This is a genomic window from Rhodoferax sp., assembly GCF_025354435.1.
GTDB lineage: Bacteria > Pseudomonadota > Gammaproteobacteria > Burkholderiales > Burkholderiaceae_C > Rhodoferax_B.
On record NZ_JANXMU010000032.1, the window covers coordinates 113,380 to 169,832 of the forward strand.

Genomic DNA, 56,453 nt, shown 5'->3' on the forward strand with positions numbered 1-56,453 from the left:
ATCATCGAGCTGATTCAGAAGAACCGGCATATCAAGCTGGCGGGCAACGAGAAGCTGCGGATTGAGCGCGAACTGCCGGAGCCTAAAGACCGTGCGCAAATGGTGCGCGATGTGCTGCGCAGCCTAGGGCAGCCAATCGCCGAGGCCGTTGCCGCCTAGCCTGTAGTCCGGACCGGCGCACTGTCTTTGTCCACCAAAATGGCGCACGAAGACGGTGTACCGCACCAAAATCCAGCGCTTGCGCGGGGTGCGCGCCGCAAACGGGCGGATTTACGGCGATTTTTGGCTGGCACGGGTTTCGCTTTGGTGCATGTATCCACATAACATCAAGGACATGCACCATGGCGGGATTCCGCAGTTTCCTCAAGAGCGGGCACTCCCCCACGCTCTTCGCTTCGTTTTTGTATTTCGCGTTTTCCTGCTGCATCTGGGTGCTCAACGGGGCCATGGCGCCGTTCATCTCCGAGACCTTCAGCCTCAGCCCGGCGCAAAAGGGCCTGATGCTGTCCATCCCCATCATGGCCGGGGCGCTGATGCGCTTTCCGCTAGGCCTGCTGTCGCAATACATTGGCCGCAAGAAAGCCACGCTGGTCGAGATGGGCATGATCATGGTGGCCATGCTGTTTGGGTTTTTCTTTGTGAAAAGCTTCAACGACCTGCTGGCCATGGGCGTGCTGCTGGGCATTGCCGGGGCCAGCTTTGGTGTGGCCTTGTCGCTGGGCTCGGGCTCGTTCCCGCCCAAGCACAAGGGCCTGGCCATGGGCCTGGTGGGCGCGGGCAATGTCGGCACCGCGGTCTGCGTGCTGGTGGCACCGCCCCTGGCCCAGGCGTTTGGCTGGGTCACGGTATACGGCTTTGCGGCGGCGGCGATTGCCATCCCGATGGGGGTGATGGTGGTGTTTGCCCAGGAGCCGCCCGATTTGGACCCCCACGCCAGCTTCAAGGAACACATTGCCTGCTTGTTTGAAAAAGACGGCTGGGCCTTCAGCCTGATCTACGCCGTGACCTTTGGCGGCTTCATCGGCTTGATCACTTTCCTGCCCACCTATTACTACGACCAGTTTGGTGTGAGCAAGGTGCAGGCCGGGCAGCTGACCATGCTGGCGGCTTTCATGGGCGCGGCACTGCGGGTGTTTGGCGGTTGGATTTCCGACCGCTGGGGCGGTGTCAACACCCTGAACATCGTGCTGATGACCGTGGCCGTGACACTGGTGGCCTGCGGCCTGGCCAGCGGTTCGCTGGTGCTGACAACGCTACTGATGATTCTGTGCTTTGCCGCCCTGGGCGCAGGCAATGGCGCGTTGTTCCAGCTGGTTCCTTTGCGCTGGCCTTTAGCTACCGCCGTGGCCGGTTCGATGATTGGTGAAATCGGTGCCCTCGGCGGCGGCTTGGTGCCCAACGCCATGGGCCTGTCCAAGCAATACGCGGGCAGCTACATGTGGGGTTTCATTTTGTTCGCCGGTCTGGCGGTGGTGATGCTGTTCATGCTGCGCATCATGCAAGTGCGCTGGACAAGAACGTGGGCTGAGAAGGGTGGACGGGCGCGCAGCGCCTGAAAGCTACGCAGCACAGCACCGAACTTTTAGCGGCTATTACAGCCTGACACCAAGCGATGCGCTAGGTGTTTGATAATCCAAGAATGAATATGTCGTTCTTGTGCGCCTTGGCTCTACCTTCTCTGTGGGCCAGCGCAAACCTTTTGTCTTGTTTTTGACATGGTGAGAGCATCCACTACGTCCTTGCCAGACCACCAGAAGCCACCTGAAGCCGTGCCATCCCAACCCATCCGACGGCGCACCACGGTCTTGCGCATGCCACAAGACGCGGTGCCTGCGTACCTGAAGCCGTCAAGTCGCACCACGGTGGCCCCCCTTCCCAAAGCACCACCGCCTCCACCGGCAGAACCCCTGCCCCTGTTGTCAGTAGACGCTTTGCGCGCCCGCATGGGCCCTGGCGCGCGCGACGAAACCATGCCGCCGCACACCATGAGCTACACGCCGATGGGAGCGCGGGCCTTCGTCAGTGCAGGCACGGGCGGGCCGACCGTGTTGTTTGAAGCAGGTTTGGGCCATGGCAAAAATGCCTGGGGCCGCATCTTCAACGAAATCAGCGCCATCAGCCATACCGTCGCTTACGACCGGGCGGGCTATGGCCAGAGCGAGCTCTCCAAGCAGCCCCGCGACGGCTTGCAGATCCTGCGCGAACTGCGCGCCTTGCTGCAAACCGAAGAAATCAAACCACCCTACGTGCTGGTGGGCCATTCACTGGGCGGCACCATTGTCAAGCTGTTTGCCAAAACCTACCCCCTTGAGGTCGCCGGGGTGGTGCTGGTGGACGCGCGCCACGCAGAGTTTTCCAAGCGCTGCAAGCAACTCGGCGTACACCGCATGTGGTATGAGCCGCCCGCGTTGTTGTTTGCCATGGCCTCCAGTGCAACAAGGGCGGAGATGGCCTCTGCGGCACTCACCGCCCGCCAGGTCCGACGGGCCGGAGAATTCCCCCCTGTGCCGCTAATCGTGCTCAGCCAAGACCGCACCACCAGCCGCTGGCCCGAGCGCATTGGCAAAGTGTGGGATGCCAGCCAGCGCAACATGGCCAAAATGTCGCGCCTGGGCCGCATGAAGATAGTGGGCGACAGCGGCCACAACATCCACCACGACCAACCCGACATGGTCACCACCGCCATCCTCAGCGTGATTGCAGCAGCCCGCTACGCGCAAGCCAAAAACAAAAGCTGATTGCTACAAATTTAATAGCTACTAGTGCAGAAGGAATATACGCTAGAGGCCTATTTTCCTTAAAATTCAGGCTCCACGCCGATGCTGGGACAATAGCGGCGTGACCATTCCCCATACCTTCATCCAGGAACTCATCGCACGCGCCGACGTGGTCGAGATCGTGGGCCGCTATGTGCAGCTCAAAAAAGGCGGGGCCAATTTCATGGGCCTGTGCCCATTCCACTCGGAGAAGTCGCCCTCCTTCTCGGTCAGCCCGACCAAGCAGTTCTACCACTGCTTTGGCTGCGGCAAGAGCGGTGACGCGCTGCGCTTTTTGATGGACCACGCGGGCATGACCTTCATCGAGGCTGTGCAAGACCTGGCCCAACAGTTCGGCATGCAGGTGCCCGAAGACGATGCCTCGCCCCAGGACCGCGCCCGCGCCGCCGAGCAAAAGCAGAAGCAGGCCACGCTGACCGACGTGCTGGAGCAAGCCTGCACCGCCTACAAGAAACACCTGCGCGACTCGCCCCGCGCCATCGATTACTTCAAGGGCCGCGGCCTGTCGGGTGAGATCGCCAAGCAGTTCGACCTGGGTTATGCGCCCGAGGGCTGGCGCAGCTTGGCCGGGGTGTTTCCGCGCTACGACGATCCGCTGCTAGCCGAGAGCGGCCTGGTCATCACCAGCGAAGAAGACCCCGAAAAGCGCTACGACCGCTTCCGCGACCGGGTGATGTTCCCGATCCGCAACGTCAAGGGCGAATGCATTGGCTTTGGCGGCCGGGTGCTGGGCGACGACAAACCCAAATACCTCAACTCTCCCGAAACCCCGGTCTTCAGCAAGGGCCGCGAGCTCTACGGCCTGTTCGAGGCCCGCAATGCCCTGCGCGATGCCGGTTACGCCCTGGTCACCGAAGGCTACATGGACGTGGTCGCCCTGGCCCAACTGGGCTTTCCCAACGCCGTGGCCACCCTGGGCACCGCCTGCACGGCCGACCATCTGCACAAGCTGTTTCGCTTCACCGATGCGGTGGTGTTCAGCTTCGACGGCGATGCCGCGGGCCGCCGCGCTGCCCGCAAGGCGCTGGACGGCGCACTGCCGCTGGCCACCGACGTGCGCAGTTGCAAGTTTCTGTTTCTGCCCGCCGAGCACGACCCCGACAGCTTCATCCGCGCCTATGGCCGCGACGCGTTTGCGCGCTACATCTCCGAAGCCACGCCGCTGAGCCGCTTTTTGATCGAATCTATCCGCGAAGGCTGCGAACTGCACACTGCCGAAGGCCGCTCCCTGCTGGCCAGCAACGCCAAACCGCTGTGGAGCCAGTTGCCCGAAGGCGCGCTCAAACGCCAGTTGCTGGGCGAAATCGCCGATCTGGTGCAGCTCAGCAGCAGCGAACTCACCGACGTGTGGAGCGGCAAAGCCATCGGCAGCCGCCCAGAGGCCAAAGGCGGCAAAAAATATAGCACCCCGTATACACCCGGCAAGCGCTACGAGCCCAAACCGCCCCCTATCGGTTCCGACAGCGCAGGGCGCCGCAAACCCGCCAGCCGCGCCGACCACGCGGCCCGCCTGCTGCTGTCCAACGCCACCGGCTGGGACAGCCTGACCCACGAAGACCACGCCCTGTTGTGCGCCCTGCCCGAGCCGCACGCAGCGCTGTTTGTCTGGCTGGAAGCCCAGCAGCACGAGCACGGCCCGCAAACCTGGGAGCTGCTGCGCCCCGGCGTACGCGGCCAGCCATTTGAAGACCTAGCGCTGCGACTGATGTCGGGGCCAGTGCCCAGCAATGCCCCCGAGGCTGCCGAGGCCACCGAAACCGTGATTGACCGCGAAGCCCTGCAAGAGCTGCGCGGCCTGCTCAACCTGATGCTGATCGATCTGCTCAAGCAGCAGGAAACCGAGGCCTTGGAAGCCGCCAAATCGGACCCAACTGCCCTGGAACGCTACCGCGCCCTGAACCGCCGCCGCTTGGAACTTACCGCTATCAAAATCGGTTAAAAGGTTTGAGAAAAGACTTGAATTTCGGGCCGCAGGCTATAATCTAAGGCTAACTGCTCGGCAAGAGCGACAGCAACACCTCCGGATACGGCCAATAGCCGCCACAGCGCGCACCGGCCACCCCACCGCAAGGACTGCCTGCAGGGATTTCAAAAAAATCTCTGTAAATGATCGCCCTCCCATCTTGCCAACGAGAAATCTTTTCTATCCCTACGCGTCCGCGCCGGTGGCCTGTGGCTTCCGGGTTTATTTCGTTTTTTTGTTGTCCTGAGGTTCTTTGCCCATGCCTGCTCCAAAGTCCAATAAGCCCGCTACACCTGCAGTACCCGCCACAACGGCTGCCAAAACCAGCGCCAAAGTAGCTGCTCCAGCAGCGACCGAGGCCGTGGTCAAGCCCGCTTTGAAAGTCAAACCCGTGTCCGCATCGAAGTCCCCCGCCGCCCCCGAAGTTACCACCGCCGCCGATGATGCCGCGAAGAAAAAGCCCGGCCGTCCCTCCAAGGTCGTGACGCTGCCTGCTGCCAAGCCCGCCACCAAAGCCGCCGCGCCTGCTAAAGCGGCCGCTGCTGCCGCACCCGCCAAGGTCAAGCCCGCTGGTGCCAAACGCGGCCCCAAGCCCAAGGGTTCGATCTCCACCGAGATCAACCTCGATGACCTGATCGAGATCGAGGAAGATCCGGTCGAGGAAGTGCCGGTCCAGCTCAGCCCCACTGGCGAGAAGATCAAGCCGCTGCGCATGAAGATCAGCAAGGCCAAAGAGCGCGCGCTGATGAAGGAGTTCGGCCTGGACGAAACGGTGCTGTCCGAAGAAGACCTAGCCAAGCGCCGCCAGCGCCTGAAGGCCCTGATCAAGCTGGGCAAGACCCGCGGCTACCTGACGCACGGCGAAATCTCCGACCACCTGCCCGACAAGCTGGTCGATGCGGAAACGCTGGAAGTCGTGGTCAACATGCTCAACGACATGGGCGTGGCGGTGTACGAGCAAACGCCCGATGCCGAAACCCTGCTGCTGAACAACACCGCCCCCACGGCAGCGACCGAAGAAGAAGCCGAAGAAGAAGCCGAAGCTGCGCTCTCCACCGTGGACAGCGAGTTTGGCCGTACCACCGACCCGGTGCGCATGTACATGCGTGAAATGGGCACGGTCGAGCTGCTGACCCGAGAAGGCGAAATTGAAATCGCCAAGCGCATCGAAGGCGGCCTGATGCGCATGATGGAAGCCATCAGCGCCAGCCCTGCCACGCTGGCCGAAGTGTTCAACATGGGCGAGCTGATCCGTGACGGCAAGGTGGTGATCTCCACCATCGTCGACGGCTTCTCCAACCCCAACGAAGCCGACGACTACGTAGCCGAAGAAGATTTCGACGAGTTCGATGCCGCCGATGACGACGATGGCAAGGGCGGCTCCAAGGCCCTGACCAAGAAGCTTGAAGAGTTGAAAAAAGAAGCCCTGACCCGCTTCGACACCCTGCGCGACCTGTTCGAGAAGGTGCACAAGATCTACGACAAGGAAGGCTACGGCACGCCGCACTACGTCAAGGCCCAGGTAGCTTTGAGCGAAGAGCTGATGACCATCCGCTTTACCGCCAAGACCATTGAAAAGTTGTGCGATTTGCTGCGCAGCCAGGTGGACGACGTACGCAAAAAAGAGCGCGAACTGCGCCGCATCATTGTGGACAAATGCGGCTACCCACAAGAAAACTTCATTGCCGACTTTAGTGGCCGCGACAAGATGGGCAACAAAGTACCGTCGCACCTGCTAGACCTGAAATGGATTGAAAAGCAAACCGCTGCGGGCAAGCCCTGGAGCTCCATCATGGGTCGCAACATTCCGCCGGTGCAAGATCTGCAGCAAAAGCTGACCGATCTGCAGTCGCGGGTGGTGGTACCACTGGACGAGCTCAAAGGCATCAACAAGCGCATGAACGAAGGCGAAGCCTCGTCGCGCAATGCCAAGAAGGAAATGATCGAGGCCAATTTGCGCCTGGTGATCTCCATCGCCAAAAAGTACACCAACCGTGGCCTGCAGTTCCTGGATTTGATCCAGGAAGGCAACATCGGTCTGATGAAGGCGGTAGACAAGTTCGAATACCGCCGAGGCTATAAATTCTCGACCTATGCCACGTGGTGGATTCGCCAGGCGATCACCCGGTCGATTGCCGACCAGGCGCGCACCATCCGCATTCCGGTGCACATGATCGAAACCATCAACAAGATGAACCGCATCAGCCGCCAGCACTTGCAAGAGTTTGGTTTTGAGCCCGATGCGTCCATCCTGGCCGAAAAGATGGAGATCCCGGAAGACAAGATCCGCAAGATCATGAAGATCGCCAAGGAGCCCATTTCGATGGAAACCCCGATCGGCGACGACGACGACAGCCACCTGGGCGATTTCATCGAAGACGGTGCCAACACCGCACCTATCGAAGCCGCCATGCAGGCCGGCCTGCGCGATGTCGTCAAGGACATCCTGGACAGCCTGACCCCGCGCGAAGCTAAAGTGCTGCGCATGCGCTTCGGTATCGAAATGAGCACCGACCACACGCTGGAAGAAGTGGGCAAACAGTTCGACGTGACCCGCGAGCGCATCCGCCAAATAGAAGCCAAGGCGCTGCGCAAGCTCAAGCACCCCAGCCGCAGCGACAAATTGCGCAGCTTTATCGATACGCTGTAAGCAACCCCGCTCCAAGGCCCCCGCTTGCCAACGCAGACGGGGGCTTTTTTATGCATAAAATCGGCCTCTACCGCATATTCCAATTACGTAAGTAGCTATGAAAAAAGTAGCAAATCTATCGCCTCCTACCCCCGCACTCTGGGTGGCCTGCCTGTGCGCCGACTGGTGTGGGAGTTGCCGCGACTACCAGGAACGGTTTGAACAGGTGGCGCGCGCGTTTCCCGGGGCGGAGTTTGTCTGGGTGGATATTGAAGACCAGGCCGACGTGGTGGATCCCATCGAGGTGGACAACTTCCCGACGGTGCTGGTGGTGGTGGACGGCTCGGTGCGCTTCTTTGGCAGCATCACGCCGCAAATGGAGACCTTGCAGCGGCTGGTGCAGGCGCAACTGGAGGCACCGGGCGCTGTAGGCAACCCCGAGGTGACGGCCCTGGCCCAGCGCTTACGGCGCTAGCGGCGCTTTCGGCTTGTCGGGCACTGGAGGTGCCAGCGCTTCACCGTCCGGCTCTTCCATGTCTTGCGCCAGGTAGTGCTGGACCAGCGCAAAGAAGCGGTCGTAAAACCGCTCGCTGGAGACGGTTTCGCTGCCCACCTTGACCATCGCGTCGTTGCTAGAGCTAACCGGCACCGACACCGAACCCAGCACACCCACGCCCAGGCTGGCCGAGGTGTTGCTCTTCTTCAAGGCGTAGCGGTCTTGCAGCGCCGTCACAAAGCCCAGGCTGAGCTTGCCGTCCTTGCTCTCGGACGCGCAAACCACGCGGATGTCCATTTGCACATGGATTTCGTTTTCGGGCTGGAAGTTCTTTTGCCCCTGCACCAGCTCTTTGGCCGCGTTGGAAATCACGTAACCCTGGCTAAGCAGGGCCCGCCGAGCGGCTTCGCAGGTGTCGGCAGGCGTGGCATCGAACATGCGCGAATACTTGCCCGAAGAATCGAATTCTTCTTGCTGGGCAATCGGCTTCATGGGGCTGGCACAACCGGCCAAGCACATGGCCACCAGCAGACAACACAGGGGAATGCACATCGTCAATCTTCGGGAATGTCGTAGACCGTGTCCGATCCGGACAGCACCGACAAGTTCAGCGGCCGTACCGCCCCCATCCATATCGCAAAATCACTGTGGTCGATCAAATCGTTGCCGGTGATGGGGCGGATGAACACCACCAAACCGCGCCGGTGCATTGCCAGCCAGGGCACCAGCTCGGCAAATACCGAGGGCGCAAAGGCCAACTGGCAGCTGCCGTCCGGGTGCGGGCCGACCGGGCCCGGGTGGACCCGGCCCATGGCCAACTTGAAGCGGCTGGCGGCCTCCAGGCATAGCGTACGGCCCTGCTCCTGCGTGGCCGCATCAAAGTACACATGGGCGTGGAAGCCCTTGATGCGAGCGTCGCTCATGGTGCCCGGTGCAGGCGCGGGCTGGCCAGGGCCACCACCTGCTCGTTGATGGCGGTGTCCACATTGGGATGCCGCGCCGGGGCGCTGGGCAACTGCAGCAAGGCGCGCAGTTGGGCGACGTCCTTGGCGCTGGGGGCGGCCTTGATCTGGGCAATGGCGGCCTGGGCGTTGCCGGTGCGGATCACCGCCAGCATCTTGGTGACCCAATCACTGGGCCCGGATTTGTGTTTGGACATGGTGTTTTGTCTGCGTAAACAACAACGCCGCGTAGGCAGCCCGGTAGGGCCCGCCTACGCGGCGTTGTGGCGTGCAAAAACGGCTTAGCCTTGGCGCGCGCGCTTGCCAGGGTTCTTTTTGCTACGCGTAGCAACACCACGCTCCAAGCTACGCTTTTGGCCGCGGCTAACCGGGCTGGTGTAGCCAGGCAGTGGGGTGGGACGGGGGGTAGCCAGACGCTCGGCTTCGGTACGGGGTTCTCTTGCCATTATGTTTACTCCATAGAAAATGTGACAACCCACGATTAGGCCACAACCGCGCGGGCGATTTGCCCACACAGCCAGCTAAACGGGGTTTAAATTGAATTTAGCCTGCTGCGGCTTCGTCCATAGCCTGGCACGAAGGTGCGCACACGGCTTGCGACTTGCCCAGCACCTTGCGGGTGCCCATCAGCGAACGGGTGCGGTGCTTACCGCACAAAAAGCACGACATGGTGGCTCCGCCAAACGACGCCGCAGCGGCGAAGGGGGAACCGGAGGCTTTGGATTTGTAACGCAGGCCGTCGGCCAGCATGGCAGTTTTGGAATCAGCTTTCGCCATGGATAGAGCCTTAGTTGGGTGCCAATCGCAGGGATTTGGCAAGGAAATAATACGGCGTATCGCCGGATCGAAGGCTGCATTATCCTCTTGATTGGCAAGCTGCCTGAGCGCACAGGTGTATACCGTGCAATAGTCGGGGTTGATTTATCCTCAATTTGAAGGATGTTTTGCAACCGAAGCACTTGACAGTGGCATAGACGCATTTGCCAATTGCTACTATTTTGATAGCTACTAGCATAGACAAAATATACGCCAGAGCCCTATTTCATCCCAAATTCTTCCAAGACAGCACCCCGGCGCGGTTAGCGTAGCGCACGCGGGCATCCAGTGCCTCGACCTGCACCTTGGCGGCACGGCCGCGGTAGACCTCGGTGGCCAGCCAATCGCACTCTAGCTGCAGACTGGCCTCGTCGCTAAGCCAGGTGTGCCAGACCTTGTTGGCCGCATCCCAGCGGTAGCCGCGTTCCTTGAGTGCGTCTTTGGCATCGAAAGCTGCGCCGGTGGCCTGCAAACGGTAGCGGGTGCCCTCGGCGGCAGTCAGCAGGTGCGCCAGGCCGGTGTGGCCCGCTACGGGCAACGGGGCCTGCAGCACGGCCAGCAGAGCGTGGCAGTCCATTTCGGCCCGGTGCGCGTCATAAAACAGGCCCAGGTCCAGCGCCAAGGCGGTGAGCTTGGCCGAATCTCGGCCCTGTTTCTTCCAGTCGATATCGGCAAATGAGCAAGCCCAGGCCTTGGCGGCGAATGCGGGCAGGCGGGCTTCAACAAACGGGCGGTCAAACCCGGCGTTGTGCGCCACCACCAGATCCACGCCTTCCAGTAGTTCGGCAATGCGGGCTTCGTCCAGGGCCTGGCCCGCCACCATGCTGTCGTCGATACCGGTGATCTTGCGGGCGATGTCGGGGATGGGCTGGCCGGGGTCTTCCAGGCCGTCGTAGACCTGCACGCTGCCGCAGGCCAGGCCGGTGGCGGTGTCGATGTCGACGCGCAGCAGGGCCAGCTCGATGATCTTGTCGCGGCTGTGCTCCAGGCCGGTGGTTTCGGTGTCCAGCACCAGCAGGCGCTTCACGCCCTGGGCGGGTGCGGCGGCAAATTCCCGTTGCGGCACCAGGCGGCGCAGCACACGGTAGTCGGGGTGTTGTTCGAGTTGCAAAGCCAAGGCTTCGGCATTGTCGGCAGGCGGGGCAAGCACGACAGCCACAGCGGCAACGGCAGGGGCTGGAGCCGGTGCGGTCACCGTCTCAGGGGCCTCGTTGAACAGCAGGCTGAGTTGCTGCTGTGGGTCGGCCGCCGGGGACTTGCGGGTGCGGGGCTGCTTGGCCGGGGAAGAAGGCATCGGATGGCGCACAAGAGAGGAAGGGCCGCGAGTGTAGCCGCCCTGCCCTCTGTGTCTGGCCGTCAGCCCCTTAGCTGCGTCACGCCAGCACGATGGCTTCGCGCGACAGGCCGTCGATCTTGCCGGTAATGCCGGTCAGCACGTTGGCCACCACCGCAAACTCACGGCCAAAATTACCGGCGCGGGCAGCGATGACCAGGGCGTTGAAACTTACCACCTTGGCTTCGCGGGCGACGTTCTGGATGTCGTTGACGATGCCGCTGAGCTCGCGCTTCATGCTGTCGGATTGGGTTTTGCTGATGTCGTCGAACACGGTGGTGGCCTTGTTCAGGGCCTCCAGCACCGCGTCGGTGTGCTCCACCACCTGGGCCACCGAGGCGGCTTGGCGCGGGTCGCGCTGGGCGATGTGGTCCAGGGCTGTACGCACCAGTTTGGTGAACGTCTGGATGTTGCCACCCACGCCCTGTACGTCGTGGTACACGGCTTCGACCTTGCGGGCGCTGGCTTCGTCGAGCTTTTTGAGCATTTGCAGCAGCGTGGCCTGGCTGTCGGAAAACAGGCTCAGCGTGCGCTCGGCCGCCTGCAGCTGGGCCTTGTCGCCCTGCGCTGCCAGCACGGTTTGCAGCACCATGCGCTGCGACAACATGCGTTGGCGGGCCGCGAGGTTGACGGTGGACAGACCCGTGTTATCGGGCATGGTGGTGGCCAAGGACCGGGCACTGGAATACATAAAGACTTTCGCAAAGAGCGGCAGGAGGATTCCCGTCGCTCTTGTCACGCAAAGCCCATGCCACCGTTACATCAGCTTACGCAAACTCCTCGGTATCCACCTCGGACTGCGACTGCGCGTTGTAGCGGCCTGCGGTAATGGCGCGGGGGGCCATGAGCGCGTCCAGCCGGGCCAGCACCTGGGGCGAGAGCTGCACATCGGCGGCGGCTAGGTCTTCATCCAGGTGGTCGATACGGGTAGTGCCGGGGATGGGGATGATGTGCTCGCCCTGCTGCAGCAGCCAGGCAATCGCCAACTGGGCCAGGGTGCAACCGGCATCCTGGGCGATGGCCTTCAAACCACCCAGCAAACCCAAGTTGACGGCGTAGTTCTCAGGGGTAAAGCGGGGCATGGTGCGGCGGATGTCTTTGGCATTCAGCGTGGAAACGTCGGTCAGCGCGCCGGTCAAAAATCCGCGCGCCACCGGGCTAAAGGCCACAAAGGCGGTGCCCAGTTCCTTGCAGGCTTGCAGCACCGCGATTTCGGGGTTGCGCGTCCACAGCGAATACTCGGTTTGCAGCGCGATGATGGGGTGCACGGCATGCGCTTTGCGCAGGGTACTGGCCGACACCTCAGACAGACCGATAGTCTGGATCTTGCCCTGGCGGACCAGGTCCGACAGCGCACCCACACTGTCTTCGATGGGCACGGTTTTGTCCCAGCGGTGCAGGTAGTACAGGTCGATCACATCGGTACGCAGGCGACGCAGCGCGTCTTCGCAGGTGCGCTGGATGGTGGCCGGGCGGCCATCGATGACGCGCTTGCCGTCCACGCCGGTCATGCCACATTTGCTGGCCAGGGTGAAGCGGCGGCGGTGCTTGGACAGCACTTTGCCGACCAGGTCTTCGTTCGCGCCAAAGCCGTACAGGGCGGCGGTGTCGAACAAGGTCACGCCGCGGTCCAGGGCGTGCAGCAGCACGGCTTCGCCCTGCTCTGCCGAAACCGGCGCACCGTATGCGTGGCTGAGGTTCATGCAGCCCAGGCCGATGGCGGCGACGTTAAAGGGGCCGAGTTGTCTGTTTTTCATAGTAAAAAGTCCTTCTGGCGCTTGTATTACATGCACGAGTAGCTATAAATTAAGTAGCAAATCAGGCTTCCACCACTTCCGGTGTCGTGACCGGGCCGGTGCCGCTGAAGCGCTCCAGGGTCAAATAAATCACCGGGGTGATGAACAGCGTGATGGCCTGCGAAAACACCAGGCCGCCCACCACCGCCAAGCCCAGAGGCTGGCGCAGCTCGGCACCGGCACCCAGGCCCAGTGCGATAGGCAGTGCACCCATCAGCGCGGCCATGGTGGTCATCATGATGGGCCGGAACCGCAGGATGCACGCAGTGCGGATGGCTTCGGCCGGGGTCATGCCCTGGTGGCGCTGGGCCTCCAGCGCAAAGTCGATCATCATGATGGCGTTCTTTTTGACGATACCGATCAGCAGCACGATGCCGATGGTGGCGATCAGGGTCAGATCCTGGCCAAAAATCATCAGCGTAGCCAGCGCCCCCACCGCCGCCGACGGCAGGCCCGCCAGAATGGTCAGGGGGTGGATGTAGCTCTCGTACAGCACGCCCAGCAGCACGTAGATCACCAGCAAGGCGGCGATGACCAGGATGGTCTGGCTGCCCTGCGAGCTTTGGAACACTGCCGCGTCACCGCCGTAGCTGGTGATGATGCTGCTGGGCAGCGCAATCGCCAGCCGGGCCGCGTCGATCTTGGCCGTGGCATCGCCCAGGGCCGCGCCGGGTGCCAGATTGAACGACACCGTGACCGCCTGCAACTGGCCTACGTGGTTGATGGCGGTAGCGCCCACCGTGCGGGTGACGGTGGTGAAGCTGGTCATGGGCACCAAGGCACCGGTGTTGGAGCGCACATAAATGCCATTCAGGGCGCGCTCGTCCTCCTTGGCATCGGGGGCCACTTCCATGATGACTTGGTAGCTGTCGGTGGGCAGGTAGATGGTGGACACTTGGCGCTCGCCAAACGCACTGAACAGCGCGGTGCGGATGGTGTCGATGGACACGCCCAGGGTATTGGCGGCATCGCGGTCGATCTTCAGCTGGGCGATCAGGCCGCGCATCTGCGCATCGCTGGTGACATCGCGGAACAGCGGGTCGCCGCGCAACTGGTCTTGCAGCTTGGTGGCCCATACATTGAGCTCATCGGCCTTGATGCTCTGCATGATGTACTGGTACTGGGCCTTGCTCTGGCGCCCGCCCAGCTGCAGGTTTTGCACCGGCCGCATGAACACATTGATGCCCGCCACGGTGCGCAGCTTCTTGCGCAGACCTTCCACCACCACTTTCATCTTGGGCCGCTCATTCTGGGGCTTCAAGTTGATGAACATGCGCCCGGTGTTTTGCGAGCCGTTGCCGCCGTTGAACGAGCTGACGGTCAGCACATTCGGGTCGGCGCGGACGATGGCCGCTGCAGCCTCTTGCAGCTTAACCATGGCGGGGAAGGAGATGTCTTCGGCGGACTCGGTGGTCACCTGGATCTGGCCAATGTCTTCTTCGGGGAAAAAGCCCTTGGGGATGACCATCACCAGCCAGACGGTGGCCACCAGGGTCACTGCCGCCAAACCCAGCACGATGTTGCGGTGGCGCAGTGCTGCGTCCAGCCAGCGGGTGTAGCCGGCCAGAAACTTGTTGAAACCGACTTCGAACGCATGGACGATGCGGCCTGGTGGCTTTTTGTGGGTTTCGTCGCTCAGGAAACGGCTGGCCATCATGGGCACCAGGGTCAGCGACACAAAGGCCGACACCACGATGGACAAGCCCACCACCACCGCAAATTCGTGGAACAGCAGGCCAATCACGCCAGGCATGAAGAAGATCGGGATGAACACCGCAATCAGCGAGGTGGACATGGAAATAATCGTAAAACCCACCGCCCGCGAGCCGCGCAGGGCCGCCTGGAAGGGGGGCACGCCCTCCTCCACCAGCCGGATGATTTCCTCCAGCACCACGATGGCATCGTCCACCACCAGACCAACGGCCAGCGTCAGGCCCAGCAAAGAGATGTTGTCCAGGCTGTAGTTCATGCCCCACAGCAGCGCCACCGCACCGACCAGCGACACCGGCAGCGACAACGCAGGAATCACCGTGGCCACAAAGCGGCGCAGAAACAAGAAGATCACCAGCACCACCAGCACGATGGTGCCCACCAGGGTCAGCGATACGTCGTGCAAGGCCTCGCGCACCGACTTGGAACGGTCGTTCACCGGGGTCATCTTCACCGACTGGGGCATTTGCGCCTGCAAATTGGGCAAGGCGGCCAGCAGCGAATCCACCACCTTCACGGTGTTGGCTCCTGGCTGGCGTTGCACGGCCAGGGTGATGGAGGCTTCGCCATTCAGCGTGGCCCAGCTTTTCAGGGTTTCCAGGCTATCTTCAACGCTAGCCACATCTTTCAAGCGCACCGTGTTGCCGCCCTTGCTGCTGACGATCAGGTTGGAAAAGTCGGCGGCGTTGCGCAGTTGCCGGTTGGCTTGCAACACCAGGGTTTGCTGCGGGCCATCCAGCGTGCCCACGGGGGTGTTGACGTTGGCGGACTTGAGCACGCTGCTCAGGTCGTCCAGGCCCAGGTTGCGAACCGCCAGGGCCTGCGGATTCACCCGCACCCGCACGGCATAGCGCTTGGCACCAAAAATATTCACCTGCGCTACGCCGTCGATGGTGGAGAAGGTGGGCGAGATCAGGTGCTCGGCAAAGTCTTGCAGGTCCGACGGGGTGAGTGACGGCGAGGTCATGGCCACCAGCAGAATCGGCGCATCCGCCGGATTCACCTTGCGGTACGACGGCGGATTGGTCATGTCGGTGGGCAGCGAGCGCTGGGCCCGCAGCAAGGCGGCCTGCACATCCACCGCCGCCGCGTCGATATTGCGGCCTTCGTCAAATTCGAGGGTCAGCGAGGTGCTGCCCAGGGTGCTGGTGGAGCTGATGGTTTTCAGGCCCGGCACGGTCTGGAACTGCTTCTCCAAGATCAGCGCCACCGAGCTGGCCATGGTCTCGGGGCTGGCGCCGGGCAGACTGGCAGACACGTTGATCACCGGTGTGTCGTAGCTGGGCAAGGCCGCCACCGGAATGCTGCGGTAGCCAATCACCCCGGCCAACACGATGGCCAGGTTCAGCAGTACCGTCATCACCGGACGGCGGATAAAGAGTTCAGAGAAGTTCATGGTGCATTCACGGTGCGGTAGGCTTGGAAGCGTCCGTGGCAGGGGCGCTGGCGGCCGGTTTGGGGTCAGCTGCCCGTTCCACCAAGCGCGCGCCGGGGCGCACGTTTTGCTTGCCCTCTACCACCACTCTGTCGTTGGCCTGCAGGCCGGTCACCGCTGCGTCCAGGCCTTGGGCGTAAACCAGTTGCACGGGTTTGGACACTGCCTTGCCGTCTTCCAGGGTGTAGACGACGGTGCCGCGTGCGCCCTGGATCAAGGCCGCCTGGGGCACTACCACCGCGCCCTTGAGCACGTTGACGGTTTGCGATACCTCGACAAACGCGCCGGGCCAGAGCTTGCCTTCCTTGTTGTCAAACACCGCTTTGGCCTTGAGCGAGCCCGAGCTGGCATCCACCAGGTTGTCGACAAACTGCAACCGCCCTTTGAACACGCCGCCGTTGTCGGTCAGGGTGGCCGTCACCGGTGCGCCTTCGCCCTTCAAGGCGGCCAGGGCATCGCCCAGGTTGCGCTGGGGCAGGCTGAACGCCACGCCCATCGGGTCAAGCTGGGTAATCGTCACCAGGGTGGTCACGTTGGCCTGCACAGCGCTGCCTGCCGACACCGGCACCAGCCCCGCGCGCCCGGCGTGGGGGGCGGTAATGCGGTCAAACGACAGCGCCACCTTGGCCGCGTCGATGGCGGCCTGGTCGGCGGCCAGGGTGGCAGTAAGGCCATCAACCCCGGCTTGCGAGGTGTCCAGCGCACCTTGCGAAATAAAGTTTTGCGCCAGCAGATCCTTGCTGCGGGCCAATTGGCGCTTGGCATCGGCCAGCGCAGCCGTGTCCTTGGCCAACTGGGCGCGGGCCTTGGCCAGGTTGGCCTCATCGGCGCGCGCGTCCAGGGTGAACATCAACTGGTCGGCCTTGACGAACTGGCCCTCTTGGATATGCACCTTGGCCACCACGCTGGTCACCTGGGCCTTCACGTCCACGCTGGTCAGCGCCGTCACCGTGCCGGTGGCTTTGAGCACCACAGGCAGATCGCGCTGCTGGGCCAAGGCGGTGGTTACCGTGACGGGAGCACCCGCCGCGGAGGCCGCTCCCGCAGGCGCAGATGCCGTCGCGGCAGCCGAGGCACCGGCCGCGGGCGCAGCCACGTCGGACTTGCCGGAGCAACCCCACAAGCCCAGGGCCACCAGGCCGCAGACGGTATTCAAAACAAGAGGAGCAGTCTTCATGGTGCGTGAATGGGTTCGGTGGATTCGGATAGGGGTCGGAAAATACGCCAAAGTACGGCCAGCCCGGCTTGCAATGTCTGTTGCTCCTGCGGTGTACAGACTGCCAAAACCGCTTTAAGTTCACCCTGCGCCCGGTTCTGTATCGCCGCCAACTGCGCCACACCGGCCGTGGTGGTTTCCAGCCGGGAGCAGCGGCGGTCACCCGTAGCGGTTTGCGGCTGCACCAACCCGGCCTGCACCAGGCGGTCCGCCATGGCCGAGGCGGTAGGCATGGTCACCCCCAAAAACACCGCAATATCGCCCATGGCACAGCCGGGGCGGCGGGAGATGAAGTTGAGGCAGCGGAACTGCGGAACCGACAAACTACCTTCGACTCCATGGCGCATCGACGTACGGATCGCATCCATCACGGCAGGGACCACGTCCATCACCTTGGCGGCTGAATCTTGGGCAGTTAAACAGGTTTTCAAGGAAGTAACAGAAAGTAAATCAAATGGATGGGCACCGGTTTATAAACGCAAAAGAACAGAAATACTTAGCCCAACTAACTTAAATGCTAAAACCAGCCGTATCGGCCTGCTTGGCCGTGCATCTCTGGCTTACTTATTCCGCATAAGACCCAGCAGTTAACCCAGAGTTTTTAAGCTTTTTAGGCCTCTAGCCCATATTGCGCCTGCACAAGCCGCTCTATTATTGATAGTAAACCCAAGGAAGCCATGCTTACCGTCCACCATCTGAACAATTCCCGCTCGCAGCGCGTGCTGTGGCTGCTGGAAGAACTGGAACTGCCCTACCAGCTGGAGAAATACCAGCGCGATGCCACCACCATGCTCGCCCCGCCCAGCCTGCGCAAAGTGCACCCGCTGGGCAAATCGCCGGTGGTGACGGATGGCGATATGGTGCTGGCCGAATCCGGCGCCATCATCGAGACGCTGATCGAGCACTACGGCCAGGGTCGCCTCGCGCCCGCCCTGGGCACGCCCGAACGGCTGCGTTACCGCTACTGGCTGCACTACGCCGAAGGCTCGGCCATGCCGCCGCTGCTGCTCAAGCTGGTGTTCGACAAGATCGAATCCACGCCCATGCCTTTCTTCGTGAAACCCATCGCCAAAGCCATCAGCGGCAAGGTTAAAAGCAGCTTCATCCTGCCGCAAATCACCACCCACCTGGACTTCATGGAAGCCGAGCTGGGCAAAAGCCTGTGGTTTGCCGGCGAGGAATTCAGCGGGGCCGACATCCAGCTCAGCTTCCCCCTGGAAGCCGCCGCTGCCCGCGGAGGCCTGGATGCCAGCCGCCCCCGGTTGATAGCCTATCTGGCCCGCATCCACGCCCGGCCTGCGTACCAGCGGGCGCTGGCCAAGGGCGGGCCGTTTACCTTGGGTTGATTACCCCGCAGCGTTGAGCTGCTGCTCCAACTGGTGCAGCACGCGGTAGCACGGCAGCACCTTGGCGACGCTGCTGTTGGGTTCGCGGCCTTCGCGGATGGCGGCGAAGAATTCGCGGTCTTGCAGCTCGATGCCGTTCATCGACACCGCCACCTGGCTCACGTCGATTTTTTCGTCCTTGCCGGTAAACAGGTCGTCGTAGCGGGCCAGGTAGGTCGCCGTGTCGCCTATGTAGCGGAAGTAGGTGCCCAACGGGCCGTCGTTGTTGAAGCTCAGACTCAGCGTGCAGATCGCGCCGTTGGCGGCCTTGAGCTGGATGCTCATGTCCATCGCAATGCCCAGGGCCGGGTGGATCGGGCCTTGCACGGCGTGGGCCTGCACGATGGGGCTACCCGCCTGGTAGGCAAACAAATCGACCGTGTGGGCTGCGTGGTGCCACAGCAGATGGTCGGTCCAGCTACGGGCCTGGCCCAGCGCGTTGGTGTTGGTGCGGCGGAAGAAATAGGTTTGCACATCCATTTGCTGGATGTTGAAAGCACCCGCCTTGATTTGGTTGTGCACGTACTGGTGGCTGGGGTTGAAGCGGCGGGTGTGGCCCACCATGGCCACCAGGCCCGACGTAGCGGCAAAGGCGGCCACCTCCTCGGCACCGGCCAAGCTATCGGCCAGTGGAATCTCTACCTGCACATGTTTGCCTGCCTGCAGGCACTGCAGGGTTTGCTCAGCATGGATTTGCGTGGGCGTACACAAAATCACGGCATCCACCTCGGGCAGCGCCAAGCTTTCGGCCAGGTCGTTGGTGATGTGTTTAATGCCGTATTTATCGGCCACTTCGCGGGTTTTCTCCATGTCGCGGCCAATCACCGACACGGCTTCCACGCCGTCGATCAACGCAATTGCGTCCAGGTGTTTGGTGCCGAAAGCGCCTGCGCCCGCCAGGGCGACTTTGATCGTTTTAGCCATTTAGTTGTTCTCCAGAATCAGGTGGCCGACGGCCGTGTTGGATGCGGGTACATGGTAGAAGCGGTGTTTGAGCGTGGGTGCGGCACCACCGGCCACATCGGCCATCGCGCCGCGGGCGATCAGCCACATCACCAGCTCAATGCCCTCGGAACCGGCTTCGCGCACGTAGTCGATGTGCGGCTGGCTGGCCAGGCCATCGGGGTCGGCAATTAGCCGGTCCAGGAAGGCGTTGTCCCACTCCTTGTTGATCAAGCCTGCACGCGCGCCCTGGAGCTGGTGGCTCATGCCGCCGGTGCCCCAGATTTGCACGTTCAGCGGCTGGTCGAACGACTCGATGGCCTTGCGAATGGCCTTGCCCAGCTCGAAGCAGCGGCGGCCCGACGGCACGGGGTACTGCACCACGTTGACGGCGAACGGAATCACCGGGCAGGGCCAGGCGTCGGGTTGGCCGCACATCATGCTCAAGGGCACGGTCAGGCCATGGTCCACGTCCATCTTGTTGACGATGGTCAGGTCAAAGTCCTGCTGGATCACCGACTGCGCAATGTGCGCGGCCAGCTCGGGGTGGCCAAAGACCTTGGGCACGGGGCGCGGGCCCCAGCCTTCGTCGGCGGGCTGGTATTCGGCCGCGGTACCGATGGCGAAGGTCGGAATCATGTCTAGGCTAAACGCGGTCGCGTGGTCGTTAAAGACCAGGAAGATCACGTCGGGCTTGTTGTCCTTGAGCCACTGTTTGGAGTAGTCGTAGCCCGCAAACAGGGGCTGCCAATACGGCTCGGCGGTCTTGCCCAAGTCGATGGCTGCGCCGATGGCGGGGACGTGGGAGGTGTAAACGCTGGCGGTGATTTTGGCCATATTAAATTGTCGCTTTCTTGCCTGCAGAGCCTTGGGGTTGGCGATTGGGCTGGGCATCGCCGCCCTCGCCCAGCACCCGGTTGCCATTGGCCGAACGGCCACCGGACACCATCATGTTGCGGTATTCCTCTTCGGTCATGCCGGTCATGCTGCCCGCCATTTGCTGGAAGCTCATGCCGTGGGTGGCACCGATCTTGGCCAAAAAGTAGATGTTGCCGCCCTGGGCGATGCAGCGGTTCAGGTCCATGTCGAGCACGGCCTGTTTCTGGCCTTCGGTCATGGGCCAGGTGTCCAGGTAGGCGCGCTGGTCGGCCTTGAACTTTTCACGGTTCTCGGCCTTCATCAGCGACATGCAGAACTGGTTCAGGTGGTAGCCCATACGGCTTTGCTCGGCATCAAAGATGGTGGTGCCGGGCACGTCCAGGTACGGTTTCTCTAAGGACATTATTTCTCCTCCGGCCAGTAAAGGCGGTTGGGGTTGTCGACCAACAGCTTTTGCTGCAATTCGGCGGTGGGGGCAATGTGCGGGATGAAGTCCACCAGCAGGCCGTCGTCGGGCATGTGGTCCTTCAGGTTGGGGTGGGGCCAGTCGGTACCCCAGAGCACGCGGTCGGGAAACTGCTCGACGATGCGCTTGGCAAACGGGATCACGTCCAAGTAGGCATTTTGTTCGCCGTTCAAGGCCTTGGGGCCGGTCACGCTCAGGCGTTCGGGGCAGGTCACCTTGCTCCACACATTGCTATGCTCGCGCATGAACTTCTCGAACAGCGCGAACTGCGGGCCGTCTACCGGCAGCGCCACGTCGGGGCGGCCCATGTGGTCCACCACCACGGTAGTGGGCAGCGCAGTAAAGAAGTCCCACAGCTCGGGCAGGTCTACCGCCTCAAAGTAGATCACCACATGCCAGCCCCAGGCATGGATGCGGGTGACGATTTCCAGCAGCTCGTCCTTGGGGGTAAAGTCCACCAGCCGCTTGACGAAGTTAAAGCGCACGCCGCGCACACCGGCATCGTGCATAGCCTGAATTTCTGCATCGCTGATGCTGCGTTTGACGGTGGCCACGCCACGCGCCTTGCCATTCGCGGCCTTCAGCGCATCGACCATGGCGCTGTTGTCCGAGCCGTGGCAGGTGGCCTGCACCACCACGTTCTTGGCAAACCCCAGATGGTCGCGCAGGGCGAACAGCTGGGCTTTGGAGGCATCGCAGGGGGTGTACTTGCGCTCGGGGGCGAACGGGAACTCCGCGCCAGGGCCGAACACGTGGCAGTGCGCATCCACAGCGCCTGCGGGCAGCACAAAGCGGGGTTTGCTGGGGCCGGTGTACCAGTCCATCCAGCCGGGGGTCTTGGTAAATTCCATCAAAGTCACCTCCATCAATTGCTATTAACTTGATAGCTACTAGCGTAGGTACAACATACGCCAGAGGCCGATTTTCTTTAAATTTAGTCGATGTACTTCAAACCGGCTTTTTCCAGCGGCTCGCGCATCTTGTACATGTCCAGGCCCAGCACACCGGCCGCCAGCTTGGCGCGCTTTTCGCCTTCGAAGCTTTCGCGGTGCTCGGCCGTCTCGGCCACCTGCATGGCGATGGCTGCGGGCACCACCACGATGCCGTCCACGTCGGCAATCACCACGTCACCGGGGTTGACGATGGCACCAGCGCAGATGATCTGCACGTTGACCGAACCCAGCGTAGCCTTGATCGTGCCCTTGGCGTGGATGGCTTTGCTAAACACCGGGAAGCCCATTTTTTGCAGCTCGTCCACGTCACGCACACCACCGTCGATGATCAGGCCCTTGGCACCGCGGGCCTGGAAGCTGGTGGCCAGCAGGTCGCCGAAGAAGCCGTCTTCGTTCTCGGTGGTGCAGGCGGCCACGGCCACGTCACCGGGCTGCAACTGCTCTGCAGCCACGTGCATCATCCAGTTGTCGCCGGGCTGCAGCAGCACGGTGACTGCGGTGCCGCAGATGCGCGCGCCCTGGTAGACGGGGCGCATGTAAGGCTTCATCAGGCCGACGCGGCCCATGGCCTCGTGGATGGTGGCCACGCCGAGTTTGGACAGGCGCTCTACGGCGGCCGGGTCGGCGCGGACGATGTTGCGTTTGACGATGCCGAGGTTGTTCATGCTCATAGGGATCTCCTGAATGGTTTAACGGCCTTGGGCCTTCAATGCAGCGTCAAGACGCGGGAAGACACGGCGGGCGTTGCCCTCGTAGATCTGGGCGCGGTCGGCATCGCTCAAAATCTTGCTGGCTTCGATGTAGCGCTTGGTGTCGTCGTAGTAGTTGCCGGTTTCGGGGTCGATGCCGCGCACCGCGCCGATCATTTCGCTGGCAAACAGCACGTTTTTCACCGGGATCACGGTGTTCAGCAGGTCAATGCCGGGCTGGTGGTACACGCAGGTATCGAAGTAGATGTTGTTGAGCAGGTGCTCGCTCAGCAGTGGCTTCTTCAGCTCTTGCGCCAGGCCCCGGAAACGGCCCCAGTGGTAAGGCACCGCGCCGCCGCCGTGCGGAATCAAAAAGCGCAGCGTGGGGAATTCCTTGAACAGGTCGCTGGTCAGGCACTGCATGAAGGCGGTGGTGTCGGCGTTCAGGTAGTGCGCGCCGGTGGTGTGGAAGCAGGCGTTGCAGCTGGTGCTGACGTGGATCATGGCGGGGATGTCGTACTCCACCATCTTCTCGTAGATGGGGTACCAGGCCTTGTCGCTCAAGGGGGGCGAATTCCAGTGGCCGCCGCTCGGGTCAGGGTTCAGGTTGATACCGACGTTGCCGTATTCCTTGACGCATTTTTCCAGCTCGGGGATGCAGGTGGCCGGATCCACGCCGGGGCTTTGCGGCAGCATGGCCGCGCCGATGAAATGCTGGGGGAACAACTGGGCGACCCGGTAGCAAAGTTCGTTGCAAATGGCCGCCCAGGTGCTGGACACGTTGAAGTCGCCAATGTGGTGGGCCATGAAGCTGGCGCGCGGGCTGAAGATGGTGAGGTCGGAGCCGCGCTCTTTCATCAAGCGCAGCTGGTTGGATTCGATGGTTTCGATCAGCTCGTCGTCGCTGATCTTCAGGTCGGACACCTTGGGCATCATGGCCGGGTCTTTGATGCCGGCGATCTGCTGGTTGCGCCAGTTTTCCAGCGATTTGGGGGCCGTGGTGTAGTGGCCGTGGCAGTCGATGATCAGGGGTTTTGTCATGGTGTGCGTCTCCTTGGTTTGAATTTAGTCGGCAGGCAGGGTCTTAAACAGGGTCCATACCCTGAGCGCGTTTGGCTTCGGCCACTTCAGGGGAATTCATGTAGTCGAGCAGGGCGCGTACGGCATCGGGCTGTACGCTGTTGGTAGCCACCCCGGCTGAAAAAATGGTGGTGACCTGGATGGCCGGTGGCAGTGGCCCCAGGATGGTGATGCCGTCCAGCGGCAGCAGTTCGCTCAGTTGCTGGAAACCCAGCTCCACCTCACCGCGCGCCACCAGTGCCCCCACGGGCACGCCGGGCGGGGCCTGGACAATGCGGCTCTGGATGCTGGCGGCAATACCCCAGCGCTCAAACAGCTTGGCCAGTGCCACGCCGCTCGGGCCGGTGGAGTAGCTGATGCTGCGGGCGGCCAGCACCGCGGCGCGCACAGCATCTTCGCTGGAAATATCGGGCCGTGCCGCCCCAGCTTGCACCGCCACTGCCACGCCGGAGCGGACCAAGTCCACCCGGGAACCCGCCCGCAAATGGCCTGCAGCGGTCAGTTTGTCGATGGCATCCGATGCCAGCACCACCACGTCGAACGTTTCACCCGCCTGTACGCGCTTGGCCGCGTCGACACCACCCACGGATGCCATATCGACGCGCAATCCAGAACGTTGCTGGAACCCGGCCACCAATTCAGCCAGCAGCAGGCGCGTAGCCATCGAAGAAATACCCTTGATTACAGTCGTCATGGCAGGCCGTTTGCAGAGTGGGACATTGCCACCATTGTGGCTACGGTGCTGCGCAAAGCCAAGCCGGAAGACTCTCTATCAGATATTGCAATTCGGCATAATAGAGATAGAGGTATAGCCAAATATGGATCTTAAACAAATCGAATATTTCGTCAGGGTGGCCGAACTTGGCAGTTTCACCCGCGCCGCCGTGGCGCTGGACATGGCCCAGCCCGCCCTGAGCCGCCAAGTGCGCCTGCTGGAGGTGGAGCTGCGGCAAAACCTGCTGGTGCGCAATGGCCGGGGGGCCACACCCACCGAGGCGGGCAAGCTGCTGCTGGAACACGGCCGGGGCATCCTGCACCAGGTGGAACGCGCCCGCGAAGAGCTGGGCCGGGTGCGCGGTGGGCTGGCGGGCCGGGTGGCAATTGGCCTGCCCAGCAGCCTGGCGCGCGTACTCACCGTACCGCTGACGCGGGCCTTTCGCCAGCAAATGCCGGATGCATCCCTGTCGATCCGCGAAGGCCTGTCGGTGGATCTGCAGCAGTCGCTGGTCAGCGGGCGGCTCGACATTGCCGTGCTCTACAACGCCCAAAGCAGCTTAGAGACCGACATCAGCCCGCTGATGGAAGAAGAGCTACTGTTGGTGCAGGCCCGGCCGCCCGGCCTGCCCGAAGACCCACCGCCCGCGCCGATTGCGCTGAAAGCCGTGGCCCTGCTGCCGCTGGTCATCCCCAGCCGCCCCAACGCCATCCGCATGCATGTCGAAGCCGAGATGGCCAAGATCGGCTGCCGCCCGCTGGTGGCGCTGGAGATCGACGGCGTGGCCGCCATCCTGGACCTGGTGGCCGACGGTGCGGGCAGCGCCCTGCTGTCGCGCCACGCCGTGGCCAGCTCGATCCGCCCGTCAGCCTTCACCACCCGCGCCATCCAGCAACCGGCCCTGCGCACCAAGGTGGCCCTGGCCACCAGTTCGCTGCGCCCCAGCACCTTGACCCAGCAGGCCACGCTGGAGCTGATCCGCAGCACGGTGGCGCAGTGGGCGGGGTGATGCAGCCCCGCATAATCCAGCCTTGTCTAAAACTTACCCGCCGCATTACGCCGCACTTTCCATGACTTTCAAACGCCAATTCCTCCAGTCCGTAGCCGCCCTGTCCGTGGGCCTGTTCCTCAGCGCTTGCGGCAAAGCGCCACCGGCCTCCGTGGCAGCCGAGCCTGCTGCATCGGCCCCTGCGGCACCCGCCCCCACACCGGCAGCCAAAGTGATTACCGTGGGCACCGACCCGACCTACGCACCGTTTGAGTTCCAGAACGAAAAAGGTGAAATCGTCGGTTTCGACATTGACGTGCTGAGCGCCGCCGCCCACAAGGCCGGGCTGGAAGTGAAGTTTGTCAGCACCCCGTGGGAAGGCGCGTTCACCGCGCTGGCCCAGGGCGACCGCGATGTGCTGGTGTCGGCCGTCACCATCACCGACGAACGCAAGCAGACCATGGACTTCTCCGACCCCTACTTTGAGGCCAGCCAGCTGATCGCCGTGCCCGCCAAGTCCGCCGTCACCAAACTGGACGACCTGAAGAAGAAGAAAATCGGCGTGCAAACCGGCACCACCGGCGAAGAGGTGGTGGTCAAGTTGCAAGGCAAAACCAGCACCAACATCAAACGCTTTGAATCCACCCCATTGGCCCTGGCCGAGCTGGCTGCAGGCGGCGTGGATGCCGTGGTGGCCGACAACGGCGTGGTCATCCACTACCTGGCCAACAACCCCACGGCAGGCTTCAAATCCATCAGCGATGCGGGCTTTGCCCCCGAGTTCTACGGCGTGGCCGTGAAAAAGGGCAACGCCGAGCTGCTGGCCCAGATCAACAAGGGCCTGGCCGACATCAAGGCCGATGGCAGCTACCAGAAGATCCACGACAACTACTTCAAATCCACCAAATAGTGGCACACCCCCAGGCTGCAGTGCTTCGCAACTTTCGCCAACCCCCCTCGCATCTGTTTGCAAAAACAGATGCGACATGCAGGGGGCAACACCAGCAGCCTGGCAAAGCCAGTTCTGCGGTGTTCCTGGAAAACGCGGGTGCAGGCTGTCAAGGTTTGCCAGGTAGTCACTCGGCCTCATAAAAATCGGAGCACGCAATGGTCTGGCGTTGGGACATTCTGGCCGGGTACGGCCCCCTGTTTGCACAGGGTTTGTGGATGACGGTGCAGCTCACGGTGATCGCCACCGGGGCGGGCATGCTGCTGGGCGCGGCGGTGGGGCTGGTCAACACCAGCAGCCTGGCACCGCCCTCCCCGCCCTGGCCGGTAGCCTGGGGCCTGAAGCTGCTGCGCGCGCTGGCCACGGCCTACGTGACCTTTTTTCGCGGCACGCCGCTATTTGTGCAGATTTTGCTGGTCCACTTTGCGCTGATGCCGCTGCTGATCCACCCCGACGGCGGCTGGCTGCTGCAGGGTGACATGGCCCGCGAATTCCGCCAGGAGCATGGGGCCTTTTTCTCCGGCGCGGTGGCGCTGACGCTGAACGCCGGGGCTTACATCTCGGAAATCTTCCGCGCAGGCATCCAGAGCATCCACTCCGGCCAGAATGCCGCCGCCCAAAGCCTGGGGATGAGCCCCTGGCTGAGCATGCGCTACATCGTGCTACCGCAGGCCTTTCGGCGCATGGTGCCCGCGCTGGTGAACGAAATGGTGGCCCTGGTCAAAGATACCTCGCTGGTCTCGGCCATCGGCCTGCTGGAGCTGGCCATGGCCGCCCGCACCGTGGCCGGGGCCTACTCGCGCTACTGGGAACCCTACCTGGCCATCTCGGCCATGTACCTGGTGCTGACCTGGACCCTGTCGCAACTGGCCAAAAAGCTCGAAGTGCCGGAACACGCACGCGGGCGTTAATTTTTATCTCTCCAACATGCCACTTTCTTCACCTCTCTCCCCTTTAACCGCTTTCTTCGCCCAGCGGCCACTGGTGATTTTGGACGGAGCACTGGCCACCGAACTGGAGCGCCGGGGTGCCGATCTGAACGACCCACTGTGGTCCGCCAAGCTGCTGATCGAGCAGCCCGCGCTGATCTACCAGGTGCACCTGGACTACTTCCAGGCCGGGGCCGACGTGGCCACCACCGCCAGCTACCAGGCCACTTTTGAGGGCTTTGCCAAGCGCGGCTTCGATGCCGCCACCGCCGCCCAGCTGATGCGCAACGCCGTGCGGCTGGCGGTGGAAGCCCGCGACACCTTTTGGGCCGAGCCCGCGCATCGCGTGGGCCGCATCCAGCCGCTGGTGGCCGCGTCGGTGGGCCCGTATGGCGCGATGCTGGCCAACGGCTCGGAGTACCGCGGCCACTACGGCCTGAGCGAAGAAGCCCTGATGGACTTCCACCGCCCCCGCCTGGCCGTGCTGGTGGATGCCGGGGCCGACCTGCTGGCCTGCGAAACCATTCCCTGCCTAGCCGAGGCCCGCGCCCTCGCCCGCCTGCTGCCTGAATTTCCCGGCGCGGCGGCGTGGATCAGCTTCTCGTGCCGCGACGGCCTGCACACCAGCGAAGGTGAGCTGCTGGGCGACTGCGTGGCCGCGTTGGACGGTTACGCCCAGGTGGTGGCCGTGGGCGTGAACTGCACCGCGCCCGAGTACATTGCCTCGCTGGTGGACCAGATGCATGCGCGCACCACCAAGCCGCTGCTGGTCTACCCCAATTCGGGCGAGCACTATGACGCCACCCACAAGCAGTGGCACGGCAATCCCAGCGCCTCGCACTTTGCCGACCAGGCCCGTGGCTGGCACGCACGCGGGGCCCGGCTCATCGGCGGCTGCTGCCGCACATCGCCCGACGACATTGCCGCCGTACACCAGTGGGCCAGCGCATCGCTGCCACTGCATCTCCCCGCATGAAGTGGCTTGCCGCCGCGCTGCTTTGGGCCTGCCTGGGCGCAGCCCAAGCCACCAGCTTTGCCGACATCCAGCGCATCAAGTCCACTGAAGGCATTCCCCGCTGGCGGGAAGCCGCGGAGAGGACGCGGGCGCTGCGGGCCGCCCCGCCCACAGACGCAGCGGCCGCCGCCTGGACAAGCTTGGACGCGGAAACCGACCCCCAGGTGGGCAAGGCCCCGCTGGACCAAACCACCGGCGCGCTCAACAGCGCCGACCTGCTGGTCAACGCCAGTTGGCTGCGCTGGCGCGTGCTGTCGGAAAACGCCGACGCGCGCTACTCGTTTGCCTACGCCATGGACCTGGCCCGCATGCGCAGCGGCACCAACAACCTCGACAACTACGACGATGAAGCCGTCATCTTCTTCTTCCATGCCAAGCTGGCGCTGACCCTGGACGGCATGCGCTGCACCGACCGCAGCAAGGCCGAGCACCTGCAAACCTGGTACGGCGGGCTGGACCGGCTGCAACCGCTGCTGCAAAAAGCCGCCCGTATGCCGCTGCCCGACAAGTCCGCCGCCATCCTGGAGGCCATTACCATGGAAGAAATGCTGGGCGAGCGCCCCGCCATGGGTTGGCTGTGCCCACGCCGCAGTGCCGAGGCCCCGTCCAGCACCGCACCGCCGCGCTACCTGTCCATTGACGCCTGGCGCAAGTACCGCAAAGACCTGCTGGAGCAATTGACCCGCAATGCGCTCAAGAATCTGTAGCCCTAGATTTATAAGAAATCGGCCTCTAGCGTATATTCCACCTACACTATAAGCTACTATTTTTATAGCAAACCTACTTTGGAGCCACGCACTATGCCGCCGTCCACACCGCTCCTCCAAACCGCTGCCGGTCTGCTTTTGGCCGTGGCCAGCGCCCAGGCCCAAACCCAGACAGCGCCCAGCATCCAGCCGCACGGCGGCGTGTGGCCGGTGCAGGCCGGGTTCGACTTCGACCTGGGCAAAAAGAAGGAGCTGAAAACCCGCCAGTCGGTCAGCGGCATCGCCTGCAGCCTGGATACCAAAAATCAGCGCGTATGCCTGCTGGCGTTTGACGAGGGCGTGGAAGCCCGCTGGGCCACGCTGCACGACGCGGCGCTGGTGGCAGAGCCCGCCCCGCTGCTGTTGCGCGACAACACCGGTGAGCTGGATGCCGAGGGCGCAGCCACCGACGGGCGCAATTTTTACGTCACCGGCTCGCATTCGGCCAAGCGCAACAGCTGCGAAAGCAACCCGCACAGCCGCCACGTGATCCGCTTCCAACGCGACCCGGCCACGGGCCGCGCCCTGCGCAGTGCCGACGGCAAGCTGGTGGGCTATGCCGACACCGGGCGTTTGTGGAGCGTGATGCAAGCCCAGCCCGCGCTGCAGTCCTTTGCCCAGGAGCGCGCCTGCCTGGGCGCGGATGCCGGGGTCAACATCGAAGGCCTGGCCGTGCGCGATGGGCGCCTATACTTTGGCCTGCGCAGCATGGGGGCTGTGCTGGCGGTAGATGCCGATGCACTCTTCAGCCCCGCTGCTGCCGTGCAGGCCACGGTGACCCCGCTGGTCCTGGGCGCCGGGCGCGGCATCCGCGACATGGAAACCGTAGACAAAGGCTTTCTGCTGCTGGCCGGGCCGGACGATGTGGAAGCCCACCAAGGCGTGGGCTGGACCCTGGCCTGGTGGGACGGCAAACCCAGCCCCACCCCGGTCACGCCCAAGGTGTTGGCATCGCTGGATCTGGGCAAAGTAAAGCTGCGCGACTGCGACAAAGAAATCAAGCTCGAGGCTCTGACCGTGCTAAAAGAAACGCCCAGCAGCTACGAGGTGCTGGTGCTGTCCGACGGGATGTGCGACGGCGGGCCGCTAGCGTTTACGGTGCCGAAGTAGCCAGCGTCAGCAGCGATAAAGCCCGCGCTGCATCCAGCAGATAAGCCCGCGCGTCGTCTTCGGTGGGCCCGGCATGCCGGTCGATGCGGCGGATGTACGGGCACGTCAGCGCCGCCAGGGCGTTGCCGTCCACGCCCAAAATCGGGTATGAAATATCCACCACGCCAAAAGACTGCAAGCTATTGCCCTGGCGGTAGCCGAGCCGCCGCACGGTGTCCAGCACGACCGCCAGGTCGGCACTGTCCATGGGCACTTCGCCGTCCAGCGTCGTGTGCTCGGCCAGCATGCGCGCGGTGCGTTCGGCATCGCTGAAGGCCAGCAGCACGTGGCCCGAGGCCGAATCCACCAGACCCACGCGTGCGCCTAGCCGGGTGGACATGCCCCAGGCGCTGGGGCCGTTGACCTGGGCGGTGATCAACACGCTGCCCCGGTCGTACACACCCATGTGGCAAGACTGCTCGGCCCGCTGGGCAAACACATCCATCAGCGGCAGCGCCTGCGAGACCAGGCGGTTCAGCGGTGGGTGCATGTGGGCCAGGGCAAACAGCTTCAGGCTCAGCGCATAGCGGTCGCCCGAGACCGATCGCATTACGTACTGGCGCATCACCAGCCGCTCCAGCATGCGGTAGATCTCGCTGGCACCGCGGTCCATGGCTTTGACGATTTCGGCCCGGGTCAGGCCCTGGGGTTGGCTGGCCAGCAGCTCCAGAATGTCCAAGCCTTTGTCGAGTGCGGGGGCGCGGTAGCGGTCGTCCGGTGCCACCTTGTCTGCTTTAGTCATAAATGTAATTAGTTGTTGAGGGAAAGTACCGAGACGCGCGGCCTGCTTCACGCCATAGTATTGCGCCAATGTTCATCCATGAACACTTTGTTTGCATATAAATACAAACCCCTATACCTCCTCTATAGGACCGCATGGCAGCACTCATAAGCATCACCCATCTGAGCAAGTCGTTCCCCGGCGTGAAGGCGCTGAACGATTGCCAGTTTGAACTGGCCCCCGGCGAGGTGCATGCGCTGATGGGGGAAAACGGCGCAGGCAAATCCACGCTGATGAAGGTGCTGGCAGGCGTGTACACCAAGGACGCAGGCGAGATCCAGATGGACGGGAAAGCCGTGGACATCCCCACGCCGCGCGCAGCGCAGGCTTTAGGGATCGGCATCATCCACCAGGAGCTGAACCTGATGAACCACCTCAGCGCCGCGCAAAACATCTTCATCGGGCGCGAACCCATGGGGCGCTTTGGCCTGTTTGTGGACCAGCAAAAGATGGTGGATGACACCCAAACCATCTTCGACCGCCTGCACCTGCAACTGGACCCGCGCGTCGAGGTAGGCGAGCTCACCGTGGCCAAGCAGCAGATGGTGGAGATTGCCAAGGCGCTGTCATTCGACTCCCGCGTGCTGATCATGGACGAGCCCACCGCCGCGCTGAACAACGCCGAGATCGACGACCTGTTTCGCATCATCCGCCAGCTGAAAAGCCAGGGCGTGGGCATTGTCTATATCTCGCACAAGATGGACGAGCTCAAGGTCATCAGCGACCGCGTCACCGTGATGCGCGACGGCGAATACATCGGCACCGTACCCACCGCCACCACCAGTATGGACACCATCATCGGCATGATGGTGGGCCGCGCCTTGGAAGTGCACCAGCCGGTGGCCTACGCCCATACAGGCGACAGCGATGCCGTGATGCTGGAAGTCAAGGGCTTGAACCGGGGCCGCAGCATCAAGGACGTGAGCTTTAGCGTGCGCAAGGGCGAGATTCTGGGCTTTGCCGGGCTGATGGGCGCGGGCCGCACCGAGGTGGCGCGGGCCATCTTTGGGGCCGATGCGCGCGACGCGGGCGAGATCCGGGTCAAAGGCCAGGTGGTGGACATCAAAGCCCCCAGCGACGCGGTCAGGTTCGGCATTGGCTATTTATCCGAAGACCGCAAACGCTACGGTCTGGCCACCGGCATGGACGTGCAGTCCAACATCCTGCTGGCCAACTTGAAAAGTTTTGTGTCTATGGGCTTCTGGCTCAAGCGCAATGACATTGAAGCCGTGACGCAGAAATACGTGGGCCAGTTGGGTATCAAAACCCCGTCCATCTTCCAGCGCGCCGGGCTGCTGTCGGGCGGCAACCAGCAAAAAATTGTGATTGCCAAATGGCTGCTGCGCGACTGCGAGGTGCTGTTTTTTGACGAGCCCACGCGCGGCATCGACGTAGGGGCCAAGGCTGAAATCTACAAGCTGCTGCACGCCTTGGCCGAGCAGGGCCGCGCCATTGTGATGATCTCCAGCGAGCTGCCCGAGGTGCTGCGCATGAGCCACCGCATTGTAGTGATGTGCGAGGGCCGCATCACCGGCGAGCTGTCTGCGGCCGAAGCCACCCAAGAAAAAATCATGCAACTCGCCACACAGCGCGAAGTGCCCGCACATTGAAAACAAAGAGCCGCTACATGTCCAACCTGTCCCCCGCCCAACGCCTCAAAGCCGCCCTGTTCAGCCAAAGCACCCGGCAAAAGCTGCTGGCCTTTACCAGCCTGGTGGGGCTGATGGTATTTTTCAGCGCCGCCTCGCCCAACTTCTTGCAAACCGACAACCTGGTCGGCATCCTGCAGGCCACGGCGGTCAACGGCGTGCTGGCGATTGCCTGCACCTTCGTCATCATCACCTCGGGAATCGACCTGTCGGTGGGCACGCTGATGACGTTTTGCGCGGTGATGGCCGGGGTCTTCATGACCTACTGGGGCCTGCCCATGTACCTGGGCGTGGCGGCGGCAATTGTGTTTGGCGCGCTGGCGGGCTGGGTGTCGGGTTTTTTGATCGCCAAGCTGAAGATCCCGCCTTTTATTGCCACGCTGGGCATGATGATGCTGCTCAAAGGTTTGTCATTGGTGATCTCGGGCACCAAGCCGATTTACTTCAACGACACGCCGAATTTCTCGTATATCTCGCAAGAGTCGCTGATCGGCTATTTCTTCCCCAGCCTGCCGATTCCCAACGCGGTGCTAATTCTGTTCGTGGTAGCGATTGTTTCTAGCCTGATTTTGAATAAAACTATTTTGGGCAGCTACACCTTTGCATTAGGCAGTAACGAAGAAGCTGTGCGTTTATCCGGTGTAAATGTAGACCGCTGGAAAATAATTATCTATTCGCTTAACGGCGCCATTTGCGGTATTGCCGGTTTGCTGATTGCCTCGCGCCTTAACTCCGCCCAGCCCGCTTTGGGGCAAGGCTACGAGCTGGATGCGATCGCGGCGGTGGTGATTGGAGGCACTTCACTTAGCGGCGGTGCGGGCACGATATTGGGAACCATTATTGGAGCCTTCATCATGAGCGTATTGACCAACGGGCTGCGTATTATGTCGGTAGCACAGGAATGGCAAACCGTGATTACCGGGATCATCATTATTTTGGCGGTGTATGCCGATATTTTAAGGAGGCGCAAATAACCCACGAGTACTTCACGCACCCCATAGCAGTTTCGATACCTATAATATTTGGAGATACGACATGATTTTTAAAAAACAACTGATTTGCCTTGCCGTTGGTTTTAGCTTGACTTCTTTATTCACCGGCAAAAGCTTTGCAGCCGATGAAATTTACATTCCGCTGGTGTCCAAGGGCTTCCAGCACCAGTTCTGGCAGGCCGTAAAGCAAGGTGCCGACCAGGCCGGTAAAGACCTGAAGGTCAAAGTCACCTTTGAAGGCCCAGAGACCGAAGCCATGGTGGACAAGCAAATCGACATGCTGTCCTCGGCCCTGGCCAAGAAGCCCTCCGCCATCGGCTTTGCCGCGCTGGACAGCCAGGCCGCCATTCCGCTGCTGAAAAAAGCCCAGGCCGCGCACATCCCGGTCGTGGCCTTTGACTCGGGCGTGGACAGCGACATTCCTGTGACCACCGCCACCACCGACAACAAGGCCGCTGCCGCCCTGGCTGCCGACAAGATGGCCGGCCTGATCGGTAAAGCCGGTGAAGTGGCCCTGGTGGTGCACGACCAGACCAGCCGTACCGGTGTAGACCGGCGCGACGGCTTTGTGGAGCGCATCAAATCGACCTATCCCAACATCAAGATTGTCAGCGTGCAATACGGCGGCGGCGACCAGTTGAAGTCCACCGAAATCACCAAGTCCATCCTGCAAGCCAACCCCAACATCAAAGGCATTTTTGGTGCCAATGAAGGTTCGGCCATCGGCGTGCTGAATGGTGCCAAAGAGATGAAGCGCAACATCGTCATCATCGGCTACGACTCGGGCAAGCAGCAAAAAGAAGCCGTGCGCAGCGGTGCCATGGCCGGTGCCATCACCCAAAACCCAGTGGGCATTGGCTACAAAACCGTTGAAGCCGCCGTGAAGGCACTCAAGGGCGAAAAACTGCCCAAGATCATCGACACCGGCTTCTACTTCTACGACAAGTCCAACATCGACGATCCCAAGATCGCCGCCGTGTTGTACGACTAAAGCCTGACGGTTTTTCGAGGCTCCTGCGGGAGCCTCCTCCTTTTTTTCTTCATTCTTAAGAGCCCCCGCATGCCTGTCATCCAATCCCTGCGCGCCATCGACCTGCGCTTCCCCACCTCGCAGCACCTGGACGGCTCGGATGCGATGAACCCGGACCCCGACTATTCCGCCGCCTACGTCATCCTGGAAACCGACCAGCCCGGCCTGAATGGCCACGGCCTGACCTTCACCATCGGCCGCGGCAACGACATCTGCTGCGCCGCCATCCACGCCATGCAGCACCTGGTGGTAGGCCTGGACCTGGACTGGATAGTGGCCGACATGGGCCGTTTCTGGCGCCACATCACCTCCGACAGCCAACTGCGTTGGATCGGCCCCGACAAAGGCGCGATCCACCTGGCCACCGGCGCGGTGGTCAACGCCGTGTGGGACCTGTGGGCCAAATCGGTGGGCAAGCCGGTGTGGCAACTGGTGGGCGAAATGAGCCCCGAAGAGCTGGTGCGCTGCATCGACTTTCGCTACATCACCGACTGCATCACCCCCGATGAAGCCCTGGCCCTGCTGACCGAGCGCGCCGTAGGCAAGGCCGAGCGCCTGGCCACCTTGCAGCGCGAAGGCTACCCCTGCTACACCACCTCCGCCGGCTGGTTGGGCTATGGCGATGAAAAGCTGCGCCGCCTGTGCCAGGAAGCGGTAGACGCGGGCTTCAACCACGTCAAGCTCAAGGTAGGCCGCGACAAGGCCGACGACATCCGCCGCCTGCGCATCGCCCGCGAAGTGCTGGGCCCGGACCGGCATTTGATGATCGATGCCAACCAGGTCTGGGACGTGGGCCAGGCGGTGGACTGGCTGAAAGACCTGGCCTTTGCCAAACCCTGGTTCATCGAAGAACCCACCAGCCCCGACGATATCGAAGGCCACCGCGTGATCCGCGAAAGCATCGCACCGATGCAGGTCGCCACTGGCGAAATGTGCCAAAACCGCATCATGTTCAAGCAGTTCATCATGCGCGGCGCGATTGACGTGGTGCAGATCGACTCCTGCCGCCTCGGCGGTGTCAACGAAATCCTGGCCGTCATGCTGATGGCCGCCAAATACAACCTGCCGGTGTGCCCGCACGCGGGCGGCGTGGGCCTGTGCGAGTACGTGCAGCACCTGTCGATGATCGACTTTCTCAGCATCGCCGGCACCCGTGAAGGCCGCGTCATCGAGTACGTGGACCATCTGCACGAACATTTCAAAGAGCCCTGCGTCATCCAGAACGCGGCTTACATGCCACCCACTGCGGCAGGCTTCTCCATCGAAATGCTGCCCGAGACCTTGGTGCAGTACGCCTTCAAAAAGTAATGCAAAAAATCGACAGCCACCAGCACTACTGGCGTTTTGAGCCCGCGGCTTTTCCGTGGATTAGCCCCGGCATGGCAGTACTGGCGCAGGACCGATCGCCCAGCGATTGCCCCATGCACCGCAGCGGAGTCACCGGCTCCATCGCCGTGCAAGCCCGTACCGAGGCGGCAGAGACCGACTTTCTGCTCGACCTGGCCGCACACAACCCCAGCATCCTGGGCATAGTGGGCTGGGCCGACCTGGCCAGCCCTGTACTGGAAGCACAGCTCGACGGCTGGGCGCAGCAACCGAAGCTGCGCGGCTTTCGCCATATCCTGCAAGACGAGCCCGATGTGGCGCAAGTCGTCAACAACCCGCTGTTTCGGCGCGGCGTGGCTCTGCTGCAAAGCAAAGAGCTGAGCTACGACGTACTGGTGTTTGCCCACCAGATGCCCCTGGTCATCGACTTCTGCGCCACGCACGATGCCCACTGGTTGGTGCTGGACCACCTGGGCAAGCCGCCGCTCAAGAATCCCGAGTACATGCCGCAATGGACCCAGTCGCTCAAGACGCTGGCCGCCTTGCCCCACGTGGTGTGCAAGCTGTCGGGCCTGGTGACCGAAGCCGCCTGGCCTTTTGCCAATGTTGCCGATGGCCTGCCCACTGCCGTGCAGCAAACCGTGTGGGACTGCTTTGACACCGCACTGGAAGCCTTTGGCCCGGCGCGCCTGCTGTTTGGCTCCGACTGGCCTGTGTGCGAGCTGGCCGCGCCCTACCCCGCCGTGCACCAGTTGGCGCAGACCTGGGCGGCACGGCGCCTGTCTGATTCCGAACAAACTGCCTTCTGGTCCGGCAACGCCATCCGTTGCTACAACCTCAACTTAAAGTAAACCCCATGGATCTGCATCTCAAAGACAAAGTCATCCTCGTCACCGGTGGCGGCAGCGGCATTGGCGGCGCGATTTCGCTGGCGCTGGCGCAAGAAGGCGCGATTCCCGTCATCCTGGGCAAAAGCGCCTTGAACAGCGACTTTGCGGCCCAGCTCGGGGCTCTGCAACCCCAATTCCTTTTCATCCAGCTCAACCTGCAAGACGATGCCGCTTGCGGTGCCGCCGTGGCGCAGACCATGGCCACATTCCAACGTATCGATGGCCTGGTCAACAACGCGGGCATCAACGACAGCGTGGGCCTGGACGCGGGGCGCGACGCGTTTGTGGCCTCGCTGGACAAAAACCTCATCCACTATTACGTGATGGCCCACTACTGCGTGCCACACCTGAAGGCCTCGCGCGGCTCAATAGTCAACATCTCATCCAAAACCGCCCTCACCGGCCAAGGCGACACCAGCGGCTACACGGCCTCCAAGGGCGCGCAACTGTCCTTGACCCGCGAGTGGGCGGCCTCGCTGTTGAAGGATGGCGTGCGCGTCAACGCGGTGATCCCCGCCGAGGTCATGACCCCGCTGTACGAGCGCTGGATCAGCAGCTTTGACAACGCCGAAGAAAAGCTGCGCAGTATTACCAGCAAAATCCCGCTGGGCCAGCGCATGACCACCTCGGAAGAGATCGCCCGCACCACCGTGTTCCTGCTGTCCGATGCCGCCAGCCACACCACCGGGCAGTGGCTGTTTGTGGACGGTGGCTACACGCATTTAGACCGTGCCCTGCCCTGAAGCAGAATTTATAAGAAATAGGCCGCTAGCGCATGTTCCACCTACGCTAGTAGCTATTATTTTAGGAGTTACGCCTGTGGAGGGCGTTTTTCAGGCAGCGGGATAAATTCCGCATCGCCCGGCACCTGGCCCAGGCGCTGGGCTTGCCAGTCGCCCTCGGCTTGCAGGATGCGTTCCTTGCGGCTGGAAACGAAGTTCCAGCTGATGAAGCGGTGGCCGTCCAGCGCATCGCCGCCGATCACCAGCAGCCGGGTCGCGGCGGTGGCTCGGATCTGCGTGGTCACACCGGGCTGCAGCAGCGCCAGGGTGCGGGCGGCCAGCACCGCGCCATCCACCTCTACATCGCCATCCACCGGGTACACGGCCAGCTCCTGCGCCAGCGGCGGCAGGTCCAGCAGGCCACCGGCGGGCAGCGTGATGTCAAGGTACAAAGTGGGCGCAAAGGTGGCCACTGGAGACGTTTTGCCCCAGGCCTGGCCGATCAGCACGCGCACCTGGGCATCGCCCACGGCCAGCTCGGGAATGTCGGCGGCGGGGGTGTGGGTGAAGCTGGGCTCCACCTCTTCGAATGCTTGCGGCAACGCGGCCCAGAGCTGGATGCCGTGGTTGGTGTAGGCACTGGCGGCTAGCGCAGGCGGTGGCCGCTCGGAATGGACGATGCCGCGCCCGGCGGTCATCCAGTTGATGGCACCCGGGGCGATTTGTTGCACATAGCCCAGGCTGTCACTGTGCAGCATCGCGCCTTCGAATAAATAGGTGACCGTGGCCAGCCCGATGTGCGGGTGCGGGCGCACCGCGTGGCCGCCGCCGGGATGCACGGTCACCGGACCGAAGTGGTCAAAAAACAAAAACGGACCGACCGACTGCCGCGCCGCGGCGGGCAGCACTCGGCGCACCACAAAACCGCCCCCCAAGTCTTTGGCATGGCCGGTGAGTTGCAGGGTGATGGGCATGGTCGGGCTCCTAGGGGGTCAACAGTTAACGTGAAACAACTTTCATGGCTCAGGGTGCTCAGCACCCCGAGCCATGAAAGTTAGGCCAGAAATTTAGCAGTGATATCCGCAACACGTTTGCCGTAGAGCTTAGCGGTGTCCAGGTCGCCTTGCGACATTTCTGCGGGGCTGCTGTCTGAAGGGGACTGCACCAGCACGCCCACCGAACCGCCCAGGTTGTTGATGTCGTTGCGGGTCGCGGCCTTGGTGTTGCTGGGCATGTGGCCCAGGCTGACCCAGATGCCGCCTTGCTGCGAAGCCAGGGTTTGCAGATAGATCAAGGTGACTTGCTTGTCGCCGCTGAAGCTGGCGCTGTTGGTGAAGCCGCCAAACACTTTGTCTTTCCAGGCGCTGGTGAACCAGGCCTTGCTGGTGGCATCGGCAAATTTCTTGAACTGCCAGCTCGGGCCACCCATGTAGGTGGGGGTGCCGAAGATGATGGCATCGGCGGCGTTGAGCGATGCCCAACCGGCTTCGGACAGATTGCCCTCGGCATCGATGGCGATCAGCTCAGCGCTGGCGCCTTCGGCCACGGCCTGGGCTACGCGCTGGGTGTGGCCGTAGCCAGAGTGGTACACAACAACAGTTTTGGTCATACAGACTTTCTAGGGTGGGTTAAAACAACGAACGGGAAATACTTTAAACGAGACGGCTATTCACCAGAAACACCGCAGAACTGGCTTTGCCAGGCTGCTGGTGTTGCCCCCTGCGAGGGGGTTGGCGAAAGATGCGAAGCACTGCAGTCTGGGGGTGTGCCTTATCGCTTGGCGTCCAGGCTCCAGGCACCGGCACCCCAGGCGGCCAGGGTCAACAGGCCACCTACGACGGCGATGTTCTTGATGAACAGCAGCTGCGTCACCATCACGGCCTCGGCAGGCACCGCCCAGTAGGCGTGAAAGAAGAAGCTGGCTACCAGGGTGAAACCGGCCAGAATCAGCGCCGCCCAGCGGGTGCCCAGGCCGAAAATCAGCGCCAGGCCGCCCAGCACTTCGACCGGAATCGCGGCCAGCGCGCCTAACGTGGGGAACGGCAGGCCTACCGAGGCGATGTAGCCCACGGTGCCCGCAAAGCCAGTGATTTTGCTGATACCGGCAGGCAGAAACAGGGCGGCCAGCAGCAGGCGGCCTACGAAGCTCAGGGGGTTTTGGAGGGTTTTGAACATGGTTTTCTTTCAGAGTGAGGTGAATAGGACTTACGCAGCGCCCCTGTATCGCCCTTCGGACTTACAGGGGGAACTTGCGTAAGTCCCGGTTAAAAAATTCAAGCAGCCAGGTCAAAGACCAGGACTTCGGCGTTTGCGGCCTTGCCCAGGGTGAGCAGGGCTTCGTTTTCAATCAACAGCGCATCGCCGGTGGAAAGCGCGACGCCATTCACTTCCAGCGCGCCGCTGATCAGGTGCACATAGCTCTTGCGGGCCGGGTTCAGCGCCAGCGTAGCCGACTCCGTACCGTCCAGCAGCCCGGCGTACAGGTGCGCATCGGCATGGATGGTCACCGAGCCCTGGGCACCGTCGGGCGAGGCCACCAGGCGCAGCTCACCGCGCTTTTCGCTCTCGGCAAAGGTCTTTTGCTCGTAGCTCGGCGCAATGCCTTTCACATTCGGCTCGATCCAGATTTGCAGAAAGTGCGTGGTCTGGTCGTCGGCATGGTTGAACTCGCTGTGCTGCACACCGCGCCCGGCACTCATGCGCTGCACGTCGCCGGGCGGGATGCCCTTGACGTTGCCCATGGTGTCGCGGTGCGCCAGCTCGCCTTGCAGCACGTAGCTGATGATTTCCATGTCGCGGTGGCCGTGGGTGCCAAAGCCTGCGCCGGGGGTGATGGTGTCTTCGTTGATGACGCGCAGATTGCCCCAGCCCATGTGCTTGGGGTCCATGTAACCGGCAAACGAAAAGCTGTGGTGCGACTTGAGCCAGCCATGGTCGGCGTGGCCACGGTCTTGGGATTTACGGAGAGTGAGCATGTGTGAACTCCTTGAATGTTAGAACTTCCGCTAGCCCCCTGTACTCCCGAAGGGAGCTACAGGTGCGCTGCGTAAGTTCTGTGATGAAGATCCGCGTATCGAATCCATGGCCTGAATTTTGGGCCTGTACACGGTGTTGGCAGTCCACCGCATTTGATGGCATCATTTTATAAATTTGAACGGAACCAGGCCGACCATGCAAACCGCCCGCGATGTGCTCACCCCCGATGCCCTGTCCATGCTGGTAACCATCCACGCCCAGGGCAGTTTTGCCGCTGCCGCCCGCAGCCTGGGCATGGTGCCCAGCGCCCTGACCTACCGGGTACGCAATATCGAGGACGCGCTGGACGTGCTGCTGTTCGACCGCAGCTCGCGCCAGGCCAAGCTCACCGTGGCCGGGTCCGAGCTGCTGCGCGAAGGCCAGCGCCTGCTGGAGGACATCGATGCCGTGGCCAACCGGGTCAAGCGCGTGGCCACCGGCTGGGAGCCGCAGCTCACGATTGCGGTAGACAGCGTGATTTCGCGCTCCACGGTGATGGAGCTGTGCGAGTCGTTTTTTGCGCTGAACCCGCCCACGCGGGTGAAGATCCGCGAAGAGGTGCTGTACGGCACGCTGGACGCGCTGGTCACCGGCCAGGCCGATGTGGCGATTGGCGTGGCGATGGAAAACATCTCCAACAGCAACATCGTGGGTGCCCTGCTGGGCGAAATGAGCTTCATCTTTGTGGTGGCACCGCACCACCCGCTGGCCAGCATGCCCGAGCCGCTGAGCGACAGCCTGATCCAGCAGTACCGCGCCGTGGCCGTGGCCGACTCCACCCAGCGCGGCAATGCGCTGACCTTTGGTCTGTTGGGCGGGCAAGACGTGTTTACCGTGCCCAGCATGCGTGCCAAGCTAGAGGCCCAGCTGCGCGGACTGGGCTGCGGCTTCTTGCCCGAAGGCCTGGCCCGTCCCTACCTGGAAACCGGCCGCCTGGTGAGCCGCAGCGTCGAGCGGCCATCGCGCCTGCTGCACATCAGCTACGCATGGCGTACCGAGTCGGGTGGCGGCACGCACGGGCGGGCGTTGCAATGGTGGCTGCAACAGCTCAAAAGCCCGGCCACCCGTGCCGCATTGCTAGAGCGGCAACAAAGCAATTGAACCCGCGGGGAGTCCCCGAGGAAAGCGGCTGCGCACTACGTGTAGAGTGTGCTTGGTCGCCACTCCGTAGCCACTCCAAAGAAAACCAACACACATGACAAACAAACCCAGTGCTACAGCCCCCCGCCAGATCGCCGTCATTGGTGCAGGCATGGCCGGTATCGCCTGCGCACGCACGCTGGTGCAGGCCGGTCACAACGTTTCGGTGTTCGACAAAAGCCGCAGCGCAGGCGGGCGCATGTCCACCCGGAGCACCTCGTTTGGCACGTTTGACCACGGTGCGCAGTATTTCACCGTGCGCGACCCCCGCTTTGCACTGGCCCTGGAAACCGCCAAAGGCATCTGCAAACCCTGGAGCGCCAACTCGGTGCGCGTGCTCGATACCTTTGGCCGCGTGGCCTCGGCCGCCCTGCCCTCGCGCGACCCGCACTGGGTGCCGGTGCCCGGTATGAGCGGCCTGGTCAAGCACTGGGCCAAGCCGCTGGCCGACGATGGCCGCCTGGAACTGGAAACCCAGGTCACCCGCATCGAGCGCGACCCGATGAACAAAAAGCAGTGGCAACTGCGTACCACCGGCATGCCAGGCGCAGCCGACGCACAGCACGTGTTCTCCGGCTTTGATGCCGTGGTGCTGGCCATGCCGAATCCGCAAACCGTGGACCTGCTGCAAAACTCGGCCCAGGCCGCCCGCTTGGTGCGCGACATCCACCCGGTACAAGTAGCCCCCTGCTGGACGCTGATGCTGGCCTTCCCCCAGGCCATGCAGCCCACCATGGCCCACCTGGGCCCGCAGTGGAACGCAGCACGCAGCAACCACCACCGCATCGCTTGGCTATCGCGTGAATCCAGCAAGCCTGGGCGCGGCAGTATCGAGCGCTGGACGGTGCAGGCCAGTGCCGCCTGGTCGCTGGAGCACCTGGAAGACGATGCCCCCCGCATCCAGGCCAAGCTGCTCAAAGCCTTTACCGAAGTCACCGGAATCCGTGCCGAACCCTCCCATGCTGCCGTGCACCGCTGGCGCTACGCCCAGACCGTGCAGCCCTTGGGCCGCAGCCACCTGTGGGACGAAAAATCCAGCATCGGAGCCTGTGGCGACTGGTGCATCGGCCACCGGGTGGAAGACGCCTTTATCTCCGGCCTGGAGATGGCGCTGGCGATTGCTTAGAAGTAGCTTGGTACAAGGTTACACCGGACGGTTCGCGCCGTCCCCCACGGGCCCGCTGCATGCGGGCTCTTTGGTTGCGGCCCTGGCCAGTTGGCTCGATGCCCGCGCCGTTGGTGGCACTTGGCTGGTACGCATCGAAGACGTGGACACTCCGCGCTGCCTGCCCGGCATGGACGCGCTGATTCTGCAACAGCTCGCCGCCTGCGGCCTGCAGCCCGACGCACCGCCCACCTACCAATCGCACCGCAGCCCCCTGTACCAGCAGGCGCTGGACCAGTTGGTGGCCAGCGGCTGGGCTTACCCCTGCGCCTGCTCGCGCAAAGAAATTGAAGTGGCCTGCGCCGCGCAGGGCCAGGTACGCAGCCGCAACGCCGAGCTGGTCTACCCCGGCACCTGCCGCTCCGGCTTGCACGGCCGCCCTGCACGGGCCTGGCGGTTGCGTACCGACAAATTTAAGGAAAATAGGCCTCTAGCGCATATTCCACCTACGTCAGTAGCTATTAATTTAATAGTAAACGGCATTTTGACGTGGAACGACCGCCTGCTCGGCCCCCAGCAGCAAAACCTGGCCGCCGAGGTAGGCGACTTCGTGCTGCGCCGCGCCGATGGCCTGTGGGCCTACCAGCTCGCCGTGGTGGTTGACGATGCGGCCCGAGGCATCACCCACGTGGTGCGCGGCCAGGACCTGGCCGACAACACCCCGCGCCAGATCTGGCTGCAACAGGCCCTGGGTCTGCCCACACCGCAGTACCTGCACACCCCCCTGGTGCTTGGCCCAAATGGCGAAAAGCTCTCCAAACAAAACGGTGCCCAGGCGCTGGACCTGGCGCAACCGCTAGCGGCGTTGAATGCGGCGGCGGGCGTGCTGGGCTTGCCAGCCGCTGGCGGGGATGTCGCTAGCGCACTGGCGCAGTGGGTGGTCCAGTGGAACAGCTAGTCGGCAGCGAACTGCAGCAGCTAGCCTTCACCGCGCTAGACCGCCACCAGCGCAGGGTGGCCACCATCGACCCCCAGCGCCAGAAAATCATCCTCATCCAGCCCCGCGACCGCTGGCTGTACGCCTCGGGCCTGCGCGAGAAGCGACTGCCGGGCTACCTGTGCATCTTTGCCCACGCCACGCCGCACAGCGTGCAAGGCATTGCCGACGGCGCGGCGCTGGCGGCACTGGTACGCGAGTGCGGGATATGGCATGGCGAGCCGATTCTGGTCGATGCCTGTAATGCCGGAGCTATTCCCCAGGGTATCGCCAGCCAATTGGCACGGGCCTTGGCCACACCAGTGACGGCTGCGACCACGCCAACCTGGAACTTCCCGCTGGGCGGGCGTGCCGTGGGGCAAGGGGCGTTTGCCAAGCTGCCCGGCGTGCTCGGCAGGCTGCCAATTCCGCATCTGCTGAAGCCCGGTAGATGGCGCACCTGGGACGCACAAGGCCAGTGGGTGGAAGAACGGGCCCACTCCCCGCGCAAGGGCAGCCCGTGGTTTGGTATGGTGTAGCCCTGTTGGACTGGTGGGCAGTGCGGTTTTACGCCGCCCTGCCACCAAATCCAGATTAATGAATTGATGCCATGCACACCGAACTCCCTCCCGAAATCGCCCCCACCCCTAGCCTTGCTAGCCCCGCCCACCACAAAACCATCAAAAGCTTCGTGCTGCGCACGGGCCGCACCACCAGTGGCCAAGCCAAGGCGTTTGAAAGCCTGGGGCCGCAGTTTTTGCTGCCCTACCGCAGCGCGCCGCTGGACCTGGAGACCACCTTTGGCCGCGGCGCCCCCACCATTCTGGAAATCGGCTTTGGCATGGGCGAGGCCACGGCCAGCATTGCCGCGCTACTGCCCGAGAAGAACTTTCTGTGCTGCGAAGTGCACACGCCAGGCATCGGCGCACTGCTCAAACGCATAGGCGAAGAGGGACAAACCAATATCCGCATCTGCCAGCACGATGCCGTCGAGGTGCTGGACCACATGCTGCCGCCCGGCTGCCTAGACGGTGTCCACGTGTTCTTCCCCGACCCCTGGCACAAGAAGAAGCACAACAAGCGCCGCCTGCTGCAAGCCCCGCTGGTGGCCAAGCTGGCCGCCCGGCTCAAACCCGGCGGCTATCTGCACTGCGCCACCGACTGGCAAAACTACGCCGAGCAGATCCTGGAAGTACTCAGCGCCGAGCCGCTGCTGAAAAACACCGCCGCCGACTACGCCCCCAAGCCGGACTACCGCCCCCTCACCAAGTTCGAGAACCGGGGTATCAAGCTGGGCCACGGCGTGTGGGACGTCGTATTCACCAAGGTGTGAATCTCCCCACCCGTGACGGTGTCGGCCCCAGCACCGTCGGCCTGCCTGGTGGCAATTGGCCCACCGTTATCGACTTCTTTGCAGAGCGCTTTCCCACCGTGGAGCGCGCTGTGTGGCTGCAGCGCATGCGCGACGGGCTGGTGCTGGACGAACAGGCGCTGCCCGTGCCGCCCGATGCCGCCTACCGCCCCCACACCCGGCTGTACTACTACCGCCACCTGCCGGTGGAGCCGCGCATTCCGTTCGAGGCGCAGGTTTTGTTCCAGGATGCGCATCTGGTCGTGGTGGATAAACCGCATTTCCTGCCGACCATGCCCGCCGGGCGCTATGTACAAGAAACGCTGCTGGTGCGGCTGAAGCAATCGCTGGGCCTAGCCACTTTGGCCCCGCTGCACCGGCTAGACCGTGAAACCGCCGGGGTCACCTTGTTTGCCATCCAGACCACCGAACGGGCGGCCTACCACGCGCTGTTTGCGCAGCGCGAAGTGCACAAACACTATGAGGCGATTGCCCCCTGGCACGCCGATCTTCCACCGGTCTACCGCAGCCAGATCGTGCCCGGCGAGCCGTTCTTTCGCTACAAGGAGACGGCGGGCGAACCCAATTCTGAAACCCACATCGCCGTGCTGGAACGTCTGGGTGCGTGGGCGCGGTACCAGCTCTCGCCCGTGACCGGCCGCACCCACCAACTGCGGGTGCACATGGCGGCACTGGGCGTGCCCATTCGCAACGACCGCTTCTACCCCGAGGTGGTCAATATTGCCGACGACGACTACGCCGCACCCTTGCAGTTGCTAGCGCGGTCTATCGCTTTTACCGACCCGGTGACCGGCCAGGCGCGGTTTTTTGAAAGCGCCAGAAGCCTTAGTGTTTAACCACCGCAACCGCTTCATTCGGGTACAGCACGGTGGCGGCCATGGACACTGCGTGCCCGTCGTCGGTGCTGGCCAGTGTGGGGGCGGCGACCTCGTCCGGTATGGTCAAGTCGTCCGATGCGTAGGCCGCGCCGATCCGCGGGGTTAAAAACAGGGCCACCGCCACCATGGCGGCACAGAACAACAGCCACACCACGGCGGACACCCACCGTTCACGGCTGGGCTTGGGGATGGGCATGGGTTTGGGGCGCGCCGATGTCACTCGCATAAAAACTCCTTTTTTGAAAACTGAAAAATCATGGGGATGGCATGGACAGGGACTGCCGGTCACCGGCAGAACCCATGGCCACGATCTGGATGTCTTGTTCGCTGACAACTTCCAGGTTGTCGCCCCGCGCATGGGCGGCCAGCTTGCGGTAGATCTTTTTCACATGGGCCAATACACCCAACTGCGGGCTGGAGGCCAATGTGCCGATCTGTTCCAGGCTCATGCCGCGGGCGATCCAACGCAAAATGCCGGCCTCGCAGGCAGTCAGCGGATGGGTAGATTCGCGCAGCGGAAAAGCCCAGGCCGAGCCGGTACCCGTGCCCAGCCGCAGGCGAAAGCGCCCCAACACCCGGCGCGCCATGCCGGGGCTGATGGGGGCACTGCCCTTGCGCCACAGGTGGATGCTCTGCGCCAGGCATTCGGCAGCGCTGTCTTTGAACAAATAGGCGGTGGCTCCGGCTTCTATGCACTGCAGAACCTGCTCGTCGTTGCCAAACTGGGTCAGTACCACGATGTCGGCCTGCGGAAAATGCCAGGCCGCATGGCGGATAACCGCAATGGCGGGCACATCTTGCAACTGCACGTCGACCACCACCACATCGGGGACGCACTGGTCCATCATGGCGATGGCAGCGGCCCCGGTGGACACGGCCGCGGCCAAGCTGAGCTGCCCATCTGCTTGCACGGCCTCAGCGCAGCGCAGCAAGGTGTCAGAGTGGCTCTCGGCAATCAGCACGCGGGTGGCAACACGGGTGAATGATGGGCTCAGCATGATTTTTTTCCTCCACTCCCTTACGGAAGCGCTTAATGGGTGAGATAAGCGCTGCAAAGACTGCAGCAAATGGGGTACGAGACCGTGGGAAGGTGCCGGCTTAGGCAAGGCCAAACACGGGCGGGCTCGGGCAACATCGACGTGCAGGGGTTTGCGCCCCGTAACACCAAACATCTTAGGGAGGCGTGCCATAGCGCGCATCCTCAAAATTGACGAAGAACTGCGGACACCAAGGGCCCAGCTTCTTGCTTGGCCTGCGTGGCTCGTGTAGGCTGAGACGGGTTTGCGCCCTGTGGCGGCAGGCTGGCCACAGTGGTGGTGTGGGTCGCTTTGGTGGTTTCGGCGGTTTCGACCGGGCGGGCAGATGCCACACCCAGCGCTACCAGGGTATTGCGTACGCCGTCGGGTTCGGCCAACTTGGGCAATAGCTGCCCGGCCGAGGTGGCAAACAGCACGCACGCCACGATCCACACAAGCCCGACCCGGTCGAAATAATGGGCTTTCGGCACGCTGGATTTGACGACAGCCGGCGGCACCAGCGGTTCAGAAGGCTCAAAAGGCATAAAAGGTTCAAAGTTCATACAACATGTCCTTGACAATCGGGCAACTGGGAAGGTCGCCACCACAGAGACGGACTTTCCTCTGCTTGACCCGCTGCGTACTTAGCCCACCTGAAGCCGACCTGAAAACTTCTGAAACCGTGAGAAATTGCGCAAAACGCCAGAATCCACGGCGTGCAATACATTTGGAAATTGACACCGATAGGAGCTTTGTTGTTAAACAGTTATCGATTTGGCCGCTTTGAAGTGCGTCCTTCCCAGCGCGTGGTGCTGGTAGACGGAGCCGCAACCAGCCCCGGCGCGCGGGCCTTTGACGTACTGATGGCCTTGGTGCACCACCGTGACCGCGTGGTGTCCAAAGACGAACTGCTGGACTTGGCCTGGCCCGGCCTGGTGGTGGAAGAAAACAACCTACAGGCCCAGGTGTCGGCGCTGCGCAAGCTGCTGGGGCCACAGGCCATCGTGACCATTCCCGGCCGAGGCTACCGGTTTGCGCTGGAAGCCAGCGATGCCCCGCCCGCCGCCGCTGCGGCCGCGCTTCCCTCCCCGGCACCAGCCACGGATGCCCACCCCAACCTGACCCACCTGCCGCTGGTACTCACCCCGCTGATCGGCCGCACGCTGGACGTATCCAACCTGGACACCCTGCTAGGCCAGCACCGCCTGCTGACCATCGTGGGGGCCGGCGGCATTGGCAAATCGCTGCTGGCGCAGTGGCTGCTACACGCCCGGCGCAGCGCCCACCAGCACGGTGTCGCCTGGGTCGATCTGGCATCGCAAACCGCGCCCGAATTTGTGGCTAGCACCGTGGCCGGGGCTCTGGGCCTGCAGTCGGGCCACGGCGACCCGCTCAAGGGTTTAATGGAGGCCGTACGCCCCTTGTCGATGCTGATCGCCATCGACAACGCCGAGCATTTGCTCGACGAAGTTGCCCGCATCCTGCAAGCCCTGCACCAGGCAGCGCCGCAGTTGCAGGTGCTGGTGACCAGCCAGGCCCCGCTCAAGCTGGCCAACGAATGGGTCTACCGGCTGGATGCGCTGGCCCTGCCCGAACACAGCGCGCCGCTGGACGTGGCCCGCCACTTTGGTGCGGTGGCCTTGTTTGCCGAGCGCGCCCAGGCGGCCGACCGGCGCTTTGAACTCGGCCCACAGAACCTGGCCACGGTGGTGGAAATTTGCCGCCGCCTGGACGGCCTGCCGCTGGCCATCGAGCTGGCCGCCGCCCGCGTGCCGTTGCTGGGCCTGGTGCCGTTAGCCAACTCGCTCAACGAACGCCTGCGCCTGCTCAACGGCGGTGGCCGGGGCGCGCCTGCCCGGCAAAAAACCCTGCGTGCCGCGCTGGAATGGAGCTACGGCCTGCTGGATGCCACCGAGCAAACCGTATTCCGCCGCCTGGGCGTGTTTGTGGGCGGTTTTTCGCTCGAAATGGCCCGCCAGGTGGTGGCCGACACCGCCAATGGTGCAACGCTGGATGCCTGGGCCGTGGTGGACGTGTTGGGCGCACTGGTAGACCGCTCGCTGGTCATCGCCGATGGGGGCGACACGCCGCGCTACCGCCTGCTAGACACACCGCGCAGCTACGCGCTGGAGCAGCTCACCGCCGCGCATGAAGAGCCTGCTTTGCGCCAACGCCACGCGCTGGCCATGCGGCAGCTCTTTGAGCAGGCCGACACCGCTTTTTTCAGCGGCCAGCAGCGCATCGACGACTGGTACAAGGCCCTGGCACCCGACCTGGGCAATGGCCGCGAAGCCCTGGCCTGGGCCATCCAGTTTGATCCGCAAACTGCCGTGGCCATCGCCCCTGGCCTGGCCGAGGCCCTGACCAGCGACCGCCGCCGCGAGCGCCGCTACATCTGGCAGGCCACGGCCTTGCTGGTCACCGACCAACTACCTTCCGGTTTGCAGGCCCGCTGGTCCAGCCGCGCCGCCTATTTTTGGGCCTACCGCCAGCCCGCCCTGGCCTGTCGCCTGGCGCGCCGCGCTGCCAGCCTGTACCGCGCCCAGCCCGGAGAAAAACGCAACTTGTACCACGCCCTGGCGGCCCTGGTCTACGCCCTCACCTACGGGCCCACCCCCAACCTGGAGCAGCGCCCGGAGCAGCGCGAGGTGCTGGCCGAAATGTGGGCCATCGAAGACCCGGCCTGGCCGCCCATCGTGCGCAGCTACGGCCTGTTTGCCTCGCTGACCTGCAATTTCGTCGAAGGCGCGTTCGACCAGGCCATCGAGCAACTACTGCAAAAAGCCTCGCTGGACGCGCTGGCCGGCCATTCCGAAGCCCTGCTGCGCGGCGAAGACATCATTGCCTACATGGAGCTGGCCGCGGGCCGGGTGGATGCATCCATCGCCCGCTACCTGGCCCTGCAGGCCCGGCTGGCCAACACCCGCCACATGGCCACCCTGCTGCTGGTGCAACTGCACCTGACCGGCGCCTGGCTGGCCAAGGGAGACACCGTGCAAGCCCGCGCGCTGATGGAGTCCTGCTGGCCGCAGGTGCTGCACTTTGATGCCCAGGTCTACGCCGCCGACAACCTGGCCCTGCTGGCCGCGCTGGAAAACCGCCCGCACACCGCCGTACGTCTGCTGGGCTACGCCGACACCGTGCACGCCGCCCACGGCAAGGCCCGCGAGGTCAACGAAGCCCGCTGCGCCCAGTGCGCCGAACACCTGACCCGCGCAACCCTCGACAACGCCACTTTCGACCGCCTCAAAACCCTGGGCCATGGCCTGCGCCATGACGACATAGCGCAACTCGGCTTGGGTTTGGATGATGCTGCATAAATTTATAAAAAATAAGGCTCTAGCGTAGATAGCACCTACGCTAGTAGCTACATATTTTGTAGCAGATACATTTATTGACAGTTTGCTGTAAGCCGGGTCCGATAGAAGCCTATCTGTGCCCCCTATAACAAGCGAGACAAGCGCATGATTTTCCAAACCGTGTTTTCACCCGGCCTGTGGCTGATGCGGCGCTTGCGCCTGGGCGGCAAGATTTTTCTGCTGGCGGCGGTACTGCTGGTCACGCCGGTAACAGTGCTGCTGCAGTTCGCCCTGGGTAACACCGGCGGCGTGGGCATGGCCTGGCTCAGCGGCCTGTGCGTGCTGCTGTCCATCTACCTGCTGCTGGCCTTCTACGCCAGCTTCACCCAGGACCTGGCCCAGGTGCGCCAGGCCATGGACCAGGTGGTCAAAGGCGATTTACGCCTGCGTCTGGTGCAGCGCGGTACGGATGAACTGGCGGCACTGGCTGCAGCTACCCAGCAGATCGGGGCCACGGTATCGGCCATGGTGGCCAACGTGCGCAGCAACGCGGCCTTTGTGGCGCATTCGGGCAAAAGCCTGGCCAGCGGCAACCGCGCCCTATCGGACCGCACCGAGCAGCAAGCCGCCAACCTGGAGCAAACCGCCGCCAGCGTAGAACAACTCTCCAGCACCGTACAAGACACCGCACAAACCGCCAGCCAGGCCAACGCCCAGGCCGCCCGCGTGCGCGATGCCGCCAACCTGGGTGCTACCACGATGGCCGAAGCCATTGCCTCGGTGGAAGCCATCCAGGGCAGCGCCAAGCGCATGGACGAAATCGTTGGCGTGATCGACGGCCTGGCCTTCCAGACCAACATCCTGGCGCTGAACGCCGCGGTAGAAGCCGCCCGCGCAGGCGAATCGGGCCGCGGCTTTGCCGTGGTGGCCAGCGAAGTGCGCTCCCTGGCACAGCGCTCGGCCGAGGCCTCCAAAGAAATCCGCCAGCTTATCGGTGCCTCCAGCACCCAGGTGGGCAGCAGCGTGCAAAAGATCCGCACCGCGGGCAGCAGCATCACCGCCATCGTCAGCGGCATCCGCGACGTGGCGGCCAACATGGCGCAAATCTCCACCTCCAGCGCCGAGCAAAGCACCGGCCTGAGCGAAATTACCTCCGCCGTGCGCCAGTTGGATGAGATCACACAGCAAAACGCCCAGATGGTGGAGCACGCCGTGACCCAGGCCTCGACCCTGGAAAACCGCGCCTCCACCCTGGTCGAAGCCGTGGCCCTGTTCAAGCTGCAGCAAGGTTCGGCCGAAGAAGCCATCGCCCTGGTAGACCGGGCCCTGGCGCACCGCCGCCGGGGTGGCTCGCGCGACAGCTTCTTGCGCGACCTGACCCAACCTACCCAGGGCTTTTTTGACCGCGACATGTACGTGTTTGTGTTGGACCGCAGCGGCAGCTACGTGGCCTTTGGTGGCAACCCGGCCAAGGTTGGCACCCGCGTGCAGGACATTGCCGGTATCGACGGCGCAGGCCTGCTGCACGCCATCTACGCCCAGGCCGAGCACGAGCCCGGCTGGGTGGAATACGACATCACCAACCCCACCACCGGCCGGGTGCAGACCAAGATGTCGTTTGTGCTGCTGGTGGATGATTTGGCGGTGGGCTGCGGGGTCTACAAGAACTTGGTTGTGGCATAGCGCGTAGACACCGCAGTCACACGCAAAAAGAGCTATCCGTGCTGGTTACACCAGCACGGATAGCTCTTTTTTTGATAGTAAAAAAGACGGCGACCCAGTTTCTAGCGCAAAGTAAAAAGCAAGCCTTCCAGAAACACCGCAGAACTGGCTTTGCCAGGCTGCTGGTGTTACCCCCTGCAAGGGGGTTGGCGAAAGATGCGAAGCACTGCCGCCTGGGGGGGGCCAAATTACACGCGTTCTGCCACCCAGGCCTGCACGGAAGCCAGCGCCGCTGGCAGTTTGCCCGGCTCGGTGCCACCGGCCATGGCCATGTCGGGCTTGCCGCCGCCTTTGCCGCCGAGTTGGCTGGCGACGAAGTTGGCCAGGGCACCGGCTTGGACCTTACCGACGCTGTCCTTGGTCACGCCGACGGCGATCTGCACCTTGTCGCCGTCTACAGCGGCCAGCACGATGACGGCAGTTTTCAGCTTGTCTTTGAGCTTGTCCATGGTGTCGCGCAGGGTCTTGGTGTCGGCGCCTTCGAGCTTGGCGGCCAGCAGCTTGATGCCGTTGATGTCGATAGCGCTGTTGACCAGCTCATCGCCCTGGCTGGAAGCCAGTTTGCCCTTGAGCTGGGCGACTTCTTTTTCCAGCGCCTTGATGCTGTCCAGGGCCAGCGTGACGCGGGCTTGCAGCTCGGTGGGCTGGACCTTGAAGCTGCCTGCAGCCTGGGTCACGGTGCGTTCCAGCTCTTGCAGATAGGCCAAAGCGCCTTCGCCGGTGATGGCTTCGATACGGCGGATACCTGCGGCCACGCCGCCCTCGCCCACCACCTTGAACAGACCGATGTCACCGGTGCGCTGCACGTGGGTGCCGCCGCAGAGTTCGCGGGTGGTGCCGATATCCAGCACGCGCACGACTTCGCCGTACTTTTCACCAAACAGCATCATCGCGCCGGTCTTTTGGGCCGATTCGATATCCATCAGCTCGGCCTTGGTGGCGACATTGGCCAGGATTTCGGCGTTGACTATTTGCTCGATCTGCAGGATTTGCGCGTCGGTCACCGGGGCGTTGTGGGTGAAGTCGAAGCGGGTACGTTCGGCATTCACCAGGCTGCCCTTTTGGTGCACATGCGTGCCCAGCACTGCGCGCAAGGCGGCGTGCATCAAATGGGTGACGGAGTGGTTGCGCTGGGTGGCGGCGCGCAAGGCAGTGTTGACCTGGGCGGTGACGGTGTCGCCCACGTTCAGCGTGCCCTGGGCCAGCGTGCCCTGGTGGCCAAACACGTCGGCCTTGATTTTTTGCGTGTCGCCGACCTCGAAGCGGGCGGTTGCGGACACCAGCTTGCCCTCGTCGCCCACCTGGCCGCCAGACTCGGCGTAGAACGGCGTGGTGTCCAGCACCACGGTGCCGGTTTGACCTTCTTTTAGGCTTGTAGCGTTGGTACCGTCTACATAGATAGCTACAACTTTCGCAGCAGACTCCAAAGCGGTGTAGCCCACGAACTGGTTGTCGGCACCGGTGTACTCCAGCGCGCGGTCCATCTTGAACTTGCCTGCGGCGCGGCCCTTGGCTTTTTGCGCCTCCATGGCGGCGGTGAAACCAGCTTCGTCCACCGACAGGCCGCGCTCGCGGCACACGTCCGCCGACAAGTCGAGCGGGAAGCCGTAGGTGTCGTGCAGCTTGAAAGCCACGTCGCCGGGCAGCACTTGCACGCCATCGGCCAGCGCGGCATTCAGAATTTCCATGCCCATCGCCAGGGTTTCAAAGAAACGCTCTTCTTCGACCTTCAGTACTTCGACGATGCGCTCTTGCTGCGCGGCCATGTGCGGGTACGCCGCGCCCATCAGCGCCACCAGGTCGGGCACCAGCTTGTGGAAGAACGGTTGGGTCTGGCCCAGCAGGTAGCCGTGGCGGACCGCGCGGCGGATGATGCGGCGCTGCACGTAGCCGCGGCCTTCGTTGCCGGGGATTACGCCGTCGCTGACGAGGAAGGAGGTGGCGCGGATGTGGTCGGCGATGACGCGCAGGCTCTTGTGGCCCAGATCTTGTTCACCGGTTTCGCGCGATGCGGCCTTGATCAGTGCGTCAAAAATGTCGATTTCGTAGTTGCTGTGCACGTGCTGCAAGATGGCGGCCAGGCGCTCCAGGCCCATGCCGGTGTCCACGCAGGGGGCGGGCAGCGGGCTGACCGAGCCATCTTCGGCCATGTTGAACTGCATGAACACGTTGTTCCAGATCTCGATGAAGCGGTCGCCGTCTTCACCGGGGCTGCCTGGGGGGCCGCCGGGGATGTGGTCGCCGTGGTCGTAGAAGATCTCGCTGCAGGGGCCGCAGGGGCCGGTGTCGGCCATCATCCAGAAGTTGTCGGACTTGTAGCGGCCGCCCTTGTTGTCACCGATGCGGATTACACGCTCGGGCGGCAGGCCGATTTCTTTGGTCCAGATGTCATAGGCTTCGTCGTCTTCTTCGTAGACCGTGGCCAGCAGGCGGTCGGCGGGGAGCTTGTAGACCTGGGTCAGCAGTTCCCAGGCCCAGTTCAGCGACTCGCGCTTGAAGTAGTCGCCAAAGCTCCAGTTGCCCATCATCTCGAAGAAGGTGTGGTGGCGCGCGGTGTAGCCCACGTTTTCCAAGTCGTTGTGCTTGCCACCGGCGCGCAGGCAGGCCTGGACCGACGCGGCGCGCACGTAGGGGCGCTTGTCGGTGCCCAGGAACACGTCCTTGAACTGCACCATGCCGGAGTTGGTGAACATCAGCGTGGGGTCGTTGCCCGGCACCAACGAGCTGCTGGCCACCACGGTGTGGCCCTTGGAGGCAAAGAAGTCGAGAAAGGTCTTGCGGATGTCGGCAACGGTAAAAACGGGTGCCAGTGCGGGTGCGGGGGTGCTCATAAGCGTGGAGTCTCGTAGAAAATCGTTACGCCAGCCGGGGCCGTGGCGCTGGTAAAAGGCAGGGGCTGGGCCCCAACCAAAGGGCGGAATTTTACCAGCCGGGTGCCTCCAGCTCCGGCGCACGCCGGCTCCGCCGAATGCTATGCAAATAAGAGCTACTAGCGTATACAGACCATGCACCAACGGCCTTTTTGGCTTAAATTTTCAACGGCACGCCCGCAAGCCAGCACCACCCCACGCGGGGCTCCTATAATCCAGTGACTTCAACGTGATGTTAAGCGGGTGTAGTTCAATGGTAGAACGCTAGCTTCCCAAGCTCGATACGAGGGTTCGATCCCCTTCACCCGCTCCAAGTCCCTCCTTGCATCTCTGGCCCCGCGCCAATGCCTGCGCAGCCTCTCTCGGGAGTTCGCAGCATGTTTTTCACCCCCGCCCCCTGTATGTTGTTAACCGCTGCTCTGGCCCTGGTGGCCTGTGGCGGTGGTGGAAGTAGCGCAGCCACTCCGCCAGCAGCCGTGGTGGCCCCCACCATCACCACGCTGAACAGCAGTCTGTCCAGCCCCTGGGGCATGGCGGTGTTGCCATCGGGTGAATTGCTGGTCACCCAGAAGAGCGGTAGCCTGCTGCGGCTCAGTGCCAATGGTGCCAGTAGCACGCCCATCAGCGGCATCTTGCCCGTGAACGACAGCGGCCAGGGCGGCTTGCTGGGCCTGGCACTGGACCCAGACTTTGCCACTGCGCCGTGGGTCTATTGGGCATATTCAGAGCCTGGCAGCGGCAGCGAGGCCGGGTTGACCGGCACCGCCGTGGCGCGGGGTCGGCTGGTAGGCAATGCGCTGCTGGACGTGGCCGTGCTGTTTCGCCAGCAGCCCAAAACCACGGGTTCGGGCCACTTCGGGTCGCGGCTGGTGTTTGCCCGCGACAAAACCCTGTTCATCACGCTGGGCGAGCGGCAAAAGTTCAGCCCGGCCCAAGACCTGGCGCAGACCCTGGGCAAGGTGGTGCGCATCGCCCGCGATGGCAGCATCCCTGCGGACAACCCGGCGCTGGGGGCCAGCGCCCTGCCCGGCATCTGGAGCCTGGGGCACCGCAATCCGCAGGGTGCCGCCCTGCACCCGGATACCGGCGAGCTGTGGGTCAGCGAGCACGGGCCCCAAGGCGGTGACGAGATCAACATTGCCCGCGCCGGGGCCAACTACGGCTGGCCGGTCAAAAGCTATGGCTGCAACTACGGCGACCCGGTGGGCGATGCCTGCCGCATTGGTGGCGGCGTGCACGCCCCGGCATTTGTGGAGCCGTTAACCTATTGGGTGCCCACATCGGTGGCCCCGGCAGGGCTCATGTTCTACACCGGCAATCTGATACCGCAGTGGAAGGGGAATTTATTCTCGGGTTCATTGGCGGGCCAGGCGCTGTGGCGCATGGCCATTGGCCCCAACGCCGTACTGACCCGCGAAGCACTCCTCACAGACCGCAAAGAACGCTTTCGCGACGTGGCACAGGCCCAGGACGGGTCCATTTTGCTGCTGACCGACAGCGGAAAACTACTGCGGCTGGCCCCTTAACCCCCTGCAGTGCTCTCGTAAAGACCCTACCCGCGGCGACACAAGTTACCCGTAGAAACCACGTCTGTCACGTAAAGTTCATTCGGCCTGGGTATGCTAGCAAAGTGACTTCACCCACAAGGACTT

54 protein-coding genes and 1 tRNA gene (1 of these 55 running past the window's edge) are annotated in these 56,453 nt (G+C 62.9%); 29 read left to right on the top strand and 26 right to left on the bottom strand.

Annotation, left to right across the window (positions count from 1 at the left end):
- The 6 genes from mfd to Q0T48_RS08240 all read left to right on the top strand — a co-directional run.
- Positions 1-159 carry the final stretch of a transcription-repair coupling factor gene (gene mfd, locus Q0T48_RS08215; protein ID WP_295954929.1) on the top strand. 3,321 nt of this gene lie to the left of the window's left edge, so the window shows 159 of its 3,480 coding nt (coding positions 3,322-3,480); its start codon lies off the left edge, out of view; it ends in the stop codon at positions 157-159.
- A gap of 182 nt (positions 160-341) precedes the next feature.
- Positions 342-1,556, top strand: a complete 1,215-nt coding sequence (locus tag Q0T48_RS08220; RefSeq protein WP_295954932.1) for an MFS transporter — start codon at positions 342-344, stop codon at positions 1,554-1,556.
- A gap of 213 nt (positions 1,557-1,769) precedes the next feature.
- Entirely contained in the window at positions 1,770-2,738 is a 969-nt protein-coding gene (locus tag Q0T48_RS08225) for an alpha/beta hydrolase (RefSeq protein ID WP_295954934.1), read from the top strand.
- Between the two features lie 100 nt (positions 2,739-2,838).
- Entirely contained in the window at positions 2,839-4,716 is a 1,878-nt protein-coding gene (dnaG, locus tag Q0T48_RS08230) for a DNA primase (protein WP_295954936.1), read from the top strand.
- A 283-nt stretch (positions 4,717-4,999) separates the two neighbouring features.
- A complete protein-coding gene (gene rpoD, locus Q0T48_RS08235) occupies positions 5,000-7,390 on the top strand; it encodes an RNA polymerase sigma factor RpoD (protein WP_295954939.1) in 2,391 nt (796 codons plus the stop codon).
- A gap of 97 nt (positions 7,391-7,487) precedes the next feature.
- On the top strand, positions 7,488-7,844 hold the full coding sequence (locus tag Q0T48_RS08240) for a thioredoxin family protein (protein WP_295954942.1): 357 nt from the start codon (positions 7,488-7,490) through the stop codon (positions 7,842-7,844).
- Here the strand turns inward: Q0T48_RS08240 and Q0T48_RS08245 are convergent.
- The 10 genes from Q0T48_RS08245 to Q0T48_RS08290 all read right to left on the bottom strand — a co-directional run bounded on the left by Q0T48_RS08245 (position 7,833) and on the right by Q0T48_RS08290 (position 17,564).
- A complete protein-coding gene (locus Q0T48_RS08245; RefSeq protein WP_295954946.1) occupies positions 7,833-8,417 on the bottom strand; it encodes a DUF2242 domain-containing protein in 585 nt (194 codons plus the stop codon). The two genes, Q0T48_RS08240 and Q0T48_RS08245, sit on opposite strands and share 12 nt — an antisense overlap.
- A 2-nt stretch (positions 8,418-8,419) precedes the next feature.
- Positions 8,420-8,788, bottom strand: coding sequence for a DOPA 4,5-dioxygenase family protein (locus Q0T48_RS08250; RefSeq protein ID WP_295954948.1), 369 nt, complete (start codon positions 8,786-8,788; stop codon positions 8,420-8,422).
- Positions 8,785-9,024, bottom strand: a complete 240-nt coding sequence (locus tag Q0T48_RS08255; protein ID WP_295954950.1) for a hypothetical protein — start codon at positions 9,022-9,024, stop codon at positions 8,785-8,787. The genes Q0T48_RS08250 and Q0T48_RS08255 overlap by 4 nt, the downstream gene beginning before the upstream one ends.
- A gap of 346 nt (positions 9,025-9,370) precedes the next feature.
- Complete coding sequence (locus Q0T48_RS08260; RefSeq protein WP_295954953.1) at positions 9,371-9,604, bottom strand: hypothetical protein; 234 nt, start codon at positions 9,602-9,604, stop codon at positions 9,371-9,373.
- Positions 9,605-9,869: 265 nt separating this feature from the next.
- Positions 9,870-10,937 (bottom strand): 3'-5' exonuclease, encoded by a 1,068-nt coding sequence (locus Q0T48_RS08265; RefSeq protein ID WP_295954956.1) that lies wholly within the window; start codon positions 10,935-10,937, stop codon positions 9,870-9,872.
- Positions 10,938-11,016: 79 nt separating this feature from the next.
- Entirely contained in the window at positions 11,017-11,634 is a 618-nt protein-coding gene (locus tag Q0T48_RS08270; protein ID WP_295954958.1) for a methyl-accepting chemotaxis protein, read from the bottom strand.
- 109 nt (positions 11,635-11,743) lie between these two features.
- A complete protein-coding gene (locus Q0T48_RS08275; protein ID WP_295954961.1) occupies positions 11,744-12,733 on the bottom strand; it encodes an aldo/keto reductase in 990 nt (329 codons plus the stop codon).
- Between the two features lie 61 nt (positions 12,734-12,794).
- Complete coding sequence (locus Q0T48_RS08280; RefSeq protein ID WP_295954964.1) at positions 12,795-15,878, bottom strand: efflux RND transporter permease subunit; 3,084 nt, start codon at positions 15,876-15,878, stop codon at positions 12,795-12,797.
- A gap of 7 nt (positions 15,879-15,885) precedes the next feature.
- Positions 15,886-17,094 carry an efflux RND transporter periplasmic adaptor subunit gene (locus Q0T48_RS08285; RefSeq protein WP_295954966.1) on the bottom strand — a complete coding sequence of 403 codons (1,209 nt, stop codon included), beginning with the start codon at positions 17,092-17,094 and terminating at the stop codon, positions 15,886-15,888.
- Entirely contained in the window at positions 17,091-17,564 is a 474-nt protein-coding gene (locus Q0T48_RS08290) for a MarR family transcriptional regulator (protein WP_295954968.1), read from the bottom strand. Before Q0T48_RS08290 ends, Q0T48_RS08285 begins: the two co-directional genes overlap by 4 nt.
- Before the next feature lie 246 nt (positions 17,565-17,810).
- Here Q0T48_RS08290 and Q0T48_RS08295 point away from each other — a divergent pair, with 246 nt between their 5' ends.
- Positions 17,811-18,479 carry a glutathione S-transferase gene (locus Q0T48_RS08295; protein WP_295954971.1) on the top strand — a complete coding sequence of 223 codons (669 nt, stop codon included), beginning with the start codon at positions 17,811-17,813 and terminating at the stop codon, positions 18,477-18,479.
- Here the strand turns inward: Q0T48_RS08295 and Q0T48_RS08300 are convergent, their stop codons facing one another.
- From Q0T48_RS08300 to Q0T48_RS08330, 7 genes are all read right to left on the bottom strand, one after another.
- A complete protein-coding gene (locus Q0T48_RS08300) occupies positions 18,480-19,442 on the bottom strand; it encodes a Gfo/Idh/MocA family oxidoreductase (protein WP_295954972.1) in 963 nt (320 codons plus the stop codon). It lies immediately after the preceding gene.
- A complete protein-coding gene (locus tag Q0T48_RS08305) occupies positions 19,443-20,297 on the bottom strand; it encodes a class III extradiol dioxygenase subunit beta (protein WP_295954975.1) in 855 nt (284 codons plus the stop codon). It lies immediately after the preceding gene.
- Between the two features lies 1 nt (position 20,298).
- A complete protein-coding gene (ligA, locus tag Q0T48_RS08310) occupies positions 20,299-20,742 on the bottom strand; it encodes a protocatechuate 4,5-dioxygenase subunit alpha (RefSeq protein WP_295954978.1) in 444 nt (147 codons plus the stop codon).
- Entirely contained in the window at positions 20,742-21,659 is a 918-nt protein-coding gene (locus Q0T48_RS08315) for an amidohydrolase family protein (RefSeq protein WP_295954980.1), read from the bottom strand. The genes ligA and Q0T48_RS08315 overlap by 1 nt, the downstream gene beginning before the upstream one ends.
- 80 nt (positions 21,660-21,739) lie before the next feature.
- A complete protein-coding gene (ligK, locus tag Q0T48_RS08320) occupies positions 21,740-22,423 on the bottom strand; it encodes a 4-carboxy-4-hydroxy-2-oxoadipate aldolase/oxaloacetate decarboxylase (RefSeq protein WP_295955220.1) in 684 nt (227 codons plus the stop codon).
- 24 nt (positions 22,424-22,447) lie between these two features.
- Positions 22,448-23,476, bottom strand: coding sequence for an amidohydrolase family protein (locus Q0T48_RS08325; RefSeq protein WP_295955223.1), 1,029 nt, complete (start codon positions 23,474-23,476; stop codon positions 22,448-22,450).
- 55 nt (positions 23,477-23,531) lie between these two features.
- Positions 23,532-24,221, bottom strand: coding sequence for a substrate-binding domain-containing protein (locus Q0T48_RS08330; protein ID WP_295954983.1), 690 nt, complete (start codon positions 24,219-24,221; stop codon positions 23,532-23,534).
- Between the two features lie 124 nt (positions 24,222-24,345).
- On the opposite strand from Q0T48_RS08330, the gene Q0T48_RS08335 reads away from it, so the two are divergent.
- From Q0T48_RS08335 to Q0T48_RS08360, 6 genes are all read left to right on the top strand, one after another.
- Positions 24,346-25,251 (top strand): LysR substrate-binding domain-containing protein, encoded by a 906-nt coding sequence (locus Q0T48_RS08335; protein ID WP_295954986.1) that lies wholly within the window; start codon positions 24,346-24,348, stop codon positions 25,249-25,251.
- A gap of 61 nt (positions 25,252-25,312) precedes the next feature.
- Entirely contained in the window at positions 25,313-26,140 is an 828-nt protein-coding gene (locus Q0T48_RS08340) for a basic amino acid ABC transporter substrate-binding protein (RefSeq protein WP_295954989.1), read from the top strand.
- A gap of 197 nt (positions 26,141-26,337) precedes the next feature.
- Positions 26,338-27,090, top strand: coding sequence for an amino acid ABC transporter permease (locus Q0T48_RS08345; RefSeq protein ID WP_295954992.1), 753 nt, complete (start codon positions 26,338-26,340; stop codon positions 27,088-27,090).
- Between the two features lie 16 nt (positions 27,091-27,106).
- Entirely contained in the window at positions 27,107-28,084 is a 978-nt protein-coding gene (gene mmuM / locus Q0T48_RS08350; RefSeq protein WP_295954995.1) for a homocysteine S-methyltransferase, read from the top strand.
- Positions 28,081-28,830 carry a hypothetical protein gene (locus Q0T48_RS08355; protein WP_295954997.1) on the top strand — a complete coding sequence of 250 codons (750 nt, stop codon included), beginning with the start codon at positions 28,081-28,083 and terminating at the stop codon, positions 28,828-28,830. The genes mmuM and Q0T48_RS08355 overlap by 4 nt, the downstream gene beginning before the upstream one ends.
- 93 nt (positions 28,831-28,923) lie before the next feature.
- A complete protein-coding gene (locus Q0T48_RS08360; protein WP_295954999.1) occupies positions 28,924-29,979 on the top strand; it encodes a DUF3616 domain-containing protein in 1,056 nt (351 codons plus the stop codon).
- Here Q0T48_RS08360 and Q0T48_RS08365 read toward each other — a convergent pair.
- Complete coding sequence (locus tag Q0T48_RS08365; RefSeq protein ID WP_295955002.1) at positions 29,963-30,760, bottom strand: IclR family transcriptional regulator; 798 nt, start codon at positions 30,758-30,760, stop codon at positions 29,963-29,965. The genes Q0T48_RS08360 and Q0T48_RS08365 overlap by 17 nt on opposite strands.
- Positions 30,761-30,894: 134 nt before the next feature.
- On the opposite strand from Q0T48_RS08365, the gene Q0T48_RS08370 reads away from it, so the two are divergent.
- The 6 genes from Q0T48_RS08370 (at position 30,895) to Q0T48_RS08395 (ending at position 37,429) form a co-directional block, all read left to right on the top strand.
- Complete coding sequence (locus Q0T48_RS08370) at positions 30,895-32,409, top strand: sugar ABC transporter ATP-binding protein (RefSeq protein WP_295955005.1); 1,515 nt, start codon at positions 30,895-30,897, stop codon at positions 32,407-32,409.
- Between the two features lie 17 nt (positions 32,410-32,426).
- A complete protein-coding gene (locus tag Q0T48_RS08375; protein WP_295955008.1) occupies positions 32,427-33,422 on the top strand; it encodes an ABC transporter permease in 996 nt (331 codons plus the stop codon).
- A 64-nt stretch (positions 33,423-33,486) separates the two neighbouring features.
- Complete coding sequence (locus Q0T48_RS08380; RefSeq protein WP_295955226.1) at positions 33,487-34,431, top strand: ABC transporter substrate-binding protein; 945 nt, start codon at positions 33,487-33,489, stop codon at positions 34,429-34,431.
- Between the two features lie 69 nt (positions 34,432-34,500).
- Complete coding sequence (locus Q0T48_RS08385) at positions 34,501-35,778, top strand: L-fuconate dehydratase (protein ID WP_295955011.1); 1,278 nt, start codon at positions 34,501-34,503, stop codon at positions 35,776-35,778.
- The gene (locus Q0T48_RS08390; RefSeq protein WP_295955012.1) at positions 35,778-36,647 is read left to right on the top strand and encodes an amidohydrolase family protein; all 870 of its coding nucleotides are present in this window, start codon (positions 35,778-35,780) and stop codon (positions 36,645-36,647) included. Before Q0T48_RS08385 ends, Q0T48_RS08390 begins: the two co-directional genes overlap by 1 nt.
- 5 nt (positions 36,648-36,652) lie before the next feature.
- Entirely contained in the window at positions 36,653-37,429 is a 777-nt protein-coding gene (locus Q0T48_RS08395; protein ID WP_295955015.1) for an SDR family oxidoreductase, read from the top strand.
- A gap of 68 nt (positions 37,430-37,497) precedes the next feature.
- On the opposite strand, the gene Q0T48_RS08400 is transcribed toward Q0T48_RS08395, so the two are convergent.
- The 4 genes from Q0T48_RS08400 to Q0T48_RS08415 form a co-directional block, all read right to left on the bottom strand.
- On the bottom strand, positions 37,498-38,382 hold the full coding sequence (locus tag Q0T48_RS08400) for a pirin family protein (protein WP_295955018.1): 885 nt from the start codon (positions 38,380-38,382) through the stop codon (positions 37,498-37,500).
- Between the two features lie 80 nt (positions 38,383-38,462).
- Positions 38,463-39,017, bottom strand: coding sequence for a flavodoxin family protein (locus Q0T48_RS08405; RefSeq protein WP_295955019.1), 555 nt, complete (start codon positions 39,015-39,017; stop codon positions 38,463-38,465).
- Between the two features lie 161 nt (positions 39,018-39,178).
- Complete coding sequence (locus Q0T48_RS08410) at positions 39,179-39,583, bottom strand: DoxX family protein (RefSeq protein ID WP_295955022.1); 405 nt, start codon at positions 39,581-39,583, stop codon at positions 39,179-39,181.
- Between the two features lie 98 nt (positions 39,584-39,681).
- Positions 39,682-40,383 (bottom strand): pirin family protein, encoded by a 702-nt coding sequence (locus tag Q0T48_RS08415; protein WP_295955025.1) that lies wholly within the window; start codon positions 40,381-40,383, stop codon positions 39,682-39,684.
- Between the two features lie 196 nt (positions 40,384-40,579).
- On the opposite strand from Q0T48_RS08415, the gene Q0T48_RS08420 reads away from it, so the two are divergent.
- The 6 genes from Q0T48_RS08420 (at position 40,580) to Q0T48_RS08445 (ending at position 45,852) form a co-directional block, all read left to right on the top strand.
- Positions 40,580-41,524 carry a LysR family transcriptional regulator gene (locus tag Q0T48_RS08420; RefSeq protein ID WP_295955027.1) on the top strand — a complete coding sequence of 315 codons (945 nt, stop codon included), beginning with the start codon at positions 40,580-40,582 and terminating at the stop codon, positions 41,522-41,524.
- A 94-nt stretch (positions 41,525-41,618) separates the two neighbouring features.
- On the top strand, positions 41,619-42,689 hold the full coding sequence (locus tag Q0T48_RS08425) for an FAD-dependent oxidoreductase (protein WP_295955031.1): 1,071 nt from the start codon (positions 41,619-41,621) through the stop codon (positions 42,687-42,689).
- A 7-nt stretch (positions 42,690-42,696) separates the two neighbouring features.
- Positions 42,697-43,626 carry a tRNA glutamyl-Q(34) synthetase GluQRS gene (gluQRS, locus tag Q0T48_RS08430; RefSeq protein ID WP_295955033.1) on the top strand — a complete coding sequence of 310 codons (930 nt, stop codon included), beginning with the start codon at positions 42,697-42,699 and terminating at the stop codon, positions 43,624-43,626.
- On the top strand, positions 43,614-44,183 hold the full coding sequence (locus Q0T48_RS08435; RefSeq protein WP_295955035.1) for a hypothetical protein: 570 nt from the start codon (positions 43,614-43,616) through the stop codon (positions 44,181-44,183). The genes gluQRS and Q0T48_RS08435 overlap by 13 nt, the downstream gene beginning before the upstream one ends.
- A gap of 71 nt (positions 44,184-44,254) precedes the next feature.
- The gene (gene trmB / locus Q0T48_RS08440) at positions 44,255-44,977 is read left to right on the top strand and encodes a tRNA (guanosine(46)-N7)-methyltransferase TrmB (protein WP_295955037.1); all 723 of its coding nucleotides are present in this window, start codon (positions 44,255-44,257) and stop codon (positions 44,975-44,977) included.
- Entirely contained in the window at positions 44,974-45,852 is an 879-nt protein-coding gene (locus Q0T48_RS08445; RefSeq protein ID WP_295955039.1) for a pseudouridine synthase, read from the top strand. The genes trmB and Q0T48_RS08445 overlap by 4 nt, the downstream gene beginning before the upstream one ends.
- On the opposite strand, the gene Q0T48_RS08450 is transcribed toward Q0T48_RS08445, so the two are convergent.
- The 3 genes from Q0T48_RS08450 to Q0T48_RS08460 all read right to left on the bottom strand — a co-directional run bounded on the left by Q0T48_RS08450 (position 45,842) and on the right by Q0T48_RS08460 (position 47,473).
- Positions 45,842-46,120, bottom strand: coding sequence for a hypothetical protein (locus Q0T48_RS08450; RefSeq protein WP_295955041.1), 279 nt, complete (start codon positions 46,118-46,120; stop codon positions 45,842-45,844). The genes Q0T48_RS08445 and Q0T48_RS08450 overlap by 11 nt on opposite strands.
- A gap of 28 nt (positions 46,121-46,148) precedes the next feature.
- A complete protein-coding gene (locus tag Q0T48_RS08455) occupies positions 46,149-46,892 on the bottom strand; it encodes a response regulator (RefSeq protein ID WP_295955043.1) in 744 nt (247 codons plus the stop codon).
- A 203-nt stretch (positions 46,893-47,095) separates the two neighbouring features.
- The gene (locus tag Q0T48_RS08460) at positions 47,096-47,473 is read right to left on the bottom strand and encodes a hypothetical protein (RefSeq protein ID WP_295955045.1); all 378 of its coding nucleotides are present in this window, start codon (positions 47,471-47,473) and stop codon (positions 47,096-47,098) included.
- Between the two features lie 225 nt (positions 47,474-47,698).
- Here Q0T48_RS08460 and Q0T48_RS08465 point away from each other — a divergent pair, with 225 nt between their 5' ends.
- Both Q0T48_RS08465 and Q0T48_RS08470 read left to right on the top strand, forming a co-directional pair.
- A complete protein-coding gene (locus Q0T48_RS08465) occupies positions 47,699-50,230 on the top strand; it encodes a winged helix-turn-helix domain-containing protein (protein ID WP_295955048.1) in 2,532 nt (843 codons plus the stop codon).
- Positions 50,231-50,374: 144 nt separating this feature from the next.
- A complete protein-coding gene (locus tag Q0T48_RS08470; RefSeq protein WP_295955050.1) occupies positions 50,375-51,892 on the top strand; it encodes a methyl-accepting chemotaxis protein in 1,518 nt (505 codons plus the stop codon).
- 227 nt (positions 51,893-52,119) lie between these two features.
- Here Q0T48_RS08470 and alaS read toward each other — a convergent pair whose 3' ends face one another.
- The gene (gene alaS / locus Q0T48_RS08475; protein ID WP_295955052.1) at positions 52,120-54,762 is read right to left on the bottom strand and encodes an alanine--tRNA ligase; all 2,643 of its coding nucleotides are present in this window, start codon (positions 54,760-54,762) and stop codon (positions 52,120-52,122) included.
- A gap of 278 nt (positions 54,763-55,040) precedes the next feature.
- On the opposite strand from alaS, the gene Q0T48_RS08480 reads away from it, so the two are divergent.
- Together Q0T48_RS08480 and Q0T48_RS08485 are read left to right on the top strand one after the other, a co-directional pair.
- A tRNA-Gly gene (locus Q0T48_RS08480) sits at positions 55,041-55,114 on the top strand.
- An 88-nt stretch (positions 55,115-55,202) separates the two neighbouring features.
- Positions 55,203-56,327 (top strand): PQQ-dependent sugar dehydrogenase, encoded by a 1,125-nt coding sequence (locus tag Q0T48_RS08485; RefSeq protein ID WP_295955055.1) that lies wholly within the window; start codon positions 55,203-55,205, stop codon positions 56,325-56,327.
- Positions 56,328-56,453: the final 126 nt, after the last annotated feature.

Excerpts from the sequence above, each read along its gene's own strand:
- Q0T48_RS08300 (WP_295954972.1), bottom strand. The coding sequence starts at position 19,442 with ATGGCTAAAACGATCAAAGTCGCCCTGGCGGGCGCAGGCGCTTTCGGC.
- ligK (WP_295955220.1), bottom strand. The coding sequence starts at position 22,423 with ATGAACAACCTCGGCATCGTCAAACGCAACATCGTCCGCGCCGACCCG.
- Q0T48_RS08255 (WP_295954950.1), bottom strand. The coding sequence starts at position 9,024 with ATGTCCAAACACAAATCCGGGCCCAGTGATTGGGTCACCAAGATGCTG.
- Q0T48_RS08470 (WP_295955050.1), top strand. The coding sequence starts at position 50,375 with ATGATTTTCCAAACCGTGTTTTCACCCGGCCTGTGGCTGATGCGGCGC.
- alaS (WP_295955052.1), bottom strand. The coding sequence starts at position 54,762 with ATGAGCACCCCCGCACCCGCACTGGCACCCGTTTTTACCGTTGCCGAC.
- Q0T48_RS08390 (WP_295955012.1), top strand. The coding sequence starts at position 35,778 with ATGCAAAAAATCGACAGCCACCAGCACTACTGGCGTTTTGAGCCCGCG.
- Q0T48_RS08335 (WP_295954986.1), top strand. The coding sequence starts at position 24,346 with ATGGATCTTAAACAAATCGAATATTTCGTCAGGGTGGCCGAACTTGGC.
- Q0T48_RS08450 (WP_295955041.1), bottom strand. The coding sequence starts at position 46,120 with ATGCGAGTGACATCGGCGCGCCCCAAACCCATGCCCATCCCCAAGCCC.
- Q0T48_RS08355 (WP_295954997.1), top strand. The coding sequence starts at position 28,081 with ATGAAGTGGCTTGCCGCCGCGCTGCTTTGGGCCTGCCTGGGCGCAGCC.
- Q0T48_RS08340 (WP_295954989.1), top strand. The coding sequence starts at position 25,313 with ATGACTTTCAAACGCCAATTCCTCCAGTCCGTAGCCGCCCTGTCCGTG.
- Q0T48_RS08265 (WP_295954956.1), bottom strand. The coding sequence starts at position 10,937 with ATGCCTTCTTCCCCGGCCAAGCAGCCCCGCACCCGCAAGTCCCCGGCG.
- Q0T48_RS08330 (WP_295954983.1), bottom strand. The coding sequence starts at position 24,221 with ATGACGACTGTAATCAAGGGTATTTCTTCGATGGCTACGCGCCTGCTG.
- Q0T48_RS08270 (WP_295954958.1), bottom strand. The coding sequence starts at position 11,634 with ATGCCCGATAACACGGGTCTGTCCACCGTCAACCTCGCGGCCCGCCAA.
- Q0T48_RS08370 (WP_295955005.1), top strand. The coding sequence starts at position 30,895 with ATGGCAGCACTCATAAGCATCACCCATCTGAGCAAGTCGTTCCCCGGC.
- Q0T48_RS08245 (WP_295954946.1), bottom strand. The coding sequence starts at position 8,417 with ATGTGCATTCCCCTGTGTTGTCTGCTGGTGGCCATGTGCTTGGCCGGT.
- Q0T48_RS08360 (WP_295954999.1), top strand. The coding sequence starts at position 28,924 with ATGCCGCCGTCCACACCGCTCCTCCAAACCGCTGCCGGTCTGCTTTTG.
- Q0T48_RS08375 (WP_295955008.1), top strand. The coding sequence starts at position 32,427 with ATGTCCAACCTGTCCCCCGCCCAACGCCTCAAAGCCGCCCTGTTCAGC.
- Q0T48_RS08415 (WP_295955025.1), bottom strand. The coding sequence starts at position 40,383 with ATGCTCACTCTCCGTAAATCCCAAGACCGTGGCCACGCCGACCATGGC.
- Q0T48_RS08460 (WP_295955045.1), bottom strand. The coding sequence starts at position 47,473 with ATGAACTTTGAACCTTTTATGCCTTTTGAGCCTTCTGAACCGCTGGTG.
- Q0T48_RS08400 (WP_295955018.1), bottom strand. The coding sequence starts at position 38,382 with ATGCCCATCACCCTGCAACTCACCGGCCATGCCAAAGACTTGGGGGGC.
- Q0T48_RS08365 (WP_295955002.1), bottom strand. The coding sequence starts at position 30,760 with ATGACTAAAGCAGACAAGGTGGCACCGGACGACCGCTACCGCGCCCCC.
- Q0T48_RS08240 (WP_295954942.1), top strand. The coding sequence starts at position 7,488 with ATGAAAAAAGTAGCAAATCTATCGCCTCCTACCCCCGCACTCTGGGTG.
- Q0T48_RS08305 (WP_295954975.1), bottom strand. The coding sequence starts at position 20,297 with ATGGCCAAAATCACCGCCAGCGTTTACACCTCCCACGTCCCCGCCATC.
- Q0T48_RS08420 (WP_295955027.1), top strand. The coding sequence starts at position 40,580 with ATGCAAACCGCCCGCGATGTGCTCACCCCCGATGCCCTGTCCATGCTG.
- Q0T48_RS08280 (WP_295954964.1), bottom strand. The coding sequence starts at position 15,878 with ATGAACTTCTCTGAACTCTTTATCCGCCGTCCGGTGATGACGGTACTG.
- Q0T48_RS08295 (WP_295954971.1), top strand. The coding sequence starts at position 17,811 with ATGCTTACCGTCCACCATCTGAACAATTCCCGCTCGCAGCGCGTGCTG.
- Q0T48_RS08385 (WP_295955011.1), top strand. The coding sequence starts at position 34,501 with ATGCCTGTCATCCAATCCCTGCGCGCCATCGACCTGCGCTTCCCCACC.
- Q0T48_RS08275 (WP_295954961.1), bottom strand. The coding sequence starts at position 12,733 with ATGAAAAACAGACAACTCGGCCCCTTTAACGTCGCCGCCATCGGCCTG.
- Q0T48_RS08405 (WP_295955019.1), bottom strand. The coding sequence starts at position 39,017 with ATGACCAAAACTGTTGTTGTGTACCACTCTGGCTACGGCCACACCCAG.
- Q0T48_RS08485 (WP_295955055.1), top strand. The coding sequence starts at position 55,203 with ATGTTGTTAACCGCTGCTCTGGCCCTGGTGGCCTGTGGCGGTGGTGGA.
- Q0T48_RS08425 (WP_295955031.1), top strand. The coding sequence starts at position 41,619 with ATGACAAACAAACCCAGTGCTACAGCCCCCCGCCAGATCGCCGTCATT.
- Q0T48_RS08260 (WP_295954953.1), bottom strand. The coding sequence starts at position 9,604 with ATGGCGAAAGCTGATTCCAAAACTGCCATGCTGGCCGACGGCCTGCGT.
- Q0T48_RS08220 (WP_295954932.1), top strand. The coding sequence starts at position 342 with ATGGCGGGATTCCGCAGTTTCCTCAAGAGCGGGCACTCCCCCACGCTC.
- rpoD (WP_295954939.1), top strand. The coding sequence starts at position 5,000 with ATGCCTGCTCCAAAGTCCAATAAGCCCGCTACACCTGCAGTACCCGCC.
- Q0T48_RS08345 (WP_295954992.1), top strand. The coding sequence starts at position 26,338 with ATGGTCTGGCGTTGGGACATTCTGGCCGGGTACGGCCCCCTGTTTGCA.
- mmuM (WP_295954995.1), top strand. The coding sequence starts at position 27,107 with ATGCCACTTTCTTCACCTCTCTCCCCTTTAACCGCTTTCTTCGCCCAG.
- Q0T48_RS08455 (WP_295955043.1), bottom strand. The coding sequence starts at position 46,892 with ATGCTGAGCCCATCATTCACCCGTGTTGCCACCCGCGTGCTGATTGCC.
- Q0T48_RS08410 (WP_295955022.1), bottom strand. The coding sequence starts at position 39,583 with ATGTTCAAAACCCTCCAAAACCCCCTGAGCTTCGTAGGCCGCCTGCTG.
- Q0T48_RS08285 (WP_295954966.1), bottom strand. The coding sequence starts at position 17,094 with ATGAAGACTGCTCCTCTTGTTTTGAATACCGTCTGCGGCCTGGTGGCC.
- Q0T48_RS08250 (WP_295954948.1), bottom strand. The coding sequence starts at position 8,788 with ATGAGCGACGCTCGCATCAAGGGCTTCCACGCCCATGTGTACTTTGAT.
- ligA (WP_295954978.1), bottom strand. The coding sequence starts at position 20,742 with ATGTCCTTAGAGAAACCGTACCTGGACGTGCCCGGCACCACCATCTTT.
- Q0T48_RS08395 (WP_295955015.1), top strand. The coding sequence starts at position 36,653 with ATGGATCTGCATCTCAAAGACAAAGTCATCCTCGTCACCGGTGGCGGC.
- trmB (WP_295955037.1), top strand. The coding sequence starts at position 44,255 with ATGCACACCGAACTCCCTCCCGAAATCGCCCCCACCCCTAGCCTTGCT.